Here is a 57,671-nt window from a genome sequence, read left to right as displayed (position 1 = left end):
CTCATCATCAGAAATATGCTTCACCTTAGTTGGTGCATACATCACATTTTTGAGTACGGTCATATGAGGAAACAGATGGAAATGTTGAAACACCATGCCGACATTTTGGCGAATCTTCATGATGTTGGTTTTCGGCGCAGTGATGTCTACTCCATCAATGTAAATCTTCCCAGCCGTTGGCACTTCTAGTAAGTTCAGGCAACGAAGAAACGTTGACTTACCCGATCCTGAAGGCCCAATAACCGCTACAACTTGCCCTCTCTTAATATCCGTAGAAATATCTTGTAGAACCTTAAGCTCTCCAAAGGATTTAAACAAATGTTCGACTTTCACAGCCACGTTGCTGTTTCCGTTTGAGTGCGTAACCTGATCAACTGCTACGTTGTAATTTTCGTTCGAGTGCATATCCCCCCCAGGTCAAACTCATGACCATCAAATAGTAAACAATGCCAGCAAACAGCAACGGTTCAAAATAGATATATTTTTCTGCTCCTACAATTTGCGCTCTGCGTAATAAGTCAGCGACCCCAATTGTAGAAACCAAAGCTGAATCTTTAAGCAGAGCGATACTTTCATTCACCAAAGCTGGCAAAATGTTTTTTATCGCTTGTGGCAATATGATGTCTGACATCATTGGTTTATAAGGAACACCCAACGACAAAGCCGCTTCTCGTTGTCCTTTATCTACGGCAAGAATTCCTCCTCTAATTGTTTCAGAAATGTAAGCCCCTGAGTTGAGAGTAAATGTAATCACACCTGCCAACAAAGCTGGAATATCGTAGCCAGTTAGCTGAGGTGTTGCGTAATAGACGATGGCAATTTGCAGTAGTAGGGGTGTGCCTCTGAATATAGAGGTGTAGACGTTTGCAAACCAAGTCAGAGGTTTGATCGTAGAGATCTTAAACAAAGACAGTATCGTACCCCAAATAAATCCTAGTAACGCCGACAGCGCCGTGAATAGTAACGTTACTCGTATTCCATCAATGATGTAGGGAATACTAGGCATTATCCTGGCTAAAGGAAAGTTACTGTTATTGGTTGCACCGCTGGTTGCATTACCAGTGCTTACTTCTTTTCCTTTATTTTCAAACCACTTGGTCACCAGCTTGTCAAGCTCACCGTTATCTTTCATCTCCTTGAGGACACGGTTAAAATCATCGGCTCGCTCAGAACCTTTAGGAAAAGCAATAGCAGAACCCGCTGCTTCTTCCGGATTGGGAAGGGTATTGAATTCTAGATCTGGATTAGATGCGACAAATCCTTTGGCTATTGTGTCTTCAATGATGGCGGCATCAATTCGATTCGCCTTAATCTCTTGGATTAGTTCACTGGTTTTATTAAGAGGTTTTACAGTAACATCGTTAACTTTCTCAGCTATTTTGCCAGCTTCTTTCTCTTGAATTGAACCAAGTTGTACACCAACTTGTTTTCCAGCTAAATCTTCTGGTTTTTTCAGGTTACTGCCTGTTTGGCTAACAATCGTATTTTTAGCTTCGTAGTAGATTTCAGAGAAATCAACATTTTTTTTGCGTTCTTCTGTCGGTGTCATACCTGCCATAGCAAAGTCAGCACGACGCGACTGTAGGGCAGGAATGATGCCATTGAAGTCTGTATCTCTTATTTCCAGTTCAAAGTTAAGCTCTTCGGCAATTCTTTTGGCAATGTCTATGTCAAAACCGATTATCTCATCTTTGCCACTGGCAGTATCTCGAAACTCATAAGGTGGATAATCCGCTGAAGTAACCATTGTTAATTTTTCTGGGTTACCTCCTGATTGCTGAGCTATGGCATGGTCAAGGTGTCCATACCCAGTAATAAGATTCATTGCAAGTACAGCAATGAATGAGATGGTGAATAACCATCCAAACTTTTTAATGCGAAACACCTCTGTTTCCCCAGTCAATAATGGATGAACACTTAGAATTTAAAAGCAGCTAAGGCGGGACGACTCAGTTGTGTCCTAAATAACAATTACCAATTTAATAATTGTAAATGCCATACCCCTGAGGATGTATTTTATTTGACGCGGTAGATACAGCAGAACACAAACTTTAGCTGATAAAGTTGCAAGAAACCGTAATTTTTGATACGAATTGTTAAGCCTAGAGATTGCTTGATGGGTTGTTGCTGAGGTTAGTCAGAATTAGCTCTGGTTCAACAGCAGCAAAGTTTTACATTAACGTGAGCAACTCTACTTTTGTGAATGGCTCATCAGGCGCGATCGCATCTAGCATCCAATTAAAGATTAAACACTTGTAACACTGCCTAGACGAGTAAACATCCGCTAGCTAGGAAACAAACGACTCACCATGACGCAGCTAACAAGTGAGCATCCAATTTCAAGAACCAAGCGAAAAATACCGCTGCGCCTCGTCTTAGTCGTGCCATTCGTCCTGCAAATCTTTGCGGCTGTGGGGCTAACAGGATGGCTATCACTACGCAATGGGCAAAAAGAGGTCAACGACATTGCTACCCAGTTGAGAAATGAAGTCACATCCCGGATTTTACAACATATCACGACGTATATTGAGACACCCCAAACAGTAGCTCAAATTAACGCCGATGCTGTCCGTCTTGGAGAGTTGAATTTACAAAATTCCGGCAGTCTAGAACGACACTTCTGGTACCAAATGCAGTTGTTTAAGTCTCTCCGCCCCATTGCTTTTGGTAATGAACAGGGAGAAATTCGCTCGGTCGATCGCCTCGATGATGGCAGCTTGGTGATTCGAGTTGTGGACAAGTCTACTGGTGGTAGCTATCACACCTATGCCACGGATAACCAAGGGAATCGCACCAAACTAATAAAGGTTAAAAAAACCTTCGATCCTCGAACTCGCCCCTGGTATAAAGCGGCTGTGAAAGCCGGAAAACTCACTTGGAGTAAGATTTACCCATATTTTTCCTCATCGTCATTGGCTATCAGTGCTGCCCGTCCTTTTTACGACGACAGGACAGGCACCTTGCTTGGAGTCACCAACGCAACACTATCCCTCTTTGAAGTTAGCGACTTTTTGCAGAACTTAAAAATTGGTCGTTCTGGACAGACATTTATCATGGAGCGCTCCGGAGACTTAGTCGCGTGTTCATCGCTCCAGCAGCCGCTTATCCTCAATAAGGACGGAGCAAAGGAGAAATGGAGACGGCTACAAGCGATCGAAAGCAACAATCGTCTCACTCATCTCACAGCACAGTATTTGATAAAACACTTTGGCGACCTTCACCGCATTAATGGCAGCCAGCAGCTTGACTTCAAAATTGGCAGCAAGCGGCAATTCGTACAAGTGACACCGTTTGCTGACGCTCATGGGTTAGATTGGCTCGTTGTGGTGGTCGTTCCAGAAGACGATTTCATGCAGCAAATCAATGCCAACACTCGTACCACCATCCTCCTGTGTCTGGGGGCGCTGGTGCTAGCTACCGTAATCGGAATCCTTACCTCCCGCTGGATTACTCGTCCCATTCTCCGTTTAAGTAAAGCATCTAGTGCCTTAGCAAAACAGGCTGCCACCTCTGACTTTATTAGTAGCCCATTAGACCAAAAAGTTGAGGTACAGGGTATCAATGAACTGGAGCTTCTGGCTCAATCGTTTAATCAAATGGCGCAACAGTTGCAAGAGTCATTTGCTGCTCTTGAAAAGACAAATACCGAGTTAGAAATGCGAGTCGAAAAGCGAACCGCTGAACTAAGAGAAGCAAAAGTTGCTGCTGATACAGCTAACCACGCCAAGAGCGAATTCCTTGCTAACATGAGCCATGAACTCCGTACTCCTCTTAATGGGATTTTGGGATACGCTCAAATCTTAGAACGCGATAAAGATATAACCTCCAAGCAAAAAGATGCTATCCAAATTATTCAGCAGTGTGGCTCACATCTACTCACCCTGATTAACGATATTTTAGACCTCTCCAAGATTGAAGCAAGGAGAATGGAACTCTACCCTAGAGACTTTCATTTGCCTTCCTTCCTTCAGGAAGTTGCAGAAATCTGCCGCATCCGAGCCGAACAAAAAGAAATTACGTTTAATTACCAACCCTTAAATCAACTCCCTACTGCCGTTTATGCCGATGACAAACGACTGCGGCAAGTTTTGATTAACCTCTTAGGTAATGCGATTAAGTTTACTGACAAAGGCGAGGTGAATTTCAAAGTTTGCATTCTAGAGCGTGGAGAAAATCTTTTTCAATCTGATTCTATAATACAAAATTTTAAGATTCGTTTTCAAATCGAAGATACTGGTGTTGGAATGACACCAGAGCAATTAGAAAAGATATTTTTGCCGTTTGAGCAAGTGGGTGATAGGGCACGTCGAGCAGAAGGCACGGGATTGGGATTGGCAATTACCCAAAAAATTGTCCAGATGATGGGAGGCAAACTACAAGTAAAAAGTACCTTAGGTGCAGGGAGTAGTTTTTGGCTAGATTTAGAAATGCCTAAAGCATTACAAGAAGTTAAACCAGTTCCTATAGATTTATCAAAAAATATTATTGGATTCAAAGGTAGAGAACAGAAAATATTGGTTGTAGACGATCGACAGGAGAACCGCTCATTTCTCATTAATCTACTAGAGCCAATTGGATTTAAACTAATGCATGCAAGTAATGGAGAGGAAGGTTTAGATAAAGCCAAAGCGTTTCAACCTGATCTGATTATTACCGATGTACTAATGCCAGTAATGGATGGCTTTGAGATGACGCGGCATCTCCGAAAGTTACCAAAATTTAAAGATACGATAGTGATCGCTTCTTCTGCCAACGTGTCCAACTGTAAGCAGCAAACTAGTCTAGAAGCAGGATGCAACGATTTTATCCCTAAGCCGATTCAAGCCGAAGGTTTATTGAAAAAAATACAAAGTTATTTAGATCTGGAATGGGTTTATCCAGCAAACAAACGAACAGAACTCCAGAATCATGAATTTCTTAATAGTTCTTCATCCCATGCTCAGACTCTAGAACCTGTGGTGAAACCACCAGAAGAACTTGTAGCTCTTTTAAGTGCTGCTCGAATTGGTGACATTGAAGGCATCGAACAGGAAGCAATTCGACTCAGAAAATTGGATAATAAATATACATCATTTTCTGCAAAGATACTGCAATTAGCTCAAGAGTTTGAAGAAAAAGAAATTTTGAAGTTAGTCAAACTGTATATCTTACATCACTAAAAATGGATATAGCAAAACAAGATGTCATTTTGATCGTTGATGATAACTCAACGAACCTCAAAATGCTGTTCAGTTTTTTAAAAGATTCTGGCTTCAAAGTTTTAGTTGCTAATGATGGTGAAAGTGCCATTGAAAAGCTACAAGAGGTATCACCAGATCTCATATTGTTGGATGTGATGATGCCCGGAATAGATGGGTTTGAAACCTGCCACCGCTTAAAAGCATCAGTGGCAACGAAGGACATCCCTGTGATTTTCATGACGGTTCTTTCTGAGACAGTCGATAAACTCAAAGGTCTATCGCTGGGGGCAGTAGATTACATCACCAAACCGTTTCAGCAAGAGGAGGTATTAGCCAGAGTGAGGCTGCACCTCAAGATGAGAAATTTGACCAAGACACTCGAAGAACAAAATGTGCTTCTCAAACAGGAAATCGAAGCACGCCTTCAGGCTGAAACCGAGTTGCAGAACCTTACACAGGAGTTAGAGCAACGAGTGGAAGAGCGAACGGCTGAACTTACACACACTCTGCACAACCTTCAACAAACTCAAGTTCAGCTATTAGAAAATGAAGCACTTCTGCGTACTGTAGTTACAAATGCACCGATTATTTTATATGCCCTAGATAGCGAAGGTGTAATTACCCTTTCAGAAGGTAAAGGACTGGAAGCATTAGGGCAAAAGCCAGGTCAAACTGTTGGACAATCTGCCTTTGAACTCTACCGCAACTATCCTAAGATCCTAGAAGATCTCCGTCGTGGACTTGCTGGCAAACAGAGTTCATGCATTACACAGATAGGTGACGTGGTATATGACAATCAAGCAATACCATTACGAGATAAAAATGGACAAGTTATTGGTCTAATTGGTGTTGCAACTGATATTACTCAATTCAAGCAAGCACAGGATGCATTGAGCCTTTCGGAAAAGCGATTCCGACTGGCTGTCGATCACTTCCCTGATACGTTTGTTATCTACGACGCTAATCGGCAATTCCAATTTGTCAATGCACACGGAGTTAGGATAGGTGGGCTACCGGAGTTGGCTCTGATTGGTCACACTGACGAGGAGATACACCCACCAGAGATTACAAATGCGTATCTACCACATTTGCTAAAGGCTGTAGAAACACGTACCTCACAGACGGCAGAATGTACAATCACTTTACCAACTGTTGGTAAAGTTACATTCATCGTTATCTATATTCCGCTACTAGATGAACGGGGAGAAATCTATCAAATTTTAGGGATTAGACATAATATTACAGAGCAGAAGATTGCCGAGGAGAAACTTAAAGAAAGCCATGAATTTCTCCAAACTGTACTTGATACCAACCCAAATTTAATTTTTGTCAAAGACAGTCAGGGCAAGCTTGTACTCGGCAATCAAGCCTTTGCTGATTTTGTAGGAGTAAATGCAGAAAAACTACAGGGAACTACGGATGCTGAGTTGTATCCTAATCAAGAAGATGTACAGCGATTTATTGCTCAAGACCAGGAAGTATTCACAACTTTAAAGCAGAAATTTATTACAGAAGAGCTTTACCATACCCGGATGGGTGAAGTCCAGTGGTTTCAAACGATTAAAAAACCGATTTTTTCAAGTGATGGTCAAGTTGCTCAAGTCCTTGGGGTTTCCACTAACATTACACAGCGCAAACTTGCAGAGATACAAATTCAAGAATCATTACGGGAAAAAGAGGTTTTACTCCAAGAAATTCACCATCGGGTCAAGAATAACTTACAGGTGATATTAAGTCTGCTCGACTTGCAATCTCAGCACATAAAGGAGCAAGCAACGCTGGAAATTTTCCGGGAAAGTTGTAGCCGGGTCAGATCTATGGCGCTTGTTCACGAGACTTTTTATAAATCTAAACACTTTGCTAAAATCAATTTTACAGAATACATTCAAGATTTAACAAGCTACTTATTTGCAACCTACGGAGTGAATATAGAAACGATAAATTTAGAGCTAGAGCTTGATGAGGTGAGTCTTAATATTGATACAGCTATTCCTTGTGGTTTGATTGTCAATGAGTTGGTTTCAAATGCCTTGAAATATGCCTTTCCTAACTTGCCTAAGGGAATAATTTATGTTGCTCTTGATTCTGACGAAAAGTATCATATACTTACTGTTAAAGATAATGGAATAGGATTACCTCTGGGTTTTAACATCCAAGCTCTCAAGTCACTAGGACTTCAGCTAGTGAGTGTATTAACGGCTCAACTTGAGGGAACTCTTGAACTAGACCGTACTCAAGGTACAGAATTTCGGATAAGATTCCCTAAAATTATTGACGTAAAGTAATTCGAGCTGCTATTTTCCTGATGCAGTTCTGAAAGCAGGGGGAGAGTGTTTGCGAATGGGTTATGAGAAGCATTTCTCAGGCACAGCCAGTACGCAGGACATAAATTGTCACAGTCGCTAGCTACAATTACTACAATTATTAAAGAGAGCTTTTCGACGCAAATCTACTGCGTTCGGGATGTTCCCCTGCTTGCTCAAGGAATGCTGTTATGCCTTTGCCAATTGTTGCTGTTATTGGACGCCCAAATGTGGGCAAATCTACCCTGGTCAATCGTTTGGCGGGCGTGACCGATGCGATCGTGCATGACGAGCCAGGGGTAACACGCGATCGCACGTATCGTTCTGCCTTCTGGCAAGACCGTGAGTTCCTCGTGGTTGATACGGGTGGTTTGGTTTTTGATGATGATACCGAATTTTTGCCTTTAATTCGGGAACAAGCCATGGCAGCACTAGCCGAAGCCAGTGCCGCTATATTTGTTGTCGATGGTCAGGAGGGACTAGCGGTGGCGGATGAAGCGATCGCAGAATGGCTGCGTCAACAGTCTGTGCCCGTTCTCCTCGCTGTCAACAAATGTGAATCGCCACAACAGGGTTTGATCCAAGCCGCTGAATTTTGGGAACTGGGTTTAGGCGAACCCTACCCTGTCTCTGGGATTCATGGTGGTGGTACTGGCGAACTGCTGGATGAGTTGATTTCCTACCTGCCAACTGTCGATGCGCTGCCAGAAACTCCAGAAATTAAAGTTGCAATTGTTGGACGCCCAAATGTTGGTAAGTCTAGCTTGTTAAACGCCCTCACTGGCGAAAATCGCTCGATTGTCAGTCCAATTTCGGGTACAACCCGCGATGCCATTGATATGGTTGTTAAGCGTGCTGGTAACTCAGAAAATGGAGATGAGGCAAAAACTTATCGCCTAATTGATACAGCCGGAATTCGCAAAAAGAAAAACGTTGAATACGGGCCAGAATTCTTCGGGATTAATCGCGCCTTCAAAGCGATTCGCCGTTCGGATATCGTTTTACTGGTGATTGATGCCATTGATGGTGTCACCGAACAAGACCAAAAACTCGCTGGTCGAATTGCAGAAGAAGGACGTGCTGCTGTTATCGTAGTCAACAAGTGGGATGCAATTGATAAAGATTCCTACACAATCTACGAGCACGAAAAACTCGTCAAAGATCGGCTGAGTTTTATCGACTGGGCAGAAATGATTTTTACCAGCGCTATAACTGGCAAGCGGGTAGAAAAGATTCTCGATTTGGTTGACACGGCATTTGAACAACACCAGCGTCGCGTGCCGACAGCAGTTATTAATGAAGTGCTACAAGACGCTGTGAGCTGGCACAGCCCCCCGACTAGCCGCAGTGGACGCCAAGGCAAAATTTACTACGGTACTCAGGTAAAGAGCCAACCACCAACCATTGCTCTATTTGTCAATGACCCAACCCGGTTTAACGACAACTACCGCCGCTACGTTGAGCGTCAGTTCCGCCAACAGTTAGGCTTTACAGGAACACCCTTGCGTTTGCTGTGGCGCGGCAAGAAAGTCCGTGAGGTTGGAGATGCCCATATCAGTGCCAACCGAGCCACTCGCGTTTAAGATCAGTCAGAGGTCAGGAGTCAGCAGCAATAGACAACTGACAATTGAGAACTGACAAAGGACAAAAATGGATTTATTGCGATCGCTACCGATAGGGCTATACCTGGAACAACCAGTAACCTGGCTGCATTACTTGGACTCCAGGGTAAAGTTCATCTGGCTAACGAGCTTTCTCGTGGCTCCTATTTTGGCGAATCCCTACTGGCGCATATTACTAGTCGTTCTCTTGATTCTCCTCACCCTCTCAGCCGCCATTCCGTTGCGCGTATGGCGTCAGCAAATGGGTTGGTTATTAACCCTTGCGTTTTTTGTCTTCGTCTTAACAGCAATTACTCCTGAAGCTCTTTCTATTAACCATCAGCCACGGCTACCCCAAAGTGAAATTATTCTTCCGCAACCTACCGACTACAACTATGTCGTCTTCAACCGTGGGCCTGTTACAGTAACTCGTCGGTCTTTGGATCTGGCTGTCCGAGTCAGTACACTTCTATTTACCCTGATCTACAGCACCAACCTTTTCCTACTGACAACAGCACCGGAAGAAATCACTGCTGGATTAGAGAGCTTAATGCGACCTTTACGGCGGATGAATGTACCCGTAACTGAAATTGCCCTCACTTTGACCCTTTCTTTGCGGTTTATTCCCCTTGTGCTTGAAGAAGTCCAGAATTTAGCTCGTTCTGTAAGCACTCGTGCGATTAACTGGAAAAAGCTAGGTATCCGCAAAAGCCTTCAAGTTTGGTTAATGGTGTCAGAACGGCTGCTCGAAAACCTCTTGTTGAGAGCCGACCAAATTGCCAGTGCAATGACAGTACGCGGCTTTACCAGTCCCAATGAACATCGCGTGCAGTGGCATCAACTGCGGCTACGATGGGGCGATTGGGTGGCGCTAGGGGGTCTAGTTGTATTTTGGGGAGTTGGGTTGGTTTGGGTTGGAATAATTTAGTTGTTGGTTGTTGGTTGTTGGTTGTTGGTTATTAGTCGCTAAAGTAGCGATTCAGGTATCAATTGCGAACTGGTTGTTTTTCCCAATCCCCAATCCCTAATCCCCAATCCCCTCTTTTCGAGTTGCCTTGGCTGGTACTGGATCATACCCGCCTGGGTGGAAGGGATGACAGCGTGATATGCGTCGCATCGCAAGCCAGCTACCACGCCAAGCACCAAATCGTTCAATGGCTTGGATAGCATAGCTTGAACAAGTTGGTTGAAATCGACAAACTGGGGGAAAGAGAGGAGAAATTAAAGCTCGGTAGCCCTTAATTAACCAAATGAGTAAGATCTTCATCTTGGGAACCAAATCTAGATACAGTGATAAAGAGGTTTTGCATTCCGTTTCCTGATAGCCCTTGCTTCACTCTATATCTTGGTTAGAATCAATCCCAGATTTATGGCTCCAGATTGGTATTGTTGTACTGGTTCTGGGTGTCGTTGTGCTGTTGGCAGAAACAATCTATCGCCGTGTCTCTGCGAATTCAGAACTGGTGCGAAAGGTTGTTCACATTAGTACGGGCAATATAATTTTGCTGGCTTGGTGGCTAAAATTACCGACTTGGGTAGGCATCTGGGCTTCAGTCATCGCTGGTGCGATCGCGCTTTTGTCTTTTTACATCCCCTTCCTGCCAGGTATCAATAGCGTCGGGCGCAAAAGCTTGGGGACATTCTTCTACGCGATCAGTATTGGCATTCTCATTGCCTGGTTTTGGCCGACACAACACTATCAGTATGCCGCTATTGGTATCTTAGTCATGACTTGGGGAGATGGGCTTGCCGCCCTAATCGGTCAGAAATTTGGTCAACATACTTATGAAGTTTGGGGAATCAAAAAAAGTTGGGAAGGCTCTCTAACGATGGCTTTAACTAGCTATTTCGTTAGCAGTCTGATTCTTTTTGGTGTCCAAGGCAATATCTGGCAGACGTGGCTAATACCTGTTGCGATCGCCTTAGTTGCTACAGGTTTAGAAGCCTTCTCTAAATTAGGCATTGATAACCTAACCGTTCCTCTCGGTAGCGCTGCTATAGCCTTTTACTTAAGTCAACATCTAACATAATGGTACTTATTAAATCTCGGTTTACTCCCTAGATTGAAAAGCACTGACTTAAGGAGGACAGTTATTAAACTGGACTTCTTATAACTACACATAAACCCTTGGATCGCGGGTCTCTAGGTAAGCGCTTCGTCCCTCAGAATGAGTCGGTTGTGCGGTATTCTCCAATCCGAGTTTTTACAGTGAACCACTAAATCTTCCCTAGAGCCAGTGCCATTCCCTCTAGATTAGATAGATAAATAATGTAATCTTTAATATTTTTTATCTACAGGTGAAGTTTTAGTAAATATTTAGTCCGGATAATACCTACAAAGCCCCGTAACATTGACGGAGGCAGAAGGGATATGTTTACGTGGAAACAGGTGCATCTCGATAGATATGGTGTGAGTTTTGTGAGGCGAATCTATGCGTTTTCATAGCATTGCTATTTGTACTTTAATGGTTCTCCTGGCCGGAGGTCTGTCAGCCCAAGCCAGTAACAATCCAATTTCTGAAGGTTCTACTCAAGAACCAATTGCCCAAGACGATAGTGTTGTAACCCCTACTGTTACAGCAAGCAAAATTGAACCGATCGCCTTATCAGACAAGCTGAAAGAGCAAAATCTTTCACAGTCAGTGGCAATCAACTCTAACGAAGAATCTCCCTTAGAGCCTTCTTTATCTACTCAGAATTCACAAGTAGTGGCTGGTAGCCAAGTCCAGGTAGTCGCAGAAGCCCCAAAGGTTGAAGCACTTAACCCAGATAAGGCAGCTAGCGAGTCATTGAACCCTGATGCTGACCTATCTGCGTCATCGGCACAAACCCCATCAGCAACCGTATCCACGGCTGAGGCACTTCGCTCGGATGACGTTATTGCCCAGTCATCGAGCAATAACACCAGCCAGTTGCTTGCAGATGCACAACCGGAAGCTGGTGCTACCTGTATTGCACAAGCCGTCGTTCCTCCGACCTTAGGGGATGGCTCAACGCCCTCTCAGCTAGCTCAACGCTCAGAGCGTCAGTGCCCACGTCCCCAACCCATCCCTCAAATCGTTGTGCCAGAACCCTATGAAGAATATGGCGCTTCACCTGCATTGAGCATCTATATCCCTGTTGGCTATGGCGCAGACAACAACACCGTCTTTCTCAGTGGCAGCTATCAAGAAAGCGTGCGAGAAGATGAGGGTTCTGTTGGCGCAGGTGGTATCGGAATTGGGATTGGTGATGCGACTGAAGCGGTCGGCTTAGAGCTATCGTATGCTCTAGAAACCGCCGAAGAAGAGGATTTTGGTGAAGGTGGCTTTAATGCCAAGCTACATCGTCGATTCGGACGAGATGCGTCCATTGCTCTAGGCTGGAATGGCTTTTTGAATATTGGTCGCAACGACTTTGAACAATCCAAGTATGGAGTACTTACCAAAGTCTTCCGCACCCAAGAGTCTCTTGACCAATTCTTCAGCCGTGTGGCGGTGACAGTTGGTGTTGGAGATGGACAGTTCCGGTCAAACGGAGCGGTTGACGCGGGTGATAATAATATCAACGTTTTTGGTAACGTTGCCGTCCGGGTTGTCCGACCTGTGAGTTTTATCGCTGAGTGGACAGGACAAGATTTAGCTTTGGGTCTTTCCATCGCACCCTTCAAAAACATTCCCTTCGTAATTACTCCGGCTGTGCGCGATTTGGCGGGTGCGGGTGACGAAGCGCGATTTGTCTTAGGCGCTGGCACAGCCTTTCGGTTTTAAGTAGGAGGAGTACATCGAATGCACGTAATTAAATCTATTGGTTGGGTTGTTGGTCTATCTTTGGTTGCCGGAGTGATCAGTACTGCGCCTGCTCGCGCTGACAGCTACTCTGACATTACAGGAACCAACATCTGGAACAACACAGCCCCCATCTTTGAGACAGATACTGAGCTACCTGACGGCTTAATCGCAAATATCACACGGGTTAACCGGGAGTCTGAGCAAGCTTTTGATACTTGCAATAATGCGATCGCACAAGCTGAACAAAATACCCCAACGATCCGTCGATATGCTCGACAGCCTGGGACAGAAACGGCTGCCCTTCCCGCCGCCTGTCGGCAGCTAGAAGCCTTAAGAGCAGAAGCCGACAATTTGAGACGTACTGTCGAAGACGTGGAACGTTCACGGTCAAATCCCGCTCTTTTAACTTGGTAGAAAATCGGGGTGTAAGTAGCCAAACAACCCTGTAGTGAGGAAAAGTGATAAAACAATGAACCAGATCAAGCGTAGGAGCCAGTTCGTCACTGGAATTCAGTTCCTAACGGGAGCAATCGCAGCCGGACTCGTCGGTTCCTTAGCTGCACCCGTGCAAGCACAAGACTCCTTTGGGAATCGAGTTGTTCAGTTCCCGGTAGATACAACAGTCGAATTTGAATTCATCGCATCCCACGGAGCCTACCAATCAAGCATTGGCATCGTCAATCTAGATACCAATCAACCCGTTGCCGTCCTCTTTAGCGAAACTAAGCCCTATGACACGGCTGGCACAGGACAGCCTCAGCCTTCCTCTCCTGGACAAAACAACATTGGCACATCTGTCGATTTTCTTGGGACAATTCAGGGGGGAACGGTACGAGATCAGTTCACCGAGTTCACCTTTGAAGCCAATACTCGCTATGGATTTTACCTAGAGTCTATTAGCGCCACTGGGCAAACTCGCCGTACTGTTTTGTCCACAAGTGACTTAGCCGCTATCTTTGACGGAGCCTTGGATGCTGGTGATCGTGGCGGCATTACTGGCACCCGTATTGCTTGGGATGATGATGGTTTACCCAGACCTGGAAAAGACAGTGACTTTGATGATTTCGTAATCGAAGCGGGTGGTTATCTAGTCACTGCCCCTTGCCCACCGCTCAGGTAAAAGTGCGATCGCGCTTTTAATTGACAATATAAACTTATCGGCAAAAGGGTAAAAGGAAAAGCAATTATACGCTTACCTTTACCCTTTTTTTGATAACCCATTGCCCTAATTTAAGGCAAAAGTAGTAGTTCGCTAGAAACACTTAGATTACACAAAAGCTTCCCCATTCTTAGACAAGAAAGCATCTTAATTTAAGACAACGTTTTTGTAAAATATCCCTCTTTAAGTCCAACAGGGCGCAAACTTTTCATTACTTAATAAAAACGATTGAAGTCGCACAAATAGGTTTTTTATGAGCATCCTCCAGAAGGCGTAAATTCTAATAAAAAAACTCAGCTAATACACCTCTAGAGATAGATTTGAACAAATTGGAGAAAGAAGAAGCTACTTCCGTAGCGAAATTTACGAACTGAGTTTACTAAGTCGCATAGGTTAATAGCTTAACAAACGAAATAATTCTTTGTGCGCCAAACAAGACAGGGTAATGGTGCATGAATGTGATGGCTGTAACTATACAGACTCGTTAAGCTTATGACAAACGCAGATAAGAAAAACAAACTTAATCCAATTGAAAAATCAAAAGCGGAAAAAGAGCCGTTACAGCTAAGGCAAGAGCTAGACCATTTTGCTCAAATCGGCTGGGAGGCAATGGATGAATTTGATCGCAATTTTGGGCTGAAATGGTTGGGTTTTTTCTATCGCACCGTTACTCCTGGCAAATTTATGCTGCGGATGCGGATGCCTAATGGTGTTTTAACCAGTCATCAAATGCGGGTACTGGCTGACATTGTGCAGCGTTACGGTAAAGCAGCCGGATTTCAAGATCAGGGCAATGCCGATATAACCACTCGACAAAATATCCAACTGCGCGGTATTCGGATTGAGGATATAGCCGAAATCATCGACCGTTTAGGCAAAGCCGGAATGACGAGTGTCCAGTCTGGGATGGACAATGTTCGCAACATTACGGGAGATGCACTAGCTGGTTTAGATGCAGATGAGCTGATTGATACGCGGGGATTGGTTTTCAATGTCCAAGACATGATTACCAACAATGGCGAAGGAAATCCGGCGCTTTCTAACCTACCCCGAAAGTTCAACATTGCAATTACAGGTGGTCGAGATAACTCTGTTCATGCCGAAATCAACGACCTTGCCTTTATCCCTGCCTACAAAGATGGCTACCTCGGCTTCAATGTTATCGTCGGTGGTTTCTTCTCAGCTAAGCGTGTAGCAGCGGCAATTCCCATGAATGTATGGGTACCGCCTGAGGATGTGGTTGCTTTGAGCAAAGCGATTTTGGAAGTCTTTAGCGACCACGGTTACAGAGGCAATCGCCAGAAGACACGCTTGATGTATCTGATTGAAGAGTGGGGACTCGAAAAGTTTCGGGACATGGTAGAAAAGCAGTTGGGTTATTCTCTGCAAGAAGCCGCACCGAAAGACGAAATCGATTGGGAGAAACGTGACCACATTGGTATTCACAAGCAAAAACAACCTGGCTTAAACTACGTCGGTTTACACATTCCTATCGGTCGCTTGTATGCGCCGGAGATGTTTGAACTGGCTCGAATGGCTGATGTTTATGGCAGTGGGGAACTTCGTTTCACCGTTGAGCAAAACCTAATTATTCCGAATATTCCTGATTCTCGCTTAAATGCCTTTCTCGCAGAACCACTCCTCCAAGAGCGTTTCTCAATTAACCCTGACCCCCTAGAACGGGCGCTAGTCTCTTGCACAGGTGCTGAATTTTGTGGTTTTGCAATTATTGAGACGAAAAACCGCGCCCTAGCGATGATTAAGGAATTGGAAAAGGAGTTATCTCTACCGCGTCCAGTACGAATTCACTGGACAGGTTGCCCTAATTCCTGTGGTCAACCTCAAGTCGCTGATATTGGTCTAATGGGTACAAAAGCCCGTAAGGATGGGGAAATGGTAGAAGCCGTCGATGTGTGGATGGGTGGCAAAGTGGGTAAAGATGCTCACTTGGGCAGCATGGTGATGGAAAAGATTCCCTGTGATGACCTAAAGCCGCTTTTGCGAGAACTGCTGATGGAGCATTTTGGGGCAAGTCCTCGGCAGCAGGCGGTGGCGGCTGCCGTCTAAATAGTGGTGCATTTTTTGGAGAACTCTACACTCGTATTGCAGGTTGAATTTCATGCCTCTTTACGGGTTAAAAGTTGTGATTGCCTTTGCCAACCCCAAGGCACGATCGCATTTGTTCCATTTAATTTAGAGGAGTATAACGTGGCTGGAATTTGGTCATTTAGCGGTCGGTACCGCATCTTGCACCTGACCTGGTTTGCTTTTTTTCTCACCTTTGTCGTCTGGTTTAATTTTGCCCCCTTTGCTATGGCGGTAAAAGAAGACTTAGGACTCAATGAAGCTCAACTGAGAACGCTTGCCATCTGTAATGTTGCCCTTACTGTCCCTGCACGGATTATTGTGGGTATGGTTCTAGACCGCTTTGGTCCTCGGATTACCTACTCATGCCTCTTGGTTTATGCGGCGATTCCTTGTATTGCTTTTGCTTTGGCACAGAACTTTAGCCAGTTAGTTTACAGTCGCTTGGCTTTGAGTATTGTCGGGTGTGGGTTTGTAATTGGTATCCGGATGGTGGCGGAGTGGTTTCCCTCCAGAGAAATTGGTTTAGCAGAAGGTATCTATGGTGGTTGGGGAAACTTTGGTTCTGCGGGGGCGGCATTTACTTTACCGACAATTGCGGCAGCAACCGCTTTCCTGGCGGCGGGTCAAGTCAATTGGCGATTTGCGATCGCGTTTACCGGAATTGTTGCTGCTGTTTATGGCGTAATCTACTTCTTCAATGTTGAAGATACGCCTCCCGGTAAGGTTTATGAACGACCGGAAAGCAGCGCGGGGATGGAAGTTACAACTCAAAAAGATTTCTGGTTTCTGCTGCTGATGAACATCCCCTTGGTCGGGATTTTGGGTGTGATTGCTTGGCGCTTAAACAAAGTCAACTTCATTAACTCGACTCAGCTATACATCACTTGGTTTTTGCTGGTTTGTTTGTATGTCTTTCAGGCTTACAACATCTGGAAGGCGAATCACGCATTGATGAAAGGGACAAAGCGTTACCCTCCTGAAGACCGCTATAAATTCTCCCAAGTGGCAACTTGTGAGATGGCTTACTTTGCTTGTTTCGGTTCGGAACTCGCTGTTGTTTCCATGCTTCCTACGTTTTTTCAAAGGAGTTTTGGACTAACAGCCGCACTGGCGGGGGCGGTAGCTGGAACTTATGCCTTCATGAATTTGGTTGCCCGTCCGGGAGGTGGCTTCCTGTCTGACAAAATCGGTAGCCGGAAGTGGACATTAGCGGCAACGCTGGCAGGTACGGGAATTGGCTATCTCGTATTTAGCAGTCTAGGTGGCAATATTGCCCTTGCTGTTGTTGTACTGATGACGATGGTTGCCTCTTTCTTTGTGATGGCAGCAGAAGGGGCAACTTACGCGATTGTTCCTTTGATTAAGCGGCGAGTGACGGGTCAGATTGCTGGAAATGTCGGGGCTTTCGGGAATGTGGGAGCCGTGGCTTACCTGACTATCTACAGTCTTTTACCGCAGGGGGCTGTGGGAGACAAAATCTTTTTCCAGATGCTAGGGGTTGTTGGCTTGATTGCTGCAAGCCTTTGCGCGTTCATTCTTAAGGAACCTGAAGGCTCTCATGACGCAGAAGAAGTAGAAATGGCAGCATCAGCCGCACCAGCACTAGCAGAAAGACAAGAGCGATGAGAGTCCAATTCCCCTTAATCCAGCAATCTACCAGGAACTTAAGTTCCCACATCACATCGCTAAAGACCATTTCAATTGGCTGAAATCCTTCTAATTCTGATACCAAGTTGCATTCAAATAGAATTCCTGGGTACAAGCTATCCGCTCAAAGCTCACCACTGACTGCAACTTGGGATGAACTCCTGAATTCTTCTTGGTCATCCGATAGGCAACTACGACGAGATAACGGCTTATGACTGATTCAATAAAAACAGTCTGTCCATACTGCGGCGTGGGCTGTGGATTGGAGGTTTTGCCTCCAGCGCAACGCGGTCACGCCACAAACCGTGACAGCCAGGGGACTCCAATCTGGAAGGTAAAAGGCGATCGCAACCATCCCTCAAGTCAAGGTATGGTTTGTGTTAAAGGAGCTACGGTTACTGAATCCATCAATAAAGACCGACTTCTTTACCCAATGGTGCGTGACTCGCTTGATGAGCCGTTTCGACGGGCAAGTTGGGACGAAGCCTTTGAGCGTGTTGTCAGTCGTATCCAAACCGTTTGTGCTACCTCTGGCGCAGACGCTTTGTGCTTCTATGGTTCCGGTCAACACCTCACAGAAGACTACTACCTCGCCCAAAAACTCTTCAGAGGTTTCCTCGGCACCAATAACTTTGATACCAACTCCCGCTTATGCATGGCTTCCGCCACAAAGGGGTATATTAACAGCCTGGGTTCCGATGGACCCCCCTGTTGCTATGAAGATTTAGAACTAACGGACTGTGCGTTTATTGTCGGCTCCAACGCGGCGGAGTGTCATCCGATTATCTTCAACCGCTTCCAGAAACACCACAAAAAGAACCGCCATGTCAAACTGATTGTGGTCGATCCCCGTCGCACCACTACAGCTGAGGCAGCAGACTTACATTTAGCGATTCAACCCGGTACAGATATTGATTTATTCAATGGCATTGCCCATCTACTATTGCGTTGGGGCAAGTTTAATACAGACTTTATTGAAGATTGTACAAGCCAGTTTTCGGCTTTAACTGAAGTAATCCAGCACTACCCACCCCAGGTAGTCGCCCAGCGCTGCGGAATTTCCGTTCGTGAACTCGAAACCGCCGCACGTTATTGGGCTGAGTCAGAGCGAGTTCTCTCGATGTGGACAATGGGTTTGAACCAGTCCTCAGAAGGCACGGCAAAGGTATGCAGTCTGATTAATTTACATCTGATGACCGCTCAGATTGGCAAGCCTGGTGCAGGACCCTTTTCTCTGACAGGACAGCCAAACGCGATGGGAGGACGGGAAGTTGGGGGATTATGTCACCTGTTACCCGGTTACCGTTATGTCACCAATTCTCAGCATCGAGCGGAAGTTGAGCAGTTTTGGGGTGTTCCCTCAGGGCAAATTTCACCGTATCCCGGTCGCACAGCTTGGGAGATTATTACGGGTTTGGAAACGGGAGATGTGGGGTTTCTCTGGATTGCAGCGACTAATCCTGCGGTGAGTATGCCGGATTTGGAGCGCACGAAAGCGGCTTTATTGCGATCGCCTTTTACGGTTTACCAAGACGCTTACTACCCCACGGAAACGGCTGCCTATGCTCATGTCCTACTCCCTGCCGCTCAGTGGGGCGAGAAAACGGGTACAATGACCAACTCTGAGCGGATGGTCACCCTTGCAAGCGCTTTCCGTACCCCGCCGGGAATGGCAAAGGCAGATTGGGAGATTTTTGCCGAAGTCGGTCGTCGCTTAGGTTTTACTGAACAGTTTACGTTTAGTAACTCGGCTGAAGTCTACGCTGAATTTGTGCAATTAACACGCGATCGCCTCTGTGACCATAGTGGCATTAGTCATGAGCGTCTGAAAACTGAAGGCCCGATTCAATGGCCCTGTCCTGAAAAAGGCAGTCGGGAAAAGGCAAAAGCCAAAAGGCTTTATACCAATCTACAATTCCCAACCCCGGATGGACGCGCTCGCTTTGTTGCCTATCATTCCCAAGGATTGGCTGAACCACCCAATCCAGAGTATCCCTTCGTCCTAACCACTGGCAGACTCTACGGACACTGGCATACTCTAACGCGGACAGGTCGAATTGAGAAAATTCAACAGATGCATCCTCAGCCCTTTATTGAGATTCATCCTCGTGATGCCAAGCAATTGGGGATTCATGAGAATGATTGGGTGGAAGTGCGATCGCGTCGGGGATTTTCTCGCTTTCCCGCTACTATTACCAAGGCAATTACCCCTGGTACAGTCTTTGTCCCCATGCACTGGGGCGCACTTTGGGCAGATAAAGCCGAAGCAAATGCCCTAACTCACCCCGAATCCTGTCCGGAGTCGCAGCAACCGGAATTAAAAGCCTGTGCCGTGCAACTTGTACCGATTTCTGCTGACTTGGTTGACTCCGAGTATCGCCTCGAACCGAGTCAATCCCAAACTGTATCAGTTTAAAGCAATTGTCTAATTTTGATGACTTGCCCTTAATCCAGGATGGACAAGTGTTGTTTTTAATACATTGACCTTGGTGCCTTGGGCTTAAGTTAACGTTCATTCGCTCATCCCCCTAGCCAGGTTGAAGAGATTTCATGTCGTCAACGACTCCAAATCAAACAAATGTTTCTGAGGCAGACAATGCTGAGGAACCACCAAGTCTTGTTACCAAAACAAGCGAACTTAGCTATCAGCAAATGATTCTCTGTGCCGCCGTGATTGGTATTGCCGGAGGATTAGTCGCCACCGCTTACTACTACTTACTGGAAGCCAGTCTACATGTTGTCTGGCATACGCTTCCAGAGTTTCTTGCCCCCTACTTTTCTTCCAACTTTCCCGCGTGGAATTACGTCTGGATTGCCACTACCATTGGTGGCTTGTTGGTTGGCATTACCCTTTACTTTATGGGGCTTCCCGGTGAAGTTTCTTTTGTTGTCGATCAGGTACATGATCCAGGCAGAATTTCTCTACGCCAGACTCCAGCAATGATTGTTGCTTCACTCGTTTCAATTACAGCAGGTGGTAGTGCTGGGCCAGAAGCGCCACTTGTACAGATTAATGGTAGTTTTGGTGGCTGGCTTGGCAAGAAGCTCAAACTCAGTCTAACGACAACTCGTGTCCTAACCTTCTGCGGCATGAGTGCTGCCCTTGGTGCATTCTTTGGTGCGCCCCTTGGTGGGGCACTCTTTGCCCTAGAAATTCCTCACCGTCGAGGATTGGAATATTATGAAGCGATTATCCCAGCCGTACTTTCCGCTATTTTGAGCTTTTTTGTGTTTCGCTTCAATACAGGGTTAACGATTGGCGGAATGTATCACTTTGCCGCAATTCCTCCACTCTCGCTGATGCATCTAGTTGAGGGAGGGCTGCTTGGGGCAGTTGGAGCGCTGATTGCCGTTATCTTTATTGTTATGTTCCGCAGCATCGGCTGGCTAAGTCAGTATCTTGAACATCGTCGGATTTTGCTTGCCACGTTGGGAGGATTATCAATTGGGTTAATTGCTTTGGTATTTCCCCAAACTCTGTTTTTTGGCGAAAAAGAGATTCAATCCATCGTCGCAACGGGTTCTACGTTTGGGATGACGATGTTGCTGATGATTGCACTTGCTAAAATGCTGGCAGTCTGTTGTACTCTACACTCCGGGTTCCGGGGCGGATTTATCTTCCCACTGTTCTATATTGGTGCCGCATCCGGCTTGGCAATTTCTCTAGCGATTCCCCAAGTCCACCCAACCATTGGCATGATCTGCTTGATGGCAGCAGTCAATGTTGCAGTGACAAAAACGCCAATCAGTACCACGGTGATTCTTAGCGTACTTTCTGACACGGCAATGGTACCTGTGATTATTATTGCTAGTTTTACTAGCTTCCTCTTGACTACCGAGGTATCGTTAATTCCGACTCAGCGATCGCGTAGTTTCATTCCGGCAGATGTGCCTATTCCTATCCAGATCACTCCTGAATCAGCTTCAGCTTAAATCCCCTGCTAGACAGAGAAAAACCTTTATCTAGAAATAGAGACGTGCCAAGGCACGTCTTTATTTGTTCTAATCCTGCTCTCCAAAAGTCCCCCACAAACCTTCCTGTGTAAGACTTGTCTCAGCTTGAGGTTGTATCTGTTCCAAGTTAAGACCATACATGATAGGGATTAACCCTACGGCAAAGGAACTAAAAAGAATCAGGAGAATCGCTGTCAATGGATCTGGATCTTGGCTTACTAAGGCTTCCACTCTCGCCTCGGCTTTCTTTGATCGACGTAAATCTGATGTTCTGTTGCGTCTAGCTTCGTGCATACTCATATCAAAATGCTGGACTGAACTAGATCAGCTATGGCATCCTCCTCAAAGTCATGCCTCCTGCGCTAGCAGTCTCCTTCCTCCCTCTGTGTCATCTAATTTCATGCTACATAAAATTTACTGAACTGTAGCGAAATTTACAGAATATTTTCCAAAAAGTATCCTGTTACACAGATTTTTGCGAAACCTACAAAAAATGCCGTCACGGACAAAGTGGCAAGAGAAAACCCCCAACCTAGAATAGGCGGGGGTTTAAATTATCAGGGTGCATCTACCACTTCTCTATTCCTAGGGATGCTATAGCTATCCGGGTAGATTTGAAAAAAAGGAATTGCTCTAAAGAAAGCTTGATTCAAAAACCTCCTCTGCCTCCCGGCTAGTTTCAGCCAGGGATGAATGGCACTGACTTAAGAAAATTCATCACACCGATCGCCCTTTGTGCAGGGGGTCTGGGGGAGGCACTCCGTCCCCCAGTGGGGGGTTTGGGGGGAAGCCCCCCAAGCCTGGTTTTTCTAAAAATGACTATTTTTTGCTTAAGTCAGTGACATTCAGCTGATGATGCTGATAACTCCTGGATGCCTTTGATAAACATCGTTTTACCACCATAGGATGGGTGCCGCACCTTCTTGCAGGCGAGTCCCATCGTCTGAAGCGTTGATTCCGCAATATTTCCGACAGCGATAATAATTTTGATATCAAATAGCTGGATTAACTCTTGTAAAAAGACTTTGCCCATAGCTATTTCAGTTTTTGTTGGCTTGCGGTTAGACAAGGGGTTTTCTCCTTGGAAAGGATGAAACGGAACTGCATTCCAAATCAAAGGAATATACAAACCTTTTACTAGGGTTTCCCAAACAATGCTGGCGCTTGCTTCCTTCCAAAGTTTTTCAAACTCATCAGTTTTTTGATACCCCCGACGCTCTCCAAATAAGCCAATCGGCTCCAGTCCGTTTAACAAAATATATTCACTAGTAAACGGTACACCTGTTAAGCGGCACCCTCGATTTCCAGATGCCTCTCCAACCAGTAAAATCTTAGGCTTCAAATTTGCCATCTGTTGGAGATAGAGAAATAAGTTGTTTCTCCTTATCGAATTTGCATTGAGTTCATAGGAATATTGATTAAATAAGTTACTTGATGATTTGAAGCTTGCTAGCTCTTCAATAAAATTATTGATTACATCGTTCATAGCTTTGACGAAATTAATCTAACAATACCTAAATAGGCTGTTTTAAATGAGAAAGCCCCTCCCCTGCATATTACATTCGAGTCTTTTCAGCTAATATATCAAGGCACAAGTGAACCGCAACAACATAGGGAAACACCGGTGTAAGTCCGGGGCTGTGCGGCAGCTGTAAAGGTCGGTGAGCGACATTGAGAATCGGTTTGTGCCTTACCTCAAGTCATTCCACCTTAAGCCAGAACGCCTATATGTTGCCTATCCACTCTATTTCCCGCCTTGCACGGGAAGGGAGCTTTGAAGTTAATGCCTACTTTCAATTCAACCGATTTCAGCACTGAGCCACTATTGTTGCCACCACTGCCCCTCCAACGCCCGTTGTTGATGATTGGTCATGGTACTAGGGACGAGGAAGGGCGTCAGACTTTTCTAGATTTTGCCAAAGTTTATCAAGCCTTGGACTCCTCCCGACCCGTTGTGCCTTGTTTTCTGGAACTGACGGCGCCAACAATTCAGGAGGGGGTAGACCAATGTGTGGAACAGGGTTATACCGAACTCTCTGCCCTACCAATTCTGTTGTTTGCTGCGCGGCACAACAAGTTTGATGTCACCAATGAATTAGATAGGGCAAGAGTGAGACATCCACAGGTGAGGTTTCACTACGGGCGCCATTTTGGGATTACTCCAGGAATCTTGGATTTATGGCGCGATCGCATGAGCAAACTTGACCAGCCTTTTGGGGACTCCGAACCCCAAGAACAGTCCAAAATCCAAAATCGACAGGACACTGTACTACTATTCGTCGGTCGGGGTTCCAGCGATCCTGATGCCAATGGTGATGTCTATAAAATGGCTCGAATGCTTTGGGAAGGAAGCGGTTATAAAACGGTTGAAACTTGTTTTATTGGCATTACCCATCCCCGATTGGAAGAAGGCTTCCGTCGTGCGCGACTCTATGAACCCAAGCGGATTATTGTTCTGCCGTACTTCCTCTTTACTGGCAGTTTAGTCAAAAAGATTTTTGATATTACTGCCCAGCAGCAAGAGCAATATCCAGAAATTTCGATGACTTGTTTGCCAGAAATGGGGATTCAACCTCAGTTACTCTCAATTTTGCGAGATCGGGAAATTGAGACGCAACTAGGACAGGTGCAAATGAATTGTGAGATGTGCAAGTTCCGGCAGGCTGCCGTCAGTAAGGGTGTTACCCACGGACATTCTCATGATCATGCTGATGATCATGGACATCACGATCATCACGGACATTCTCACGAGGCGACAGACCCCTATGCTGATCTAGAACACTACCACCAACGAATCTGGCAAGCACCTTAAGCGAGTATCATTTGGCTTAACTGATATCTTGCACCAGTTTAATAATCAATCCGCCAAGGGTTCAAACCCTACAGCGAGTAGTTAAAGTCGTCTTTAGACGACTAGATAGGAGTTTTAGTCCACTTAAGTGGACTTTCGCTATTAGCCCGGAGTTTAAACTCCGGGCGGGTTTTCGGGCTAAGTGAGAATGGTGCAAGGTCTTAGTTAAGCTAAAAGTAATAGTTCATACCAAACCTTTTTGAGTCGTAGAGACGTTCCGTCGGAACGTCTCTACTTTGTTTTATGGGTTGGGTGTATCCCAAATGTGCAAATACATTCTTGTGGGCTAGGCGACACGCCCCGTCTTAGGGCGGGCAGGATGCCCACCCCACAAGAAAATACTATTTATGTATGCATTTGGATGCACCTGTATGGGTTTGGCTTGTCGCCGTTATTGATGAATTTAAAAGCTTATTCAGGTAAGACAATGTATTAGTTATTTTCAATAAAGTTATGCCTTTGCCTATAATTTTATTTACAATTTTTAATATTTTTATTAATATCATTAAGTTGTTAATTACTGTTAAATATGGAAGCAATTCATCAAGTAGTTCGACTCAACTATGCTTGCATCTCAGAAATCATTGAAGCTGAGCTAACTTTCTTGTCTGAACTTTCAGAACTTACAGATGATGAACGATTCAGGCAGTCTCTTGCTGAGGTAATTTATAGCCTCAATGATTTATCAGATACGGTCAACTTGCAAAGGCGATATCTTAAACTTCGTTATGATGCGGAGTAGCAGTTAATTCAGCTTTTGTTTACCCCCCTAACCCCCCTTTTTAAGGGGGGAATAAGAGGTGGAAAGGAATATGGCTTCCCAAGAATATAGGTTAATTCTTATATTTCTTGCTTATGAAGGGAGGTTAGGGCGGTTAACAAAGGCTGAGGGTTAGTTGAGCTAAATAAGCTTGGTTGGAGAGAATGTGATCGCTTTTAGACTTGAACTATGGCGGCGAAGAACCAAGAGAATTTGCAGTAGTTCGCGATCGCATTCCAGCATCCAGGCTAGGGGTTAAAGTGCGATCGCCTTTGTCCCGCTTCGCGATCGCATTCTCTCACATGGCAGTAAGTCGCCAGAGCATAGTTCGTGACGACGAGATTCCGGACTTCTTCAAGAAGTCCGGAATCTGAACCTCGGCAGGCTCAACCTCTCGCCCTAGCACTTATTTCTGAGTAGGAATGCCGTCGCAGAGAGTGCGATCGCTAATATTAATCCGTCACGGCTTTAAGGAGTTGGTGGGGTAGGAGTGTCGGGTGACAACCAACTCTCTAAAGAAAATGCCCTTACTTCTCGCATTCTTTGAAAATCGCTGTCGGCAGAAACAAGGGTTATCTCGTGGCGTAAAGCCGTAGAAGCAATCCATAGGTCATTTTCACTCATCCCCAGTTCTTCAATCTTGGTGGTTCTGCGTCTACTTCTTTCTCTGGGACCAAACTGAGTGATAATTTCTGCTTTGAACTGACCGTAGATATCCGCAGTTTCTCTGTCTATGGGATAGATGTCAATGCCTCGCAGAAAAACTTGTACTCGGATTATATTAGCCGCCCTCTGTTGGGAATTTTGCGCCATGAAGGTGAGTTCACCGCAAACGATGACGTTGGTAGCAACTGGCACTTTGCCTAACTCTTGAAGGCGACGAACTAGAACGGTGTCTCCCTGGATGATGCGGCTACAGTGGTTTGTATCGAGTAGGTACAAGGTTAAAGCTCTATTTGACCGCGAGTATCATATACCAGTTGAAGGCACTCCTCAACGTCATCGCCTTCCCATGTTCCTGCATACTTTAAGAGAGATTCGGCTGTGGAGTGAATTAAAGGCGTTGGTGTTTCGGTAGACAAAGATTGAGGCTTGTCAGGGAGAATGATGACGCGCACTCGGTGTCCGGCTAGCTTTTCTGAGTAAGCGACAATCTCTTCCCAAGTTCCTTCTAGTTCTAATAAGTTTGACACGATCGCACGTCCTTTCAACTCAACTACACTTTGAGCTTAACGAGTTCTGCTGCTCAACACTAGCGTAGAGAGTGCGATCGCCTTTGTCCCGCTTCGCGATCGCATTCTCTCACATTGCCGCATATCTTCAGGCGATCGAACCTCTACTCACCGTTCAGTATTTTGCGCCAACACTTACTGCTGAATAGGAATGCCGTCGCAGAGAGTGCGATCGCTCTCACTCACATTTTGGTTAGTCTTCAGATAATCCCGCAGGCGATTACAACCGCGTAATATCAAATCATCTAAATCCAAGTTCCACAAAATCACTGTCCCATCATCATTGGCAGAAGCAATTTTTTTACCATCAGGGCTGAAGCTCACACTATTGACACCATAGCTACGCCCTATAAAGGTCTGTAGTTCTACACCTTCCCTATTCCAAAGTTTGATGGTGTAATCTTTACTAGCAGAAGCAATGGTCTTACCATCTGGACTAAAACTTATACTCGTGACACCATAGCTGTGTCCTTGTAGGGTTTTGAGCAAAGTGCCTTCTCGGTTCCAGAGTTTCACTGTTCTGTCCCGACTAGCAGAGGCAATCGTCTGACCATCTGAGCTGAAAGTGACACCCCAGACCCAATCACTATGCCCTTGAAAAGTTTGAAGCAATTTGCCATCAAAATTCCAAAGCTTCACAGTGTTATCAGCACTAGCAGAGGCAATCATCTTACCGTCTGGACTGAAACTGATACTATAAACACCTTCGCTATGTCCTTGTAGGGTTTTGAGCAAAGCACCATTGGTACTCCAGAGCTTCACAGTGTTATCAGCACTGGCAGAGGCGATCATCTTACCATCTGGACTAAAACTGACACTATGAACACCATTGCTGTGTCCACCAAGAGTTTTAAGCAAGGTACCGTCGAGGTTCCAGAGCTTCACAGCCATGTCAGTATCAGAAGAGGCAATGGTCTGACCATCTGGGCTGAAACTTACAGCCCTAATCCAGACGAAGATACTATGCTCTGTACACTGGAAACTCTTGAGTAACCTGCCATCACGGCTCCACAGTTTCACAGTCTTATCATTACTGGCAGAGGCGATCACCTGACCATCAGGACTGAAACTTACAGCCGTAACCGACCCGCTATGTCCCAAAAGAGTTTGTGGTCGCGTACCATCAATGCTCCAAAGTCTTACGGTTCCATCATAATTAGCAGAGGCAATTATCTTGCTATCGGGACTAAAACTCATTCCCAAAATGCCTTTGCCGTGCCACTGAGTAGTTCTATAGTTTTCATCAAAGCTTATGAGCATCACAGTGCCGTCTTGGCTGGCGGAAGCTAGTGTTCTTCCATCAGGACTGAAACTCACAGCTATGATTCCAGCACTGTGATATTTGTGCGTTATGTCGTAGGTATAAGTTTTGGAGGAGACGTTACCGATTCTCCAAGGCTTGAAAGTTTCGTCAAGACTTGCAGAGGAAAGTTGCTTACCATCAGGACTGAAACTGACAGCCAAAACACGTTTCTTATGCCCTTGAAGGGTTTGAAGCAGTGTGCCGTCACGGCTCCAGAGTTTGATGGTTTTGTCAACACTAGCAGAGGCAATAATTTGACCATCCGGGCTAAAACTCACATTTAATACCCAATTGCTATGCCCTTTGAGGGTCTGAAGTAGTGTGCCATCACGGCTCCAGAGTTTGATAGTTTTGTCACGACTAGCAGAGGCAATAATTTGACCATCTGGACTAAAACTCACAGCTAAAACGAAATTTTTGTGCCCGCGAAGGGTTTTATATAGAGTACCGTCAAGACCCCAAAGCTTGACAGTTTTGTCAACACTCGCAGAGGCAATAGTTTGACCATCTGGGCTAAAACTCACAGCTATGACACTAGATTGATGCCCTTCGAGGCTTTTGAGTAGGGTGCCGTCAATGCGCCAGAGTTTGACAGTTGCATCTTGACCAGCAGAAGCTAGCATCTGACCATCAGGACTGAAACTTACGCCCAAAACACTATCAATATGTCCATGAAAGCGATTACGCTCTCGCACTACTCCATAGACTGCCTGCTGTAATCTCCCCACTGTCTGAATCCTGACATCGTGTGGTGCTTCAATCTCCTTTAGCTTTATACCTGCCTTAACGCTAGCTACCAAGGCTTCCAGTTGGTCGTGTGATAAGAGTAAGACTTGAGATAAAGCACTTAGCGCTTCAATCTCAGAAATCTTTGCTTGCTGTAGAGCTTGTCGGAGTTGTGCTTCAGTTAATTTCTGTTTTTCTTTTGCTTCTGCCAGTTCTGCTAAGAGTCCCGCCCCCTGTTGTTGACGAATGAACTCCACCAAATAATCGTGCACCAGTTGATAGAGATACTCCGGTTTTTCCGGCAACAGCAAAACTAACCCCGATTTAACAAAAATCTCCAACACCAAATCCAACGGATTCGCTTCAGCCGCTAATTCAGCCGCTAACTCAGCGCGAGTCTTGAGGGGACGAGTGCCGTTTTCATTCGTGAGTAAATATAAAACCAGTCGCGCCGTCCGTTCATTCTCTGCCCCACAGTCATGAATCACATCTTCTAAAAATCGCTCCACCAGCTTGTTTTTCGTCCAACCCTGCTGATATTGCTCCAAGGTAGTAATCTTCTCGGTTTGCAATTGCATACCCACAATTTGCAACTCAATCGGACGAACCTCCCCAACCTCCCCGCCAAATCCTGCACGAAGGCATCAACTAACCCAGACTCCAAAGGAAACTGGGATTTTTCAGTCAAATTCCGGATAACAACGGTTGCATCGTCCGGTGAGAAGTTGCCCAAGTAATAGCGAATCTTCTTATCGAGAATATTGTTGTTAATCACCGTTAGATTGAGCAGGCGATCGCATTCCAGCAAATAATGCAAATAATCTTCCCGCAAAGAGAAAATAACCTTCACAAAGGGAATATCTAGACAAACGCGCAGAAACTCATAAAACGGTTGCCGTTTCTTTTGGTCGGTATAAACAAAGAAAAACTCTTCAAACTGGTCAAAAATCAAAACTGTCAGCAGATTGTTCTCAGCATTATTGCGTAATTGTTCGAGGATAGGCGCAGAAAGAGATCCCCCCAACCCCCCTTCAAAAGGGGGGCTTTCCTCTTGTTCTTCCTGTTGCTCCCCCCTTATTAAGGGGGGCTGGGGGGGATCGCACGGGGAATGCGAAGCAGGATCAAACCTTTCTGCTTGCTCCCCCCTTAACAACCGGAGCTTTAGTGAGGAGGGCTGGGGGGGTAAACGTGGCAGGGAAGATAACCCCTCATCTAAACAACTCCCCAACGCCCCAACCCAATCTGTGTAAACTCGCAACAGAATTGGTAAAGTATCTCGTTCACCAATCGCTTGCTGTTGCAATGTAGGGATTAATCCCGCCTGCAAAATCGAACTTTTCCCAACACCTGATTGACCATGAATAACAATCAGTTTATGCTCGTTACTACTCAGTCGTTCCTTCAACCGCTTAACATCTTGTTCTCGACTAGAAACGGCAATTTCTTGAGCAATTGTGCCTTGCAGTTCCACTTGCTCTACTGCCGGATTCACACTGTACTGTTTTGGCAGTAAATATCCAGCACCGATAAACGCTCGAAAACCATACTGATGTTCGACTTGTAACTGCTCTTGCTTAATCCGAAACGCCGCTAGATATTCACCCTGCTCAAAATAAACCGATCGCAATTCTCCCAAAATATCAATATAAAGTTCTGGATTGTATTGAGGCTTGCTTTTCTCTCTAGCTTGTTCTAAATTAGCGATCGCCTCTTGAACTTGACCTAAATGCCGTTGCGATCGCGCTACAACAAACCGATATAAGCCTTGCTCGTATGGCTGAAGATTAGGAATTTTATCTAAAATTTGCAGTGCTTGTTGAGCGAGTTGATGCGCTTCATTCCAATTGGATTCTTCTAGAGCAACCTCTGCCAAAAAACCATAATCTTGAGCCAGTTGCCGAGAATCACCTTGATGCAAAGTCAAGGCTTTTTCAGCAAGCACCTGCAACTGTTTCCAAGCTTGCAAGCGTCGCAGCACTTCACCCAGTTGACTAATATGTTTAGCCACTAAATCTGGACGTTGTGCTTGCTCAAAAGCATCAATACCTTGCTGAAGATAATGCCTAGATTCTTCCCAAGATTGCTGGCTTTCTGCCCGATTGAGTTCAGCTTTACGATAATAGGCTAAAGCAATATAAGTTAGTAGGATACCTTGTCGTTCTAGATGTACATTTTGCTGCCAAAAAGTCAAGCATTTTTGGTAATGATCCAAAGCTGCATCAATGCGATCGCGTGCAAAATTATCTAAACCCCGAACAAACTCTAAACTCGCCTCTAAATCTGGCTCTAATCCTTGTTCCCGCCGTTGTAAATCCTTCCAAGCCGCTTCGAGTTCTAAGTAATCTTCTAAATGAATCGTTGAATCACGAGTATATAGCGGCTTGACCTTTTGTCGCAGCAAATCAAGGAGTTCATCAGTTGCGATCGCAAATTCAACACTCGTTGCCCAACTTTCCAAATCGGGTACTAACCGCAGTAGGTTTTGCTGCACCTCATCATTAATCCACAGCACCAGTGGGAAGGGAAAATTTTTACTAAACTCCTCGCGTATATAGTTACTAGATGTGAGAACTATTTTAATGTCGCTTACTGACTCCAAACCAAATACCATCAAAGCTTGTGGCACCTCGTCACCGAGTTCCGCCTTGATGCTGGTGTAGAGCGTCTTGACAGAATCAGGCAAGACTAACTCCCGAATCTGAATAGGAGATAATTCTCGCAGTCGTTGCACTATGCGCTCTCTTAAAGCCACATAATTACAACGCGCCAAAATCAACCGAAATTGCCCCTGAGAGAACTGAATTGCCCGCACCAGAGCCTTCAACGAACCCTCGTTATCGAAAGCAACATCTTCCGGTTGATGCGAGTTACTCATGGCTGAAATTCTTTCGCTTCTGCCAAAATCGGATTGATATCAAACCAAGACCCCTCGGAGTCTCTATATTCAAATACAAACATATCGCGTACTAAAATTTGGTAGCGTTCCTCTCCTCTTAAGCTTTTCTGTTGCCCCACTTGACGCAGCAACTCCCACTCATCCTCAGTGATTGCCATCGTTAACTCATTACGACGTTGCCGAATCACTCCCTCAATACAATCCCGCGACAGAGGCGGATCGTCTCTTTCCAGACAGCGGGATACTAGCATCAGCAAATTCCGCGCATGACCACCACTAACACGGCACAGTCGCTCTAACGTCTCAGGACTATCAAAAATTTCTGGAATTAAATCGACACGCTGAACCGGATGAATATCAGGAAATGCTCTCGCCAGTACCATCTGTTGCAGCTGCGCCATCCCCTCTTTGTATTCACCACCAGCGCGTAACTGCACTGGCACCATCGGCAATGCCTGGGGTTCTCTGCCAAAGCGATTCATCAGCCTTCCCAAAGCATTGGAAAATCTCAATATTAGCGGAATTGTATAGACTACATGGCAATTCAACTGGCTTAACTGTTCACCCCGTTCCACAAAGAGATATTCCGGCTGAATTTGTCCTGTTGGCTTCACCGAGTTATCTAAGCGATCGAGATTATCAATAATTACAACCAGTCCTTTTCTGCCTTGCTGCTTTAGTCTCTCTGTAGCAGGTGCAAATATCTCCTTGTTAATCGCTTCTAAAATTCCATTCGTGCGCGGCTCTAAATATTGCCTCAACTGAGAGCGAAGTTTAGGGCTATCTTTAGTCTTAGACGTAATCTTGGCAATGCCGACAGAAAACTCCACATCGCTTATCTCAACAGGTGTTTGCAAAATCTCCCCGATTTCACGGAATAGACTCACAAAGTATCCTGGCTTAAGCCTGATTTGAACAGCATCCAGGCTCTCACTCACTTGACGTGCGATCGCAAGCAAAATATCCGTAACATCGACATCTGCCATTTCCAGAACCTGGCTAGACTCGAAATACACCACATGAAACCCCTGCTGCCCCAAGTCCGCCTTGAGTCGCTGCAATTCTGTAGACTTGCCACAGCCAATATGTCCCGTAAACAACTGACACGTCGGCTTATCCGGGGAGAGGCGGCTGATGGTTCGCCCCAACTCCCGCATAATGTTGCCTCCACGTACAGAGGAAAAATCAATATAGTACTTCCGCGCCTCAGGATTAGCTAAATCCAAAGGGCTAGGGTTACAGGCTTGGTAAAATCTCCCCAAATCCAGTGCCATCAATCACCTCGCAATCAAATTCCAGGAAGCACTTCCACACATTAATAATGACGTGATGAGATGCACCATTCTGAAGCCTTACAACCTCAGTTTCAGATGCAATCCTGATTTCAGAAGCAAACATCTGTTTCCATTCTGGTGGACTAAGAGCGAGAATTGCTTAAACACCTGTTTTCTCCACTCATATCCCCAAAGCAATTGCCATTTTTGTCCAGAATAACGACAGATTGAACGCCTCTAAATTGCTTAAGTGTAGCTGTTACGGCACTTTTTGCCCGAGCCTCATCTCCAACTCCTGCCGAAACCACTGTGCGACAAAATTGCAGACGTGCTGCTCCCCTAGAAATTGATACATTAAAATCACCTCCACAGTTGGAGCTATCTCTCAATTGAACCGCTCCAACAAAACCCTTTTGCCTTTCAGCACTTGTTGGTCCTGCAATCAATTGTTCGACGGCAAACCGGGCTAAAGTTTGGCTTTGAGTTGTCCGGTTCACAGCTTCAACATAGCTGAAGTCATTATTGCTCTGGGGCTGTTTCGGAAAAAATACTTTGACTGAGTTTAGACGTGCTGCGATAGTTGATGACGAGGCTGGCTGGGTCTTTAATTGAGCTGGTATCAACTCTCCAGATGATTTTATGGCTAATTGTGCTGAGTCATTGGATGAGGCGAACTTTTCTCCTACATTTGCCCACGCCGCCGACAACATTACTGTACACAAAAGACCAGAGACTACTAGAGGTGACTTGAAAAAACGAAGCATTTTTCCTCCTTGCGCTTAATACGTTTTCTTTCTGGAACGCTTCTATATTGCTCACACTCCGGTTATAGAAGCTTTGCCGTCACGCTTTAGAGCCTGTATCGAAAACGGCAACCAGAACCGAGGATTAATGCATCAATTGGGAAAATACATGGAGATTGGTGTAGCTAAATTCCTGAGGAAATTAACTCTTGAGTTGCCGCACTGAGAACTTACTCAACCACGAGTATGTTTAAGTATTTATACCAAGCTATTGTTCATACAGCAATTTTCATACTGGTGAGGTACAGTCAATTTTTCTCTCTTCTCCTATAGAGAATGGGAGAGTAGGATAGATGTACCTCATTAGCCTAGAAAACGCTGTAGCGTTGTCGATATGATGTTCAGCTCTTTTTATCAATCAAAGTAAATCTACTTAAAGATTGGTTTAATTTGATGCTGTATCGAGTTATACATTTACTGGGGGATATAACCTCTCCTTTAAATAATTTAATGTTTCTTCTCACTTATACCTATTTATCCGCTGGGTAAAGATTACTTAACAAATAGGAAATAATCATGCTCAACCCTACAGCGTCAATAGAACAGTTACAAGCCCATACTTCAACACTAAGCTTAGAGTTATTACAAGTAATCATTAACAAATTTTTAGAAGATGCTGAAGAGCTTTTTACGTCTTACTTAGAGAAGATGGGAAAGGCTTGGTGGGTCGAAATCATCACGAAAAAGCCTGATTGTACCTACTATTTTGGTCCCTTTGTCAGTCACCGTGAAGCTCAACTGGCTCAACTCGGCTACCTGGAAGACCTAGAACAGGAAAGACCACAACTAATTGCGATCGAGATTAAGCAGTGTCAACCCAAAGAGCTAACAGTTTTTAAAGATGAATGGAGAGAGAAAGCTTACTTTACTATTTCGCCTGATCTGAGCGCCTAGGCAACTTGTATTGGGAGCATCCCGTTTTTGCAAAAGTACCTGTTGAACAGGAAATCGCGCCGACAAAACCGAAGTTTGCCTGCGCGGACTGTTTTAAAACAGTCCGCGCAGGCGGGTTTAGTTTGTACAGCCACAGACTTCTAGTCTGTGGCTATTGGTCACGCAAGGGATGCACCCACTGGTATACGGGCTAAATCTAAAAAGCTGCTCCCCGAATTATTGAAGGCTTTTATGAGCTTGTCGAAGGTAGTTCGCCAGTACGGACAGAGAGCGTGTTCGTCTGGTTGCCGCGACGCACCTTGATTTGTAGTACTTGATTCACGCCGCTGTTTTCAACGGTACGCTGTAACTGCTCAGCCGTGGCTATCGGTTTCCCTTCGATTTCGACGATTACATCTCCACGTCGAAGTCCTCCGCTAGCAGCAGCAGTGTTGGGTAATACTTGCACCACTAAGACACCATTGACTTCCGGCACCATAAAGGAGGAGTTGGGGTCGCTGTTGTTTTCTGCGGCTATCTGAGGTGTCAGCGTTGCCATCCGAATTCCAAGATAAGGATGGGCAATTCTTTCACCCCGTGCCAGCTTAGCTGAAATTGTTTTGGCTTCGTTAATCGGAATTGCAAAACCAATTCCCATTGCATCGGGACGAATGGCGGTGTTGATGCCAATCACGTCTCCTTGTTGGTTCAGGAGTGGACCACCAGAGTTACCTGGATTAATCGCAGCATCAGTTTGAATAAAATCTAGTCGCTTATCAGGAATACCCACCTGAGTACTAGACCGCTGAAGGGTGCTGACAATCCCCAGCGTAACCGTATTATCCAGCCCCAAGGGATTACCAACTGCGATCGCCCAATCACCCACCGATACCTGTCCAGAATCTCCTAGAGGTGCAACAGGCAAATCTCTACCATCAATTTTGACAACGGCGAGGTCAGTGACTTCATCCGCACCCTGTACCTTCCCCTCAAAACTACGTCCATCTTTGAGGAGAACAGTCACCTTATCTGCCTGATCGACCACATGAGCATTGGTGAGAATAATCCCACTGCTGTCAATGATGAAGCCTGACCCTTGACCCCGGAGGCGTCTTTCTTGTGGCATCTGGGGGAAAAAGTCTTCACCAAAAAAGCGCCGGAAGCCTGGGTCATCAAAGAATGGGTCAACACGGCGCGTGATTGTGCGTTCAGTGTCAATCCGCACTACCGATGATCCCACTCGATTGACAGCTGATGTTACAAAACTGCCACTGGTAGCTGTGTTAGGTATTGGCTGCCGTTGAGCCAGCAGAGTTGGTGTTGCTGATTCTAAGCCCGGTGCCGGGCCTGCCTGAGATGGCAATACCTGATAAAAGCCAACCGTTAAAACGACACCAAGAACGATCGCAAGCAGGTAAGTACTCGTTTGGCGCAGAGGAAGAGAAAACTTTGTCAATCGCATAGCATCAATCTTGAATTCGGAGCAAGTTTCTTGAAAAACTGTAGGAGAAGTTTATTTGTCGCTACAAGTAGTCATATAAATATTCTGACAGTTCAGTTAACGTTACTGAGATTCACCTGATGAGGACGTTTTACGGACTGTCTAGGTTTCTGTCGCATCAAGGATTATCGCTATAGATTCCCCGCTCTAGGCTAGGATCAGGAGTACGAATTTATTGATGGAAGAAGAGGGTGTTCAAGAAAGTTGGCAAGATGTGGAGAATTTTCCCTCTCTTTGCGCTTTCTCAAAAGGGGGTAAGCCTTACGGCTTGGCAGCAGTGCCACAAATGCCCCCGATTCTCCTTGTCTCTTCCATCTGTTGATGAGTGTTCGTAATCCAAAAATTGGAGTTAACCCATTGATTAACGAAACCTTTGCCATTCCAGGGAAAGATGAGTGTACCCAAGAGCTGGATGTACATCACAGCCCGATAGAACATCATCATGGCGAGGTATCTACACATCGCCACGTTCATGACGAAGAATCTCTGCGGCGAATCGTCAATCGGCTTTCTCGGATTGAGGGACACATTCGAGGAATCAAAACGATGGTGCAGGAAAGTCGCCCTTGTCCTGATGTTCTGGTGCAAGTCGCTGCTGTTCGAGGCGCACTAGATCGAGTAGCACGAATTATTCTGGATGAACATTTAACCCAGTGCATCGGTCGTGCTGCTGAAGAAGGCAATATTGAAGTAGAAATCGAAGAGTTGAAGGCGGCATTGGATCGATTTTTGCCGTAGCGAAGGGTCGGTTTCTAAATAAAGGCAATCAATGACGAGGTGGTGGGGTGATAAATGACAAACTCCAAAGTTTATGTACATTAACTTCCTACCGCCCCATTTCCCCACCTGCCTCGCACTGGAACACTATTTGCTTAACCGTGTTCGAGAAACTCAATTTGGGGTACTAAAGGGTCTTGAACGATACCGACACCCGTAAATCCCCAGCGTTGGAGTAATCCTTTTAACTGGCCTCCAGAAACTGTCTCTACAGCAAAGCGGTCAGCAACATCAGAACCGTGAGCATTGAGATAACTCAGAGCATCAAAGTGTTCACGAAACATCAACAAATAGCTTGCCCCAGCGTCACTGCTACTTGGATTTGGCTGGGCAACTAAATAGCGACCGTCAGCTCTAGAAAGAATCAGATAATAGATTTGAGTGAACATGGCAAGGAAACAGCATAAATACTTACTTCAGATCCTCCAGACGAATCCGGGGATCGACGAACTTCAGCAACAAGTCCGCTAACAAGTTGCCTACAATGAGCAGCACAGCGCCCATAATCAAGCTTGCCATCACCAAATAGAGGTCTTGCGCTCTTACTGCCTCCAGAATCAGACGCCCTAGTCCGGGCCAGTTGAAGAAAGATTCGGCAATAAATGCACCGCCTAACAAGCCAGCAAACTCAAATCCCAATAGTGTTACCAAAGGATTAACCGCATTACGAAGGGCGTGGACATATATGACCCGGTTTTCTGGGAGTCCCTTGGCACGAGCCGTTTGGATATAGTCTTGGCGCAGAACATCTAGCATTTCTCCTCTGGTAATGCGCTGTAGACCAGCAAAGCCTGCGATAGATAGAGCAATTGTCGGCAAAATCAGGTGCCAGCCGATATCCAACACTTTACCGATTGGCGACAAATCCGCGTGATTGATACTCGTCATGCCACCCACGGGTAAGAATGGGGAGGTGTTCTGTGCGACGATGAGCATTAGTAAGGCGGTGATAAAGCTAGGAAAGCCTTGTCCCCCATAACTAATGACTTGTAGACATCGATCAAATGCTCGGTTTTGGTGAACAGCGGCAACAATACCAAGAGGAATTGCGATCGCCCAAGTAACAACAAGCGAGGCAATCGCCATGAGTAATGTTGCGGGGACTCGCTCCCACAACAAAGATGATACGGAACGAAAATAAGTAAAACTTATACCGAAGTCACCTCTTGTCACTACTCCCACCAGCCAACGCCAATACTGCACAATGGCTGGCTGATCCAGACCAAATTGTCGCCGTAGTTCCTCGATTCGCTCCGGCGAAATTTTTGGATTCTGCCGGAGGGTATCCAAGTAATCCCCTGGTGCTAGCTGAATGATTGCAAAACTCAAAGCAGATGCCAACAGTAAGGTCAACATCGCTTGCAACAAACGCTTCACAACATAGAGAAACGTCTCACTCGTAACTAACCGAGTGAGCCGATTGCGAAAGCCATCGAATCCATCCCGAACTGAGGAATCCTTCGTAGAAGAAGTCATAGTTAGTGTCCTTTGCCGTTTGTCAGTTGTGCTTCACCAATGACCAATGACCAATGACTAACGACCACTGTTTAATACTCAATCAATGTCACAACTGGTACATTAGGCAGCTTTTGACGCCCACCTAAATCCCGTAGCTCGATGATAAACCCGAAACCCACTAATTCGCAGCCCGTTTGCTCGACGAGGGCAGCTGTCGCACCTGCTGTTCCACCCGTCGCCATCAAATCATCCACAATCAAAACACGACTGCCAGGATTGAAGGCATCTTGATGGAGTTCTAATCGATCCGTACCGTACTCCAGTTCATACTCAACTGAATGTACGGCGGCGGGGAGTTTACCCGGTTTCCGGACAGGGATAAACCCTGCTCCCATCTTGTAAGCCAGAGGGGGTCCAATAATAAAACCACGAGATTCCATTCCTACCACATAATCAGCCGCGAGTCCTGCCTCTTCACACTTTTGGGCAAGTGTATCAATTGTGTAGCGCAGTCCCTCTGGGTTGCGTAGTAGCGTGGTGATATCTCGAAATAAAATTCCTGGCTTGGGAAAGTCAGGGATATCGCGAATCAGAGACTTTAAATCCATTCTTCAGGTGAACTCACTTTCAAAGGCATTTTATGACTCAGCATTTATGACAGGAAGAGTATCGGGTACAATCCCCAGTAACTTCCCATTCGCTTCCTGCACGCATCGTACAATAGAATGTTGGATCGTTTTTGAGCGATCGCAAACACTGATACGTTGAGCGTAGTAGAGCTGAGCAGACTAGGCATTAAATGCTAGCCTCGAAGTGGGGAAACACCCTGTAATTCAGCAACACTAGAAACTGGGCACAAATGCCAATGCAAGAAGTCAGCTATCCTATGGGCTACCAAGCCGCTTGAAATTACTTTTATAAGAACCAGTAACCTACAATCGCTAGTTGGAATGAATCTTTCTGTGAGCGTAATGCCGACAAACAGTCCTCCTGCCCAGTCCAAACCCCTAATTTTAGATAGTCTACCTGACATGCCTATCTCAGAGCGAGGGTGTCCGCCACGCACTCGGCAGCAGATCGACCTGATTTTACTTGCTATAGAAGCGTTGGAACTGGGCGGTTCTGAAGCCATGCTCTTTACGGCAAAAGAGCTAGAACTCCAGGATATTATTAAAAATCGCGTTGTGCTTTGGCGTCTGCGCTGCACCAATCCCTTACGACGCTCTCATACTCGTCGTCCACTGCAAGTCGAGGAAGCCAAGGCATTAGTGGTAATTGCCAGTCATATGGCACGAAAAATGACGGCTTTAATCCGGCAGTTATTACTGGCTTATCAACAACTGAGTGACAAGCAGGTACCACTGGATCACCATTTTCGCTTGTCTGAGTATCTAGAACGGTTCCGTGCTCATTTTCGGAGTCGGATGAATCCGCGACGTGCAAAAGTCGCTATTTACAACTCGGACGAGAAGTTGAACGAACTTGCACTCTCGCTATTAAGTCAATTGCTGTTTTGTACAGGAACCTCTGGAATGCAACGCTTTTGGACTAGCCTGTTTGATGGAGAGGTAGCATGACTATTCAACGTCAGTACAGTCTCCCCAACTGCACGCTTATTCTTGAGGGCTTGAGTGATGGTAGTGCAGCCGGGGGTGGTCAAATTGATACCCGGCCCTTGATGACGATTCTCGTCAATGCAGAATGCCGTTTTACAGGTCAGACACAATCCTTGAGCGGAGGACGTGACTTTTTAGAAAGCCTTGTGAGGGCTGTGAGTCGCTATGCTCAGGAATTTTTGAGTCAGGTACGTCATCCAAAGCTGCACGAGGAAAAGCCATCATTGGTGCAGTTGGAAAAAGTTCAGGAGAAGAATTTGCATCGGTTGACGCTGCTGCCAACTGATGAGGCTTCGTCTAAGGGAATGGTATCTGATTCCGTGTCTCATACTGGAGTACAACAAGGTAAGCTAATCCAGCTTGATTTGACAACAGTGCAGCTATTTGACTTGGTAGAAGCGATCGATCAGTTTTTGGCAGATAGGCGCACACTACCTGACATGAATGTGTTGTTGCAGCCTCTATCTAAGCGCTACCGCAAAGCTGACCAACCGATCGCGAAACGGGCAGCACCAGCAACCCTAGGAATGGCAAGTTTAGCCTTCGCTGCGATCGCATTGTTCTTTGCACCCATCCCAGAGGTACGTTCACCCAAACCCGTGGCAGCTGAACCAAATTCTAGTGAGACGACCTCTCCTAGTCCAGGTGAACCTCTCTCAAGTGCTAGCCCTTCACCGACATCATCACCACCCTCAGCCAGTGATCTGGAGGAAGTCCTTGCCACAGTTCCAGAGATTACTGATCCAACACAACTACGTTTCCTACAACGAAACCTTTACACCAAGCTTGATCAAGCGTGGGACAACCGTGACGAAGTGGATGAAAACTTAGAATATCGGGTTGGCGTTGGCAAAGACGGAGAGATTATCGGCTATAAGCCAGTTGATGAACAACCAAGCGATGCGGCTCAAGATACTCCCTTACCTGAGTTGCTCTACACTCCGACTAATGGCAGTGTTGCTAGTCAAGAACCGATTGCTCAGTTTCGGGTAGTCTTCAACAGAAGAGGCGTTCTGCAAATTAGCCCATGGCGCGGCTATACAGGTAAACCCAGTTTAGGGCCAGAAATTACCGATGCATCTGTAGTCACTGAGTTAAATAACAAACTCTATGAAGAACTTAGCGAAAAATGGGAAGGAACTCCGCTCTCCAGACGAGATTTAGTTTATCGTGTGGCTGTTACCGAAGAGGGTGTGATTGCCGACTATGAGCCAAATAATCAACCCGCCTCAGATTATATCCGGGAAACTCCTTTGCCCAGCTTACATAAGCCGGAGGCGGCGGGTATTGGTGGTGCGGATGCGGAGTTGTTACCTCAAAAACCCTTAGCTCAGTTCCGGGTAGTATTTAAGCCAGGTGGTGTTCTAGAAGTCAGTCCTCTGAAGGGGTACAGATAACTCACAGCAAATACCGACCACGTACCAGTAATAAACATAAAAACCCTCTGCATAAGAGTCTTTTACTATGAGTTACTTTGGCGCGGTTCCGATTCAAAAGGGTTGAGCAACCTCTGATAATGAACACAGCGATCGCATGGCCCACTGGGATTGATCGCACATCGAACCAACTCAGAGCGAGCATTGTATGAGCAAGTGATGTCTCCAATCACCCAGCGCCCGTCCAACAGACTGACCTCCGCTGGAATCTCACATTTTTGAACGTAGAGAGCAATCTTATGAAGCTGATAACGTCCTGATCTGAGCAGATAGCGATGCCTGCGTTCTAAAACCATGTAGGTCTGACCCTCGACTTCCAGGTAGGCTCCCGGCTGGGGATTCCAGTCTAGATATAGATGACCAAGGGTAAAACGCGAATGGCTCAGAATGACTTCTGCGGGCAGAGAATTCAACTTCATAACGAATTAATATCGACAGACTGCCAGAAACTTTAAATCAATAGACCTATCTAGAAAATGGAGGCTGAAACAAGGCTAAATCGTTCCTATCCTATTTTCATCGCAAGGTTCGTGAGCGAAAGCTCATGGTCGTCTCTTGCAAAAGGGGGTTTTGCAAGAGGAGGGAAAAGGGAAAGGAATCTTCTTCCCTTTCCCCATGCCCTTTAACCTTTTCCCTGAGTTTTGCCAGAAGTCTACGACAAAGCAGCCTGACGCTCTTTAGCTTCCTTGATCACCTCTTCTGCGACGTTATTTGGGCAAGGAGCATAGTGTGAGAACGACATCGAGAACTGTCCACGCCCAGATGTCATGGTACGCAGGTCACCAATGTAGCCAAACATCTCGCTCAACGGCACATCTGCCTTGATGCGAACCCCCGTCGGGCCTGTTTCCTGAGCTTTGATCATCCCTCGGCGGCGGTTAAGGTCACCGATAACATCGCCCATGTAATCATCTGGCGTGAATACATCGACATTCATGATCGGTTCGAGCAGCTGAGGCCCAGCCTTAGGAATGGACTGCCGATAGGCGGCTTGTGCAGCGATCTCAAATGCGATCGCCGACGAGTCAACCGGATGGAAACCACCGTCTGTGAGCGTGAACTTCAAGTCCATGCAGGGGAACCCAGCCAATACGCCTCGGTCAAGGCAGCTCACAAAGCCTTTTTGCACCGCTGGCCAGTACTCTCTCGGCACGTTGCCACCCGTCACCTTTGACTCAAACTGGAAGCCAGTGCCTGGTTCACCTGGCTCAATCACATAGTTGATCTTGGCAAATTGACCAGAACCACCAGACTGCTTCTTGTGAACGTAGCCGTCTTCGAGGCGCTTAGTAATCGACTCGCGGTAAGCTACCTGTGGTTTACCCACTTCCACTTCCACCCCATGAGTGCGCCTCAGGATATCAACCTTGATGTCTAGATGCAGTTCGCCCATCCCCTTAAGAATGGTCTCGCCGCTCTCCTCATCAGTCACCATATGGAAGGACGGGTCTTCCTGCACCATCTTAGTCAGCGCCATTGCCATCTTCTCTTCACCGCCTTTTGCTTTCGGTTTGACAGCAATAGAAATGACGGGTTCTGGGAAGACCATCGGCTCCAGCGTTGCAGGATTTTTGGGATCGCAGATGGTATGCCCGGTCTGAATGTTCTTCATACCGACGATCGCAACGATGTCACCCGCCTGCGCTGATTCGATCTCTTCGCGAGAATTGGCGTGCATCTCAACCAAACGGCTGATCCGCTCGGTCTTACCTGTAGCGGTGTTGAGCACGGTATCGCCCTTTGACAACTTACCGGAGTACAGGCGCGTAAAGGTTAAAGCACCATAGCGATCGTCCATGATCTTAAACGCGAGTGCCCGTAATGGCTTCTCTGGATCGACAATGGCAAATCCGCCCGTTTCATTCCCTTCCAGATCGATCTCTGGCTGCGGTTTGACCTCAGTCGGGTCTGGTAGGTAGTCAACTACGGCATCCAGAACCAACTGCACACCCTTATTCTTAAACGACGAGCCGCAGTAGGTAGGGAAGAATGCCATATCGCGGGTGCCCTTGCGAATACACCGCTTAATCGAATCGATATCCGGTTCTTCCCCTTCTAGATACTGTTCCATCAGGTCATCGTCCTGCTCAACCGCCAGTTCGATCAACTGTTCGCGGTAAGCCTCGACATCATCGACCATATCGGCAGGAACATCCTTAATCTTGTAGTTCATCGGATCGCCGGAGTTGTCCCATACCCATGCCTTACGGGTCAGCAGATCGACCACACCGCAAAACTGCTCTTCAACGCCAATCGGCAGCACCATCACCAGTGGCTTAGCCGCAAGCACTTTTTCGACTTGCTTGACAACACGGTAGAAATCGGCACCCGTGCGATCAAGCTTATTGATGTAGATGATGCGAGAGACTTTCGAGTCGTTAGCATAGCGCCAGTTAGTTTCCGATTGCGGTTCGACCCCACCGGAACCACAGAAAACACCAATGCCACCATCAAGAACCTTAAGGGAACGGTAGACCTCAATGGTGAAATCGACGTGACCTGGGGTATCGATGATGTTCAGTTGGTGGTCATTCCAGTAGCAGCTAGTCGCAGCCGACTGAATCGTAATACCGCGCTCTTGCTCCTGTTCCATGAAGTCCGTCGTCGCCGCGCCTTCATGGACTTCACCAATCTTGTGGATTTTACCCGTCAGTTTCAGGATTCTTTCAGTTGTGGTCGTCTTGCCAGCATCCACGTGAGCGAAGATGCCGATGTTTCGATAACGAGTGAGATCTTTCATAATTGTTCTTTGGATTAAATGCAACAAACTATTGGCGACCACCTGCAAGCGTGACAATCAATGTTGCCTTCGTCGCCAGTGCAGGCTGGATTTCAATAACGCGGAATATCAAGAAATCCTTTCCCCGTTGCTGGCAACATTACTAATTGTAAAATGTGGGATGTCAAGGTTGTAGCGGTTAGAGAAGTGAAAATAGGACAATTACAGGGCGGATTACCCGTAGAGGCGGAGTTCGTGGGTAATTCTTGAGATTGAAGACCGTTGAATTAGCGATCGCGACAAGGCGCTAAAACTGAGTGAAGATTTTAGGACAATGCCCCAAACTTCACATTTTGACGGAGCTTATTTATCACACGTTTATTGGTGTCAAATCTCGGTAATCTTGATTGCGCCAGGTAGAGCTAATTTGTACTTGCTCAGCAGCTATGTCGTTAAGCAACCGTCATCACCAGTTGTTCAACGGTATCCGCATCAGTGGGTAGAGCGGCTGTCAATACGTCGCTACCTTCCTCAGTGACCAAAACATCATCTTCAATGCGAATACCCCGGACATCGGCAAATTGAGTAAGACGCTCCCAATCTACAACCTCTTGATACTTTGATCGTAGGGAAGGGTCATTCAGAATTGCTGGCACTTGATAGAAACCCGGTTCAATGGTAACCAGCATTCCTGCTTTTAGTGGTCGATTGAGCCGCAGATAGCTTAAGCCAAAGCGATCGCTTCTAACTCTTCCTTCCTCATAACCCGCCAAATCCCCAAAATCTTCCATATCGTGGACATCTAAGCCCAAAAGATGACCAACACCATGAGGAAAAAATAGGGCATGAGCATCCATTTCTATCAAATCTGACACCTGTCCCCGCAGAATGCCCAAATCGACTAATCCTTGGGCAATTACTGATGCTGCTAAAAGATGAATGTCACGATACTCAATTCCAGGACGGATTTTATCAATACAGGCATCATGAGCCGCTAACACAACATCGTAAAGGTCACGCTGAGTTGTTGAGAATTTGCCTGTTACAGGCCAAGTACGTGTTATGTCAGATGCCCATCCTGCTGTTGTTTCAGCCCCAACATCAGCAAGTAGTAAATCTCCAGGTTGTAGGGGATGGTGATACAGTTCATTATGGAGTACTTCACCGTGAACGGTGACAATGCTGCTGTAGGCACAAGTCATATTGTGGGCAATAATCACGCCCTCCATCGCACCCCGTACTGTGGCTTCTACCTTAGCGGTAGGTGTTGCCTTCATCCCCGCTTTATGGGCTTCTACAGTCACCGCAGCGGCTTGACGTAACATTGAGAGGGCACCAGTGTCGTGGCAGAGTCGTAAAGACGCGATCGCTTTTACTAACTCTTGATCAATTCCAGTACATACATCTGCTGGTGCCACAGGTCGATTTAAAATCTGAGCTTGTTGCGAGCAAGTGGTGGCATTTGGGACGGCAACCGTTGCTGCACCTTTTGCTCGTGATGGGAGTTCTGACAGAGGAAAGGCAGCATCCGCCCCAATCGTCCCGGCAATTTCCTCGCGTTTGGGCATCTCTCCATGCCAAAGGGCACTAGCAGGAGATGCCTCGTCCATAAACAGTTCAAGCTTCCCCTGATTGAGGCAGATTGCCGCGTTCTCTAGTGGTAAACCTGCAAAGTACAGAAAGTGACTACTCGCCCGAAACGGGAATACATTGTCCGGATAGTTGCGCGAACTTCGTAACCCTGACCAGAGAATCACTGGAAAATCAATTAACTGAGCGAGACGTTCACGCCGATGTTGCAGAGTTGTTTTGAGCGAATCGTAATGCTGTAGAGTCTCCATGATCAGGAAGGTAGCACGAGATGTCTAGAAGGAGCAGCAATTATTCTGGGTCATCGTCTTCCTGAGAGTCCTCATCCTCGTCTTCCTCATCCTCATTCTCTTGGTTAGAGTTGTTAGGCTGATCTTCCTCTTGTTCTGTGGATTCATCGCCTTGCTGTGGCTGTTGACAGGCTGTGAGAGAGAATCCGGTACTGACCAACAGCAATATCAGAACGACAAACTTCATCCAAATTGGTTTTCTCATCTTTCCGCTTGCTTCAGACATCAGTGATTTTTGAGCTTTTCATTGTATCTCTAATCTATGAGGAATAATTTTTAGGCAAATATTTAGCGAGGTGTCAAAACCTCAGAACGATTACCAGTGGAATCTTCAAAAATTGCGCCCCGTCGTAGCAGGACAAGCTTTGTCTCCTCAGAAATTCCCTGATTCTTGGCAAATTGCGTATTCTCAACATTCGCCCCTCTTAAATCAGCCTCACTCAGGTTAGCCCCACTCAAGTTTGCCCCGCCTAACTCAGCAATACTCAAATTTGCCCGCATGAGATTAGCACTGCCCAGATTGGCACTGCCCAGATTGGCAAGGCTCAAGTCAGCAAGGCTCAAATCTGCTCCCCGAAGATCAGCACCGCTCAAGTTGGTGCGGATCAGGTCAGCACTGCTCAAGTTAGCTCGGATCAAGTCAGCGCTGCTCAGGTTGGCTCGGATCAGGTTTACACCACCCAAGTCAGCAATGCTCAAATTTGCCCCACTGAGATTGGTGCCCCGCAATTTAGCACCACTGAGTTTGGCATCACTCAGGTCAGCCTCACTAAGGTTTGCCCCGCCTAAATCAGCACCACCAAGGTAGGCTCCACCAAGGTAGGCTCGAATCAGGAATGCTCCCTTGAGATTGGCATCCTTGAGGTCTGCACGTCCGAGGTTAGCTCCCCTGAGTTTAGTGTCCTTGAGGTCGGCATTTCTAAGTCTGGCAGTTCTGAGGTCAGCCCCCCGGAGGTCAGCTTCACTCAGGTCAGCTTCACTCAAGTTGGTACCGCACAGGTTCGCATCACTCAAATTAGCACTATTTAATCCAGCCCCTCTCAAGTCTGCCCCCCTAAGATTAGCTCCCCGGAGGTTAGCACTTCGGAGGTCGGCATCACTCAGGTTAGCCTGACTCAAGTTTGCTCCTCTCAAGTCTGCGCCTCTCAGCTTTGCCCTCTGAAGGTTGGCGCTTCTAAGGTCAGCCCCCCTAAAGTCGGCTTCAATGAGTTCAGCTTCACTCAGATTGGTATGGCTGAGGTCAGCCTCAATGAAATCTTTAGCAATATTTAGACCAGCAATTGCTGTTAACTGCTCAAGATTATCTGTTTTGGCTTCTAAAACACGCTGAATCAGGACGTGCAGTTCCTGAAGAGATTTGTCATCAGTCATAGTGCAACTCCGCTCGACTGAGGTAAGGCTTGAGTTTCGGTTCTAGCAAACGCTGGATGATTAGTCGGTCTAATACAGCTCGTTTATTGCGACTAATGTCTGGCGGCCATAACCCCTCAGCATCAGTCAGACACAGATCTCGTTTGGACACTTCAAAGATTGCTTCTACACGACAAGGCAAAGCAATCACATTCAAGGTTGCCAATTTTGCCTTCTTCAGGAAGCCTTTTAAAACGGGTTCACCCATCTCTTGCTCAAAAATCCAAACGGGATTCTCTTCGGAAACCTTTGTTGTTATATGACAGATGCTAGGTGGGGATTGCTCTGTTCTACCTAACTTTTGTCCTACACCAACATTTGCTTGAGGCTGAGGTTGACTGCCATTTGAAGAGGGATTGGCAGCACGTATACGAATGTCTCTACCCTTTTGCTCTTTACCACGTTCGGGTTTTTGCCTTTCTCTTTGAAGGAAAAGTTCAATAGAGCCAATCAGTTCACGCGACTCAAGAGGGATTTCGCCATTTTCTAGTCTGACTCGCAGTTCTCCACCTTTTAGCCCAAACTTGACACGACCTTGTTTGAGCGTCTCCCATTGCTCGCCGAAGTTAATCGTCAACAGCAGGTCAATCGGCTGTGTGTCGGTGATTAAATGCCACAAGTCAATACTGTCCTGGCTCCCTGGCTGAACCGGAATTCCTTCCAACTTCATGTATAGGCAATTTGGGCAGTTGTTTTTAGGCTCCGGCTGAGGCTTGGTAGGAAGAGAAGGTTGCATTGCCAAGCTGGAATCGGTAGTGCAAGGTGCTACCTATAAAGGTACATGACTCGGCAATCCGTTGGTGTCAAGTGCTGCTTAAGCTTTACAATCGAACTACATATAGATGATCTTTCAGCTAATCTGCCACTTGTCAATCTGTAATTAGTAGTGTCATCTTGCTGTAGTAAAAGGATTTTGTACAACGATAAGTTTACCCTTTACACAGTAGAACTAATCGAGACTATTATCAGCTTTGAAGTTCTACAGTTAGAGATAGATTGCCAAGTTGCGACAGTCAAAACACAAGAGCGCAAAAGCGAATTCTGATCTAACACTGACAGCATTCTTTGAAGCTGGTATCAGCTAAATCTTCAAAAATAGCTCCCCGTCGAATCCAATCTAGTTTTGTTTTCTCACAAATCCCTGAAATCCTGGCAAACTTAGCCTTCTTTAAATTTGCCCCCCTCAGGTTCCCCTCACTCAAGTTGACTCCACGTAAAATCGCTCCGCCTAGGTTGGCACCACATAAGGTTGCGCCGCTCAGGTCGGCACCGCTTAGATTGGCTCCTCTGAGGTCAGCGATGCTCAAATCTGCACGGATTAGATCAGCACCTGACAGATTAGCTACACTCAAGTCGGAGCAAATTAGGTCGGCAAGGCAAAGATTGGCGCGAATAAAATCAGCACGGCTCAAGTTTGCCCGAATTAAGTTGACGCCACTAAGATTAGTTCCATTGAGGCTAGCTCCACTCAGGTTGACCCCACCTAAGTTTGCTCCACCTAAGTTTGCCCTACTTAAATCAGCTCCACCGAGATTCGCTCCTCTCAGGTCAGCACTGCTCAGATCGGCACAGATTAAGTTGGCGCGGATTAGATTGGCACGACTAAGATTAGTACAATTGAGATTAGCGTCGCTCAAATTTGCCAAGGTGAGGTTAGCATCGCTTAAGTCAGCCTCGCTGAGGTTTGCCTCACTGAAGTCAACTCCGCTCAAAAGCGCCCCTCTAATATTGGCAGCATTCAGGTTAGCTCCCCTGAGATCAGCATCACTCAGGACAAGACCTCTTAGCCGAGTACTCCTGAGATCAGCTCCTGCAAAGTCTTCTGTAGGGTTTAGACCAGCAATTTTTACAATTTCCGAGAGATTATCGGTCTGTGCTTTAACAACACCTTGGATAAGGCTTTGTAGTTCCTGAAGCGAGTCGTCGTCAATCATGTATATCATGTGTTACTTCCTTAGACTGATATTAAGCTGAAAATTTAAATTCAATACCAGCAGAATATCTATGATTTTTAAGGTTGCCCTCTCTCGGTAGGGTCAATCGAAGTATCTTTTGTTGAATTGAGATTGAAGCCTCAAGCTTCAAACGATTAAAGGCTAATTAGGTAGAACCAGAAAATTTTAGTAACCTTTAAGCCTTTAGTCAGAGAGAAAAAATTCTCAAAGGGTACAACAAATTACTTCCCTCGTTCACTATTTTTCCCAAACCTTGTGTCCTGTAAGGTACTGCCAACGCCTTGAATCACTCCGCGAACAACTAAACCGATGCCTCTTCCTAGTACTTGTGTGAGGACGTAAACAACACCTTTGCCAACCCAAGCCACAACACCTCGTAGACGAGGTGCGATCGCATCCCGTGTCTCATACGCTAAAGTTACCGCTAACGGAATACCTCGAAGCTGTTCTAACTCCTGACGTCGAGGCGCATAAATTGAAGTTCTTTTGATACCTGTATCACTCAAAACAAATAACTCATATCGACTTTCAAAGATGGTTCGTGGCTCTTCTAGCCCTTGTAAAGTACGATATCTCCAAGACAGATTATTACGAAATCGAGCTAGTTCTCGCGATGAAATCAAATGCCGAGCATAGAAACTTTGCTTAATCGTCTCCACATCTGAAAACTCATTCAAAAGTGGTTGAACAACAGCATTAGCCACTTGAATGATTAGATTATGAAGTACCAGTTCTGCCCGTGCCACTGCTTCAGGAGTCTGGGCGGGATAAGAAACATTATCAATGATTAACGGTGCTTCAAATAGCTGCTGAGTTAATAAGTCAACCACGAAAGGAATTTTATCTAAAATTGCTGTTTTAACAAGGGCAGCATCGCTGAGTAAAATATTAACAACTTCAAACCCGTTTTCTTCAATTGGCAATGTATAATACTTGCCAAAAAAATCTATGATTGACACTTGCCACAAATCTTGTAGGATTAGCGATCGCTTTTGAGGTAGCTGCTCAAGCGTCACTTGGGAGAAACGCAATTCCTGAAGAATATCCTCAAATTTTTGTAGGACTATATAAAGTAAGTCTTGCTTTTTCTCAGGAGAGAGAATATCAATTTCTAACACAACACCTGTGAGATTTGATAACCCTGACTGGAGTTTCGCTAATGTCAGCTCAAATAGTGTCGATTGCTGAGGGACTTGACTAAGCTCAGAGTTAGCTAGCCGCGACGCTGGTACTATTTGTTGCCTGGAGATAGAGGATTGGGAACTCGAAGAAAGTGAGCGAGTCGGTGTTGCGGGTACAGAAGGAAGTCCGAGGCTATCAGCTGCACGTAATGAATTTTGTCCCCCTATCCTCTCCCGTTCCACGACGATGACATCAGTAGGCAATAGTTGATTCACGACCCAACGTGCTGCCCGAAGTTCGCGACGGCGTCCGCTCCAAAATAGCCAGTCCAGGTTGGAAAGATTGGGATTCTGAAGCTCTTGATTGACTAGCGCTAGTGCCTCTTCAATTTGCCGCAATCCGTAAGAGCGCATTTTGTGATGCCAAGTGGGAGGGCGTACAGAACTTGTCAGTGCTGGTGACTCTGTTGAAAGTGTCTGCCACGCAGGTTGACCCGACCTAATCTGACGTATGGCTTGGACAAGTGTAGCGATCGCGCTTCCCTTAGCACAATACCCCTCGATCCCAGACTCCTTTACCGATAGCAGCAAAAGCGGTTCTGATTGAGCCGTGAGTAGTAGAACTGGCAAGTCAGGGTACTCTGTCTTTAGCTGCTGACATAGGGACAACCCGGATAAGGAATTGGGGCGAGAACCACCACTATCGAGTTCCAAAACAACCAAATCAACAGTATTCTGACTAACCAGACGACCTAAAATCTCTGGAGCAGCAATACCCGTATCTGCCTCCGCCACAACTTGCAAGTCAGGAAACGATTCTAGGGCTGTGCGTAGCCCTAACCGGAAGATGGGGTCATCATCGACTAGGAGAAGTCGAGTTAAGCCGTGGATACTGTCGCGTGTGGCGTTGCTATCGCTCATGAAACTGATGGGCAAGCGCTCCAAGAAAAGTGGATTAAATTAAGCTTAAAGCAGTAAGAAAATCTCTTAAACCACATACAGGCAACTGCTACAGTCTACTAGAAAGTCCGGTTGCCTATCTTTTTTATCAAACATGGATACTGAGGAACTACTTTTGCGTTATGCCGCTGGAGAGCGAGACTTTACTGGAGCGAAGCTCTCCAGAGCTTCGCTTATTGGCGCAACACTGGTGGGAGCTAATTTCTGGGGCGCGGACTTGAGTGGCGCTAACCTTGCTAGAGCAAAACTCTGGGGAGCCAACCTGAGTGGCGCTAACCTTGCCAAAGCTAACTTGACAAGAGCAAATCTAAGCGGAGCGAAACTCAATGAAGCAAATTTACGGCAAGCTAAACTCAACTTTACCAAGCTTTTTGGAGCTTCTCTAAGTGGAGCGTACTACGATGAAACGACCCGTTTTTCTAAGGGTTTTGACCCCCAAAGTCAAAATATGCGGAAAATGTGACACCTGTAGAGAAATCTGATTCTCTCGTTATATTGAACACTGCCTCTTGCGTCAGTATGCCTCAGGAGTAAGCGACTGAGCTTCACGGTTAAGGGCGGCACTTTGTTCTATCCAACTATTTTTTAAGGCTTCAGCTTGACTGTAAAGTGCCCGTTCAGGGGAGATTTGAGAGATGGTAGCGATCGCAACATCGAAACGACCTTGAGCGGCAAGGGCGACGGCGGCTTCCAGAATCGGACGATCTTCGGCTGTTTGAACTTGAGCGACCCAATCGCTAATTGCAGTTTGTGCTTGAGCGTACAGTGCTCGATCGGAGCGAATCTGTCCTGCTGTAGAAATGGCGGCAATCAAATCTCGACGCTGGGCAAACGCCTGTGCTAAATCCAAGATGGGCTGGTCTTCGATGGTTTGAATTTGCCGATTCCATTTTGCGATCGCACTTTGAGCATCAAGACGCAGGGGCTGACCTAGCCCAACAGTACTGGCGATTTCCACGGCTGTTTTCAATTCTTTTAGTGTTCCTCGCTCTCCAAATTGTTTAGCTCTCCAAAGTTGGTCATGGTCTTCAATATGCTGAATTTCCTTCCGCCACTGAGCTATCAGCGTCTGGGCAAATATTCGTTGAGGACGCTTTGGGGCAACCTGGGTTGCTTGGTCGATCGCTATTTTGAGTGTCTTTTGCTGATCGAAGCTTGCGAGTAGGCGGGCAACTTGTAACTTTGTGTGGTCTTGTAATTGAGATTGCCAGAGCGTCGCTTGGGTTGAGGCTTTGCGGTACAGTGGGCTTTTGGATTCAATTTGGCGTACTGCTGCGATCGCATCCAATAAAGCGAGAAGGGTGTCTTTCTTAGCCATCTCAAATGCACGACTCAGGTGAATCCAATCTTGAGCTTCCTGATACAGGGGAGTATTTGCAGGAATGCGCTCTAGCACGTTAACTGCACTGTCATACTCTTGTTGGTCAAAATACGTTACCGCGATTTGCACTATAGTACGACTCCATTGGGTCTGTTCTGCTTTCGCCTTGACTTTGACATAGCTGTTGGGGTTAACTTTCCCTGCCAGTGCGATCGCTTCTTCCAACTGTTCTAGTTGATTCAATTTTGCTAAATCCCGTGCCTCCTCTAGCTGTTCCCATGCAAGTTTTTCGGCTGCAAGCTGCCGCATTAGCGCATCAACACGCGATATACTCCAATACTTCCGCTTACTGGTGGATAACTCAGCCATTGACTGAGATGCTTGCTGCCACTTTTGTACTTTCAAGGCTTCTCTAAATTGGTTAACTAGCGCTTCGCTGCGTTGCCACTCTTGTTTCCAGGTAGCAATTAAGGCTTGTGCTTCAGGATACAGAGGGCTATTGACAGGAATTTTGCTCGCAACACTCACTGCTTCGGATTGATTCCCTTGGCTGATTTTTTGTTGTGCAATTTCTAAAATCAATCCTGACCATTTCTCCAGCATCCGCCGTGATTCTGGGTAGAGGGGATGATTGGGAGACCACTGCTGAACTAAGGTGATGGCGGCTTCTAATTTCTCTAATTTTCCAGAGGTTGCTCCAACTTGGGCACAGAATAAGCGATCGCCATCAGTAGATAAGCGCGAGAGGTTTTGGCAATCAGTGGGAGGTGGCAGCTTGGTGAGCCATAACACTCCTGCGGTAACCGTAACTCCCATAAAGGAGAGAAGACTTAACCACACGAGCGACCAGCGCCAAGCGCGGCGAAATGAGCGGCGAGGCTTTGGATCACAGATGAGGAGAGCGGATGAGGACGTGAGGTTTGCCTCGACTCTTGCTCTCTGGTGTTCCCGCCTTCTCTGGGCAACTTGAATAAGCAGTTTGCGTTCCCGGCGTTTACGAAAGCGACGGGGTTTTTTGACATGAAATCGGTCTAATTCTTTTCTTGGCACGGATCAACGATTAGTCCCTGATGGGTAATGGAGAGCTAATACGATTTTCTTCGGCTACGCTGGAAGAGCCAGACCTAAATGGGCGACTTGCCCAGGGCTGGAATCCTTTGACACGCACTCATTGTATAAGGTTCAAAATAAGATGAGTGACCAATTTTGGAGTGACTAGGGTGGCATGAGCCTAAGCATCCGGCATTGGCTAGTAGAGCGCAATATTGAACTTGCCCAACTAGGGCACCCTAGTGCCCAAATTGCTGGCATTGCTTTTCGTATTGCCCAAGATATGGAGGTCAAAAGCCTCAGCCCTTTTTCGATCAGTGCTTTAACTGACGTTTTGGAGCTACCGTTAAAAGCGGCATGGCAGGTTGCAGAACCTATCTCCCAGTTGAGTGTAGGATTGCTACGCATTCTCAGTCGAAAAAAGCCGTTAAGACGTAATGAAGGAACCTGGCTTGCCTTTCAAGTGGCTTATCTTAATGCCTTACAAGGAATTTTAGAGCAAGAATTTCTGGTTGCAAGACCTTGGGTTGATCGAGCCTCGGTGCCAGCGGGTCAAGATGCAGCTCAACCCTTAAACGACTCGCAACTCCTAGCTTTGCTAAAAACCCTACGTCCAGGACGGCTTAGCGATAGTCAGGCGGAACAAGCCCTTTCATTAGTGGCTGAGTCGTTTCTAGTGCAGCAGATGAATAGTTTAGCGATCGCTTGGTTTATCGCCAATGGTGCGGAGGAAACCGAAGCGAAACTGCTGACACAGCGCATCAGTAATGGATTACCGGGTTATCTACTCAAGGTGATTGCCGAGAATGCTCTACCCTTGGCGCAACTGCAAAAGTTTGTGCGGCTGGGCAGTTTAAGCAGTTCGCGAGACGCCACAACCCCTGAAGAGACTCCTGAGCGAGAAATCACCGCAGCGACGCTACCGATTGACTTGGATCGGGAATACTATCGAGCAGATCTTGCCTGTTGGTTGAGCGAACCTTTGTTAGGTGAACCCTTTTCTCTGAAAGATTTATACATTCCCCTCAAAGGGCAAGTGCTTAAAGATGAGGGATTCTCCTTGCAAAACTACTCCATCTTCCTGGCACCTAGAGTCTCAAATCCTCCACGTCCGGTGGATTTAATGGACTGGGCAATGTCGCAACTGGAAGATCATACTAGTATTGCCGTCATTGAAGCCGATCCCGGTAGTGGGAAGACGAGTTTTTGCCAAATGTTGGCGTATCGAGTCTCTCAAGAACTTTATCCTAACTGGATGCCTGTGGTCATCCAGCTTTCAAAGGCGACGTTAGGTCAAACCCTTGAGCAGACTCTCAACTCTGCCTTCCCGATTGGACGCTTCACAGATACGGATGGCTGGTTATCTGTTAATTCGCCTCCCTGCTTATTGATTCTCGATGGTTTGGATGAACTGCCCCGTTCGTCCCAGACACAACGCCACCTCTGGACGTTTATGGAGCAGGTGCTGCGATTCCATAGCCAGAATACAGCTTCGTCGGGTCTTCCTCGTCACAAGCTGATTCTTACCAGTCGTCGCGCAACCCTAGATTGTCTGACGCGAAAGTATCGACAACGTAGTACCCTACCGATGCCTGCGCCACTACAGCGAATTGCCATTGAACCGATGGGGCAGGAGGAGTTTCGACACTGGTTTGTTGCGTGGGCAAAACTACAATCGAAGACTATTGCTCAGGTGTATTTTTCGTTCCTCAAACACGGAGGAGTATTTCAACACCGCTCAACAGGCAACGACTTTGCGGCTTTGCTCACACGCCCTCTGATGCTGTATCTTGTGGGGCTTTTACACCGAGATGCTTGGGTGGATGAAAGCATCTTTTTACTGAACGCCTCCCAAGCCAAGTTTGAAATTTACGACCGGATGATGCGGTGGCTGTTGGGTGAATCTACGGCTGGCAGTGGCCCACCACCGGAGTTAATCCGGGAAGGGCTTGCTCATGCTAGTCGCTCACAAGAAGCGATCGCTAATTTGCTGGAAAATCGCTCTCCCCAAGTGCTGCGTTATCAAATGCAAGTAGCAGCACTAACGATGATTCAAACTGGGCAATATCAAGCAGCGTCTACCGCTATCCAGAAGCGTCTCAACGGTGAACCAACGACTGGTGTATTCTTTCCCTCACTACCAGCTCTCTTCTTCCGCTCTCAGCGAACCACGGCGATTTGGGGTGCAAGAGCGATGGATGATAACCTAACGACAGTTGGAGGCTTCCAGGACTCAGTTGTCCAAACACCTCGGCGCTACTCAAGATCGGATGCGGCTGCCGACTCCCATGCCCCAAAATCCCTAATCCAAAATCCAATTATTGAGTTTTCTCACCCTAGCTTCGGGGAATATCTGGGTGCTGAAGCCATTGCAGTTCAGCTTCAAGCGATGACTCAACCCGTTAAAAATCAATACGGTGAAGTTGGCTTTGTCATTCGTGAAGCCGTTAACGTCGCTCAGCATCTTTACACTTTGCTGGGTTATGGTCTAATGTCGGCTGAAATTGAAGAACGTGTGGTACTGCGTCTCCTACAAGAGGAAAAGCGTAATGCTGATAATTTCTCCTTTCGAGTCCTCTTTGAACGCCTATACCGTTTCTATCGCGCTTACTGTCGAGGGCGATGGCTGGATGAAGGCATTGCTCACCAAGCGCATTCCCAACTCAAAGAACTCAACAACCCCTTGACTGTTTTACAAGTTGATGCTGCTGTTGGGTTGAATGTTTTCTTGTTGCTTTGTGCGATCGCACCAGCGGCTCAAATTCCCTTCTGGCCTTGTGGCAACCCAGATAATCTACAAGAGTTTGATGCCGACCAGCTACTAAATTTTATCAATCGAATAGCTGCACTTTCTCCAACTACCTTTTGGGAGCGTGCGCGGCAGAGTTTAAGGAAAGTCCAGCTAGCAGATGCTTGCCTAAACCAAACGATGCTGGCTGAGGCAAACTTATGGCAAGCTAATTTATCAGACGCTGAATTAGTTGGGATTAATTTAGCCGCTGCTAATCTCCAAAATGCTAATTTGTCTTGGGCAAATCTTGCCGGAGCAAATCTATCCAACGCTAATCTGATTGGAGCTAATTTAGAAGGCGCTGATTTATCAGGCGCTAATCTTAAAGGAGCCAATCTTACATCAGCGAATCTTGTTAGTGCTTGCTTATTTCAAGCTCGATTGGATGAACAAGCTAAAAACTTTGCCACGAGAAGCGGAGCTTTCTTTACCCTGGAAGATTTCCAAGCTTACAATCAGTCTTTAGCTCCAACAAGGATTATTAGCAATCTTGACGAAGATGATCTTTTGGCAGAAGAACCGACAATCTTTATTGAGAGTGCTGAAGGAGAGCCAAGCTTACCGGATGTGAGGTATGAGTACAATCCTGATGACTACGACGGTGATACAGCACAAATTGAGAATCTAGATCAAGAAAATCCAGCTTTTCCTGACTACGATGATGGTGCCATTGAACAGGATGAAACTATAAGGCTGTATGACCCGGCAACCACTGACGTTGAGATTCCCAAAAACTCTTTTTAGAGGGTGTTTTATGGCAATTTTCTCAGGTTATGAGTAGTCGCGGCTATAAGCTGTTTGAGTGCCTCTATACCGATGCTTGTGATTGATTCATCCGGTAGCCGTAGAAATCAATCTTATATTCCGTAATCCTCACACCTGTTTGCTCCTCAATTTGCTTGAGCAATTCTTCAGGCAGTTCTACATACACATCGACAATCTGGTTGGTATCCAGGCAGTTGACGTGACTATGAGCATCACAAACATTACCATACAGCCGTCCATCAGACCGCTCAATACACTCAATAATGCCCTGACTGGATAGCGCTTCTAAATTCTGATACACAGAGGTATGACCGATCGCTTTACCTTGCTGATTCAAACGGTCATAAATTTCTCGCGCCGACATATGCTCTTTGGCTTGCCAAAGTAGTTCTAGAATGAAGCGACGTTGACGGCTTAGACGCATCCCCAATACCTGGCATTGATTGAGGGCATCATCAAGAGAGCGAATGGGTTTAGCAACTGCCGCTTCG

Annotated in this window: 47 protein-coding genes and 1 pseudogene (2 of these 48 running past the window's edge); 23 read left to right on the top strand and 25 right to left on the bottom strand. The window is 46.3% G+C overall.

Annotated elements, in window-relative coordinates; translation table 11 throughout:
• Both AC5JL3_RS25950 and AC5JL3_RS25945 read right to left on the bottom strand, forming a co-directional pair.
• Nucleotides 1–405, bottom strand: the 5' portion of a protein-coding gene (locus AC5JL3_RS25950; protein ID WP_496077217.1) for an amino acid ABC transporter ATP-binding protein. Its footprint begins 387 nt before the window's first position; the window shows 405 of its 792 coding nt (coding positions 1–405); its start codon is at nt 403–405; the stop codon falls past the left edge of the window.
• Nucleotides 371–1,825, bottom strand: coding sequence for an ABC transporter substrate-binding protein/permease (locus AC5JL3_RS25945; protein WP_496077216.1), 1,455 nt, complete (start codon nt 1,823–1,825; stop codon nt 371–373). Before AC5JL3_RS25945 ends, AC5JL3_RS25950 begins: the two co-directional genes overlap by 35 nt.
• 484 nt (nt 1,826–2,309) lie before the next feature.
• On the opposite strand from AC5JL3_RS25945, the gene AC5JL3_RS25940 reads away from it, so the two are divergent.
• The 5 genes and pseudogenes from AC5JL3_RS25940 to AC5JL3_RS25920 all read left to right on the top strand — a co-directional run bounded on the left by AC5JL3_RS25940 (nt 2,310) and on the right by AC5JL3_RS25920 (nt 10,012).
• On the top strand, nt 2,310–5,159 hold the full coding sequence (locus AC5JL3_RS25940; RefSeq protein WP_496077215.1) for a hybrid sensor histidine kinase/response regulator: 2,850 nt from the start codon (nt 2,310–2,312) through the stop codon (nt 5,157–5,159).
• Nucleotides 5,160–5,161: 2 nt separating this feature from the next.
• Nucleotides 5,162–6,061 (top strand): annotated as a pseudogene (locus AC5JL3_RS25935) (response regulator); the annotation flags it as partial.
• A 9-nt stretch (nt 6,062–6,070) separates the two neighbouring features.
• Nucleotides 6,071–7,465 (top strand): sensor histidine kinase, encoded by a 1,395-nt coding sequence (locus AC5JL3_RS25930; RefSeq protein WP_496077297.1) that lies wholly within the window; start codon nt 6,071–6,073, stop codon nt 7,463–7,465.
• A gap of 209 nt (nt 7,466–7,674) precedes the next feature.
• Nucleotides 7,675–9,066 (top strand): ribosome biogenesis GTPase Der, encoded by a 1,392-nt coding sequence (gene der / locus AC5JL3_RS25925; protein WP_496077214.1) that lies wholly within the window; start codon nt 7,675–7,677, stop codon nt 9,064–9,066.
• 67 nt (nt 9,067–9,133) lie between these two features.
• Nucleotides 9,134–10,012, top strand: a complete 879-nt coding sequence (locus AC5JL3_RS25920) for an energy-coupling factor transporter transmembrane component T family protein (protein WP_496077213.1) — start codon at nt 9,134–9,136, stop codon at nt 10,010–10,012.
• Nucleotides 10,013–10,108: 96 nt separating this feature from the next.
• Here AC5JL3_RS25920 and yidD read toward each other — a convergent pair whose 3' ends face one another.
• Nucleotides 10,109–10,351 (bottom strand): membrane protein insertion efficiency factor YidD, encoded by a 243-nt coding sequence (yidD, locus tag AC5JL3_RS25915; protein WP_496077212.1) that lies wholly within the window; start codon nt 10,349–10,351, stop codon nt 10,109–10,111.
• Nucleotides 10,352–10,412: 61 nt separating this feature from the next.
• Here yidD and AC5JL3_RS25910 point away from each other — a divergent pair, with 61 nt between their 5' ends.
• The 8 genes from AC5JL3_RS25910 (at nt 10,413) to AC5JL3_RS25875 (ending at nt 21,681) form a co-directional block, all read left to right on the top strand.
• Nucleotides 10,413–11,114 carry a diacylglycerol/polyprenol kinase family protein gene (locus tag AC5JL3_RS25910; protein ID WP_496077211.1) on the top strand — a complete coding sequence of 234 codons (702 nt, stop codon included), beginning with the start codon at nt 10,413–10,415 and terminating at the stop codon, nt 11,112–11,114.
• A gap of 435 nt (nt 11,115–11,549) precedes the next feature.
• Nucleotides 11,550–12,833: a hypothetical protein gene (locus AC5JL3_RS25905; RefSeq protein ID WP_496077210.1), complete on the top strand. Its 1,284-nt coding sequence runs from the start codon at nt 11,550–11,552 to the stop codon at nt 12,831–12,833.
• An 18-nt stretch (nt 12,834–12,851) separates the two neighbouring features.
• Complete coding sequence (locus AC5JL3_RS25900) at nt 12,852–13,268, top strand: hypothetical protein (RefSeq protein WP_496077209.1); 417 nt, start codon at nt 12,852–12,854, stop codon at nt 13,266–13,268.
• Between the two features lie 55 nt (nt 13,269–13,323).
• Nucleotides 13,324–13,974 (top strand): hypothetical protein, encoded by a 651-nt coding sequence (locus tag AC5JL3_RS25895; RefSeq protein WP_496077208.1) that lies wholly within the window; start codon nt 13,324–13,326, stop codon nt 13,972–13,974.
• Between the two features lie 531 nt (nt 13,975–14,505).
• The gene (locus AC5JL3_RS25890; protein WP_496077207.1) at nt 14,506–16,080 is read left to right on the top strand and encodes a ferredoxin--nitrite reductase; all 1,575 of its coding nucleotides are present in this window, start codon (nt 14,506–14,508) and stop codon (nt 16,078–16,080) included.
• 141 nt (nt 16,081–16,221) lie between these two features.
• Nucleotides 16,222–17,727, top strand: a complete 1,506-nt coding sequence (locus AC5JL3_RS25885; protein WP_496077296.1) for a NarK family nitrate/nitrite MFS transporter — start codon at nt 16,222–16,224, stop codon at nt 17,725–17,727.
• Nucleotides 17,728–17,959: 232 nt separating this feature from the next.
• Nucleotides 17,960–20,164, top strand: a complete 2,205-nt coding sequence (locus tag AC5JL3_RS25880) for a molybdopterin oxidoreductase family protein (protein ID WP_496077206.1) — start codon at nt 17,960–17,962, stop codon at nt 20,162–20,164.
• 134 nt (nt 20,165–20,298) lie between these two features.
• Complete coding sequence (locus tag AC5JL3_RS25875; protein ID WP_496077205.1) at nt 20,299–21,681, top strand: chloride channel protein; 1,383 nt, start codon at nt 20,299–20,301, stop codon at nt 21,679–21,681.
• Between the two features lie 69 nt (nt 21,682–21,750).
• On the opposite strand, the gene AC5JL3_RS25870 is transcribed toward AC5JL3_RS25875, so the two are convergent.
• On the bottom strand, nt 21,751–22,002 hold the full coding sequence (locus AC5JL3_RS25870; RefSeq protein ID WP_348259275.1) for a hypothetical protein: 252 nt from the start codon (nt 22,000–22,002) through the stop codon (nt 21,751–21,753).
• Between the two features lie 535 nt (nt 22,003–22,537).
• Complete coding sequence (locus tag AC5JL3_RS25865) at nt 22,538–23,188, bottom strand: uracil-DNA glycosylase (protein WP_496077204.1); 651 nt, start codon at nt 23,186–23,188, stop codon at nt 22,538–22,540.
• 297 nt (nt 23,189–23,485) lie between these two features.
• Here AC5JL3_RS25865 and AC5JL3_RS25860 point away from each other — a divergent pair, with 297 nt between their 5' ends.
• The 3 genes from AC5JL3_RS25860 (at nt 23,486) to AC5JL3_RS25850 (ending at nt 25,687) form a co-directional block, all read left to right on the top strand.
• On the top strand, nt 23,486–24,514 hold the full coding sequence (locus tag AC5JL3_RS25860; protein WP_496077203.1) for a sirohydrochlorin chelatase: 1,029 nt from the start codon (nt 23,486–23,488) through the stop codon (nt 24,512–24,514).
• Between the two features lie 568 nt (nt 24,515–25,082).
• Nucleotides 25,083–25,295 carry a hypothetical protein gene (locus AC5JL3_RS25855; RefSeq protein WP_496077202.1) on the top strand — a complete coding sequence of 71 codons (213 nt, stop codon included), beginning with the start codon at nt 25,083–25,085 and terminating at the stop codon, nt 25,293–25,295.
• Between the two features lie 200 nt (nt 25,296–25,495).
• Nucleotides 25,496–25,687: a hypothetical protein gene (locus tag AC5JL3_RS25850; protein ID WP_496077201.1), complete on the top strand. Its 192-nt coding sequence runs from the start codon at nt 25,496–25,498 to the stop codon at nt 25,685–25,687.
• Between the two features lie 94 nt (nt 25,688–25,781).
• Here the strand turns inward: AC5JL3_RS25850 and AC5JL3_RS25845 are convergent, their stop codons facing one another.
• The 6 genes from AC5JL3_RS25845 to AC5JL3_RS25820 all read right to left on the bottom strand — a co-directional run bounded on the left by AC5JL3_RS25845 (nt 25,782) and on the right by AC5JL3_RS25820 (nt 33,508).
• Nucleotides 25,782–26,255, bottom strand: a complete 474-nt coding sequence (locus AC5JL3_RS25845; RefSeq protein ID WP_496077200.1) for a type II toxin-antitoxin system VapC family toxin — start codon at nt 26,253–26,255, stop codon at nt 25,782–25,784.
• Between the two features lie 2 nt (nt 26,256–26,257).
• Nucleotides 26,258–26,506, bottom strand: a complete 249-nt coding sequence (locus AC5JL3_RS25840) for a hypothetical protein (protein ID WP_496077199.1) — start codon at nt 26,504–26,506, stop codon at nt 26,258–26,260.
• Nucleotides 26,507–26,680: 174 nt separating this feature from the next.
• Nucleotides 26,681–29,152: a WD40 domain-containing protein gene (locus AC5JL3_RS25835; protein ID WP_496077198.1), complete on the bottom strand. Its 2,472-nt coding sequence runs from the start codon at nt 29,150–29,152 to the stop codon at nt 26,681–26,683.
• A complete protein-coding gene (locus AC5JL3_RS25830) occupies nt 29,068–31,449 on the bottom strand; it encodes a tetratricopeptide repeat protein (protein ID WP_496077197.1) in 2,382 nt (793 codons plus the stop codon). The genes AC5JL3_RS25835 and AC5JL3_RS25830 overlap by 85 nt, the downstream gene beginning before the upstream one ends.
• A complete protein-coding gene (locus tag AC5JL3_RS25825) occupies nt 31,446–32,744 on the bottom strand; it encodes a P-loop NTPase fold protein (protein ID WP_496077196.1) in 1,299 nt (432 codons plus the stop codon). The genes AC5JL3_RS25830 and AC5JL3_RS25825 overlap by 4 nt, the downstream gene beginning before the upstream one ends.
• A gap of 143 nt (nt 32,745–32,887) precedes the next feature.
• Complete coding sequence (locus AC5JL3_RS25820) at nt 32,888–33,508, bottom strand: GerMN domain-containing protein (RefSeq protein ID WP_496077195.1); 621 nt, start codon at nt 33,506–33,508, stop codon at nt 32,888–32,890.
• 555 nt (nt 33,509–34,063) lie between these two features.
• Here AC5JL3_RS25820 and AC5JL3_RS25815 point away from each other — a divergent pair.
• Nucleotides 34,064–34,441, top strand: coding sequence for a DUF1816 domain-containing protein (locus AC5JL3_RS25815; RefSeq protein WP_496077194.1), 378 nt, complete (start codon nt 34,064–34,066; stop codon nt 34,439–34,441).
• A 229-nt stretch (nt 34,442–34,670) separates the two neighbouring features.
• On the opposite strand, the gene AC5JL3_RS25810 is transcribed toward AC5JL3_RS25815, so the two are convergent.
• Nucleotides 34,671–35,882 (bottom strand): HhoA/HhoB/HtrA family serine endopeptidase, encoded by a 1,212-nt coding sequence (locus AC5JL3_RS25810; RefSeq protein WP_496077193.1) that lies wholly within the window; start codon nt 35,880–35,882, stop codon nt 34,671–34,673.
• 217 nt (nt 35,883–36,099) lie between these two features.
• On the opposite strand from AC5JL3_RS25810, the gene AC5JL3_RS25805 reads away from it, so the two are divergent.
• Complete coding sequence (locus AC5JL3_RS25805) at nt 36,100–36,243, top strand: hypothetical protein (protein WP_496077192.1); 144 nt, start codon at nt 36,100–36,102, stop codon at nt 36,241–36,243.
• Nucleotides 36,243–36,659, top strand: a complete 417-nt coding sequence (locus AC5JL3_RS25800; RefSeq protein ID WP_242058497.1) for a metal-sensing transcriptional repressor — start codon at nt 36,243–36,245, stop codon at nt 36,657–36,659. The genes AC5JL3_RS25805 and AC5JL3_RS25800 overlap by 1 nt, the downstream gene beginning before the upstream one ends.
• 134 nt (nt 36,660–36,793) lie before the next feature.
• Here the strand turns inward: AC5JL3_RS25800 and AC5JL3_RS25795 are convergent, their stop codons facing one another.
• The 3 genes from AC5JL3_RS25795 to AC5JL3_RS25785 form a co-directional block, all read right to left on the bottom strand.
• Complete coding sequence (locus tag AC5JL3_RS25795; RefSeq protein ID WP_496077191.1) at nt 36,794–37,087, bottom strand: hypothetical protein; 294 nt, start codon at nt 37,085–37,087, stop codon at nt 36,794–36,796.
• 22 nt (nt 37,088–37,109) lie between these two features.
• Nucleotides 37,110–38,174: an ABC transporter permease gene (locus tag AC5JL3_RS25790; RefSeq protein WP_496077190.1), complete on the bottom strand. Its 1,065-nt coding sequence runs from the start codon at nt 38,172–38,174 to the stop codon at nt 37,110–37,112.
• Between the two features lie 71 nt (nt 38,175–38,245).
• Nucleotides 38,246–38,764: an adenine phosphoribosyltransferase gene (locus AC5JL3_RS25785; RefSeq protein WP_496077189.1), complete on the bottom strand. Its 519-nt coding sequence runs from the start codon at nt 38,762–38,764 to the stop codon at nt 38,246–38,248.
• Between the two features lie 363 nt (nt 38,765–39,127).
• Here AC5JL3_RS25785 and AC5JL3_RS25780 point away from each other — a divergent pair, with 363 nt between their 5' ends.
• Together AC5JL3_RS25780 and AC5JL3_RS25775 are read left to right on the top strand one after the other, a co-directional pair.
• The gene (locus tag AC5JL3_RS25780; protein ID WP_496077188.1) at nt 39,128–39,733 is read left to right on the top strand and encodes a DUF3038 domain-containing protein; all 606 of its coding nucleotides are present in this window, start codon (nt 39,128–39,130) and stop codon (nt 39,731–39,733) included.
• Nucleotides 39,730–41,169 (top strand): DUF4335 domain-containing protein, encoded by a 1,440-nt coding sequence (locus AC5JL3_RS25775; protein WP_496077187.1) that lies wholly within the window; start codon nt 39,730–39,732, stop codon nt 41,167–41,169. Before AC5JL3_RS25780 ends, AC5JL3_RS25775 begins: the two co-directional genes overlap by 4 nt.
• 65 nt (nt 41,170–41,234) lie before the next feature.
• On the opposite strand, the gene AC5JL3_RS25770 is transcribed toward AC5JL3_RS25775, so the two are convergent.
• The 8 genes from AC5JL3_RS25770 to AC5JL3_RS25735 form a co-directional block, all read right to left on the bottom strand.
• Complete coding sequence (locus AC5JL3_RS25770) at nt 41,235–41,627, bottom strand: DUF6464 family protein (protein ID WP_496077186.1); 393 nt, start codon at nt 41,625–41,627, stop codon at nt 41,235–41,237.
• 233 nt (nt 41,628–41,860) lie between these two features.
• Entirely contained in the window at nt 41,861–43,948 is a 2,088-nt protein-coding gene (fusA, locus tag AC5JL3_RS25765; RefSeq protein ID WP_192218908.1) for an elongation factor G, read from the bottom strand.
• Nucleotides 43,949–44,379: 431 nt separating this feature from the next.
• Complete coding sequence (locus tag AC5JL3_RS25760; RefSeq protein ID WP_496077185.1) at nt 44,380–45,768, bottom strand: aminopeptidase P family protein; 1,389 nt, start codon at nt 45,766–45,768, stop codon at nt 44,380–44,382.
• A 40-nt stretch (nt 45,769–45,808) separates the two neighbouring features.
• Nucleotides 45,809–46,012 (bottom strand): hypothetical protein, encoded by a 204-nt coding sequence (locus AC5JL3_RS25755; RefSeq protein ID WP_496077184.1) that lies wholly within the window; start codon nt 46,010–46,012, stop codon nt 45,809–45,811.
• An 83-nt stretch (nt 46,013–46,095) separates the two neighbouring features.
• Nucleotides 46,096–47,178, bottom strand: coding sequence for a pentapeptide repeat-containing protein (locus tag AC5JL3_RS25750; protein WP_496077183.1), 1,083 nt, complete (start codon nt 47,176–47,178; stop codon nt 46,096–46,098).
• Entirely contained in the window at nt 47,171–47,953 is a 783-nt protein-coding gene (locus tag AC5JL3_RS25745) for a hypothetical protein (protein ID WP_496077182.1), read from the bottom strand. Before AC5JL3_RS25745 ends, AC5JL3_RS25750 begins: the two co-directional genes overlap by 8 nt.
• Nucleotides 47,954–48,263: 310 nt before the next feature.
• Nucleotides 48,264–49,160 (bottom strand): pentapeptide repeat-containing protein, encoded by an 897-nt coding sequence (locus AC5JL3_RS25740; protein WP_496077181.1) that lies wholly within the window; start codon nt 49,158–49,160, stop codon nt 48,264–48,266.
• 233 nt (nt 49,161–49,393) lie between these two features.
• Nucleotides 49,394–51,214, bottom strand: a complete 1,821-nt coding sequence (locus AC5JL3_RS25735; RefSeq protein WP_496077180.1) for a DUF3685 domain-containing protein — start codon at nt 51,212–51,214, stop codon at nt 49,394–49,396.
• Between the two features lie 133 nt (nt 51,215–51,347).
• Here AC5JL3_RS25735 and AC5JL3_RS25730 point away from each other — a divergent pair, with 133 nt between their 5' ends.
• Nucleotides 51,348–51,716 carry a pentapeptide repeat-containing protein gene (locus AC5JL3_RS25730; protein ID WP_496077179.1) on the top strand — a complete coding sequence of 123 codons (369 nt, stop codon included), beginning with the start codon at nt 51,348–51,350 and terminating at the stop codon, nt 51,714–51,716.
• 51 nt (nt 51,717–51,767) lie between these two features.
• Here AC5JL3_RS25730 and AC5JL3_RS25725 read toward each other — a convergent pair whose 3' ends face one another.
• Nucleotides 51,768–53,624, bottom strand: coding sequence for a hypothetical protein (locus AC5JL3_RS25725; RefSeq protein ID WP_496077178.1), 1,857 nt, complete (start codon nt 53,622–53,624; stop codon nt 51,768–51,770).
• 175 nt (nt 53,625–53,799) lie between these two features.
• Between AC5JL3_RS25725 and AC5JL3_RS25720 the strand changes: the two genes are divergently transcribed.
• Nucleotides 53,800–57,159: a pentapeptide repeat-containing protein gene (locus AC5JL3_RS25720; RefSeq protein ID WP_496077177.1), complete on the top strand. Its 3,360-nt coding sequence runs from the start codon at nt 53,800–53,802 to the stop codon at nt 57,157–57,159.
• 64 nt (nt 57,160–57,223) lie between these two features.
• Here the strand turns inward: AC5JL3_RS25720 and AC5JL3_RS25715 are convergent, their stop codons facing one another.
• Nucleotides 57,224–57,671 carry the 3' portion of a Fur family transcriptional regulator gene (locus AC5JL3_RS25715; RefSeq protein ID WP_496077176.1) on the bottom strand. The gene runs 95 nt beyond the window's last position, so the window shows 448 of its 543 coding nt (coding positions 96–543); its start codon lies off the right edge, out of view; it ends in the stop codon at nt 57,224–57,226.

The organism is Symplocastrum torsivum, assembly GCF_059505465.1.
This window is presented reverse-complemented; position numbering and strand designations above follow the sequence as displayed.

Bases quoted from the DNA above. Each gene is read 5' to 3' on its own strand.
- AC5JL3_RS25875 (WP_496077205.1), top strand. From the start codon at position 20,299: ATGTCGTCAACGACTCCAAATCAAACAAATGTTTCTGAGGCAGACAAT.
- AC5JL3_RS25815 (WP_496077194.1), top strand. From the start codon at position 34,064: ATGCTCAACCCTACAGCGTCAATAGAACAGTTACAAGCCCATACTTCA.
- AC5JL3_RS25800 (WP_242058497.1), top strand. From the start codon at position 36,243: ATGAGTGTTCGTAATCCAAAAATTGGAGTTAACCCATTGATTAACGAA.
- AC5JL3_RS25810 (WP_496077193.1), bottom strand. From the start codon at position 35,882: ATGCGATTGACAAAGTTTTCTCTTCCTCTGCGCCAAACGAGTACTTAC.
- AC5JL3_RS25780 (WP_496077188.1), top strand. From the start codon at position 39,128: ATGCCGACAAACAGTCCTCCTGCCCAGTCCAAACCCCTAATTTTAGAT.
- AC5JL3_RS25760 (WP_496077185.1), bottom strand. From the start codon at position 45,768: ATGGAGACTCTACAGCATTACGATTCGCTCAAAACAACTCTGCAACAT.
- AC5JL3_RS25860 (WP_496077203.1), top strand. From the start codon at position 23,486: ATGCCTACTTTCAATTCAACCGATTTCAGCACTGAGCCACTATTGTTG.
- der (WP_496077214.1), top strand. From the start codon at position 7,675: ATGCCTTTGCCAATTGTTGCTGTTATTGGACGCCCAAATGTGGGCAAA.
- AC5JL3_RS25905 (WP_496077210.1), top strand. From the start codon at position 11,550: ATGGTTCTCCTGGCCGGAGGTCTGTCAGCCCAAGCCAGTAACAATCCA.
- AC5JL3_RS25920 (WP_496077213.1), top strand. From the start codon at position 9,134: ATGGATTTATTGCGATCGCTACCGATAGGGCTATACCTGGAACAACCA.
- AC5JL3_RS25890 (WP_496077207.1), top strand. From the start codon at position 14,506: ATGACAAACGCAGATAAGAAAAACAAACTTAATCCAATTGAAAAATCA.
- AC5JL3_RS25785 (WP_496077189.1), bottom strand. From the start codon at position 38,764: ATGGATTTAAAGTCTCTGATTCGCGATATCCCTGACTTTCCCAAGCCA.
- yidD (WP_496077212.1), bottom strand. From the start codon at position 10,351: ATGAAGATCTTACTCATTTGGTTAATTAAGGGCTACCGAGCTTTAATT.
- AC5JL3_RS25755 (WP_496077184.1), bottom strand. From the start codon at position 46,012: ATGAGAAAACCAATTTGGATGAAGTTTGTCGTTCTGATATTGCTGTTG.
- AC5JL3_RS25835 (WP_496077198.1), bottom strand. From the start codon at position 29,152: ATGCAATTGCAAACCGAGAAGATTACTACCTTGGAGCAATATCAGCAG.
- AC5JL3_RS25825 (WP_496077196.1), bottom strand. From the start codon at position 32,744: ATGGCACTGGATTTGGGGAGATTTTACCAAGCCTGTAACCCTAGCCCT.
- AC5JL3_RS25740 (WP_496077181.1), bottom strand. From the start codon at position 49,160: ATGATATACATGATTGACGACGACTCGCTTCAGGAACTACAAAGCCTT.
- AC5JL3_RS25945 (WP_496077216.1), bottom strand. From the start codon at position 1,825: ATGAATCTTATTACTGGGTATGGACACCTTGACCATGCCATAGCTCAG.
- AC5JL3_RS25820 (WP_496077195.1), bottom strand. From the start codon at position 33,508: ATGCTTCGTTTTTTCAAGTCACCTCTAGTAGTCTCTGGTCTTTTGTGT.
- AC5JL3_RS25750 (WP_496077183.1), bottom strand. From the start codon at position 47,178: ATGACTGATGACAAATCTCTTCAGGAACTGCACGTCCTGATTCAGCGT.
- AC5JL3_RS25940 (WP_496077215.1), top strand. From the start codon at position 2,310: ATGACGCAGCTAACAAGTGAGCATCCAATTTCAAGAACCAAGCGAAAA.
- AC5JL3_RS25790 (WP_496077190.1), bottom strand. From the start codon at position 38,174: ATGACTTCTTCTACGAAGGATTCCTCAGTTCGGGATGGATTCGATGGC.
- AC5JL3_RS25895 (WP_496077208.1), top strand. From the start codon at position 13,324: ATGAACCAGATCAAGCGTAGGAGCCAGTTCGTCACTGGAATTCAGTTC.
- fusA (WP_192218908.1), bottom strand. From the start codon at position 43,948: ATGAAAGATCTCACTCGTTATCGAAACATCGGCATCTTCGCTCACGTG.
- AC5JL3_RS25745 (WP_496077182.1), bottom strand. From the start codon at position 47,953: ATGCAACCTTCTCTTCCTACCAAGCCTCAGCCGGAGCCTAAAAACAAC.
- AC5JL3_RS25730 (WP_496077179.1), top strand. From the start codon at position 51,348: ATGGATACTGAGGAACTACTTTTGCGTTATGCCGCTGGAGAGCGAGAC.
- AC5JL3_RS25830 (WP_496077197.1), bottom strand. From the start codon at position 31,449: ATGAGTAACTCGCATCAACCGGAAGATGTTGCTTTCGATAACGAGGGT.
- AC5JL3_RS25870 (WP_348259275.1), bottom strand. From the start codon at position 22,002: ATGAGTATGCACGAAGCTAGACGCAACAGAACATCAGATTTACGTCGA.
- AC5JL3_RS25775 (WP_496077187.1), top strand. From the start codon at position 39,730: ATGACTATTCAACGTCAGTACAGTCTCCCCAACTGCACGCTTATTCTT.
- AC5JL3_RS25720 (WP_496077177.1), top strand. From the start codon at position 53,800: ATGAGCCTAAGCATCCGGCATTGGCTAGTAGAGCGCAATATTGAACTT.
- AC5JL3_RS25865 (WP_496077204.1), bottom strand. From the start codon at position 23,188: ATGAACGATGTAATCAATAATTTTATTGAAGAGCTAGCAAGCTTCAAA.
- AC5JL3_RS25770 (WP_496077186.1), bottom strand. From the start codon at position 41,627: ATGAAGTTGAATTCTCTGCCCGCAGAAGTCATTCTGAGCCATTCGCGT.
- AC5JL3_RS25805 (WP_496077192.1), top strand. From the start codon at position 36,100: ATGGAAGAAGAGGGTGTTCAAGAAAGTTGGCAAGATGTGGAGAATTTT.
- AC5JL3_RS25900 (WP_496077209.1), top strand. From the start codon at position 12,852: ATGCACGTAATTAAATCTATTGGTTGGGTTGTTGGTCTATCTTTGGTT.
- AC5JL3_RS25735 (WP_496077180.1), bottom strand. From the start codon at position 51,214: ATGAGCGATAGCAACGCCACACGCGACAGTATCCACGGCTTAACTCGA.
- AC5JL3_RS25855 (WP_496077202.1), top strand. From the start codon at position 25,083: ATGGAAGCAATTCATCAAGTAGTTCGACTCAACTATGCTTGCATCTCA.
- AC5JL3_RS25795 (WP_496077191.1), bottom strand. From the start codon at position 37,087: ATGTTCACTCAAATCTATTATCTGATTCTTTCTAGAGCTGACGGTCGC.
- AC5JL3_RS25880 (WP_496077206.1), top strand. From the start codon at position 17,960: ATGACTGATTCAATAAAAACAGTCTGTCCATACTGCGGCGTGGGCTGT.